At 68.6% G+C, this 54,583-nt stretch carries 52 protein-coding genes and 1 tRNA gene (1 of these 53 cut by a window edge); 29 read left to right on the forward strand and 24 right to left on the reverse strand.

Annotation, left to right across the window (positions count from 1 at the left end):
* Nucleotides 1-216 precede the first annotated feature (216 nt).
* Nucleotides 217-2,352, forward strand: a complete 2,136-nt coding sequence (locus WFH44_RS18900; RefSeq protein ID WP_336715855.1) for a S9 family peptidase — start codon at nucleotides 217-219, stop codon at nucleotides 2,350-2,352.
* A 10-nt stretch (nucleotides 2,353-2,362) separates the two neighbouring features.
* Nucleotides 2,363-2,875, forward strand: a complete 513-nt coding sequence (locus WFH44_RS18905) for an amino-acid N-acetyltransferase (RefSeq protein ID WP_336715857.1) — start codon at nucleotides 2,363-2,365, stop codon at nucleotides 2,873-2,875.
* A gap of 107 nt (nucleotides 2,876-2,982) precedes the next feature.
* On the opposite strand, the gene WFH44_RS18910 is transcribed toward WFH44_RS18905, so the two are convergent.
* On the reverse strand, nucleotides 2,983-3,504 hold the full coding sequence (locus WFH44_RS18910; RefSeq protein ID WP_336715858.1) for a hypothetical protein: 522 nt from the start codon (nucleotides 3,502-3,504) through the stop codon (nucleotides 2,983-2,985).
* A 37-nt stretch (nucleotides 3,505-3,541) separates the two neighbouring features.
* Nucleotides 3,542-4,510, reverse strand: coding sequence for an A/G-specific adenine glycosylase (locus WFH44_RS18915; RefSeq protein WP_336715859.1), 969 nt, complete (start codon nucleotides 4,508-4,510; stop codon nucleotides 3,542-3,544).
* An 89-nt stretch (nucleotides 4,511-4,599) separates the two neighbouring features.
* On the opposite strand from WFH44_RS18915, the gene WFH44_RS18920 reads away from it, so the two are divergent.
* Nucleotides 4,600-5,256, forward strand: coding sequence for a hypothetical protein (locus tag WFH44_RS18920; RefSeq protein ID WP_336715860.1), 657 nt, complete (start codon nucleotides 4,600-4,602; stop codon nucleotides 5,254-5,256).
* Nucleotides 5,257-5,260: 4 nt separating this feature from the next.
* Here WFH44_RS18920 and disA read toward each other — a convergent pair whose 3' ends face one another.
* From disA to WFH44_RS18935, 3 genes are all read right to left on the reverse strand, one after another.
* Entirely contained in the window at nucleotides 5,261-6,334 is a 1,074-nt protein-coding gene (gene disA, locus WFH44_RS18925) for a DNA integrity scanning diadenylate cyclase DisA (RefSeq protein ID WP_336715862.1), read from the reverse strand.
* 173 nt (nucleotides 6,335-6,507) lie between these two features.
* A complete protein-coding gene (gene radA, locus WFH44_RS18930) occupies nucleotides 6,508-7,935 on the reverse strand; it encodes a DNA repair protein RadA (protein WP_336715864.1) in 1,428 nt (475 codons plus the stop codon).
* A 31-nt stretch (nucleotides 7,936-7,966) separates the two neighbouring features.
* A complete protein-coding gene (locus tag WFH44_RS18935; RefSeq protein WP_336715866.1) occupies nucleotides 7,967-9,094 on the reverse strand; it encodes an FUSC family protein in 1,128 nt (375 codons plus the stop codon).
* Nucleotides 9,095-9,344: 250 nt separating this feature from the next.
* On the opposite strand from WFH44_RS18935, the gene pstS reads away from it, so the two are divergent.
* The 4 genes from pstS (at nucleotide 9,345) to pstB (ending at nucleotide 13,465) form a co-directional block, all read left to right on the forward strand.
* Nucleotides 9,345-10,460, forward strand: coding sequence for a phosphate ABC transporter substrate-binding protein PstS (gene pstS / locus WFH44_RS18940; RefSeq protein WP_336715867.1), 1,116 nt, complete (start codon nucleotides 9,345-9,347; stop codon nucleotides 10,458-10,460).
* Between the two features lie 154 nt (nucleotides 10,461-10,614).
* The gene (gene pstC, locus WFH44_RS18945; RefSeq protein ID WP_336715869.1) at nucleotides 10,615-11,544 is read left to right on the forward strand and encodes a phosphate ABC transporter permease subunit PstC; all 930 of its coding nucleotides are present in this window, start codon (nucleotides 10,615-10,617) and stop codon (nucleotides 11,542-11,544) included.
* Nucleotides 11,544-12,656 (forward strand): phosphate ABC transporter permease PstA, encoded by a 1,113-nt coding sequence (gene pstA, locus WFH44_RS18950; RefSeq protein ID WP_336715871.1) that lies wholly within the window; start codon nucleotides 11,544-11,546, stop codon nucleotides 12,654-12,656. Before pstC ends, pstA begins: the two co-directional genes overlap by 1 nt.
* A gap of 29 nt (nucleotides 12,657-12,685) precedes the next feature.
* On the forward strand, nucleotides 12,686-13,465 hold the full coding sequence (gene pstB, locus WFH44_RS18955; RefSeq protein ID WP_336715872.1) for a phosphate ABC transporter ATP-binding protein PstB: 780 nt from the start codon (nucleotides 12,686-12,688) through the stop codon (nucleotides 13,463-13,465).
* A 178-nt stretch (nucleotides 13,466-13,643) separates the two neighbouring features.
* Here pstB and WFH44_RS18960 read toward each other — a convergent pair whose 3' ends face one another.
* The 3 genes from WFH44_RS18960 to WFH44_RS18970 form a co-directional block, all read right to left on the reverse strand.
* Complete coding sequence (locus WFH44_RS18960) at nucleotides 13,644-14,657, reverse strand: inorganic phosphate transporter (RefSeq protein WP_336715874.1); 1,014 nt, start codon at nucleotides 14,655-14,657, stop codon at nucleotides 13,644-13,646.
* Nucleotides 14,658-15,221: a DUF47 domain-containing protein gene (locus tag WFH44_RS18965; protein WP_336715876.1), complete on the reverse strand. Its 564-nt coding sequence runs from the start codon at nucleotides 15,219-15,221 to the stop codon at nucleotides 14,658-14,660.
* 374 nt (nucleotides 15,222-15,595) lie between these two features.
* Complete coding sequence (locus WFH44_RS18970; protein WP_336715878.1) at nucleotides 15,596-16,243, reverse strand: hypothetical protein; 648 nt, start codon at nucleotides 16,241-16,243, stop codon at nucleotides 15,596-15,598.
* Between the two features lie 132 nt (nucleotides 16,244-16,375).
* On the opposite strand from WFH44_RS18970, the gene WFH44_RS18975 reads away from it, so the two are divergent.
* The 5 genes from WFH44_RS18975 (at nucleotide 16,376) to thpD (ending at nucleotide 20,052) form a co-directional block, all read left to right on the forward strand.
* A tRNA-Lys gene (locus WFH44_RS18975) sits at nucleotides 16,376-16,448 on the forward strand.
* Nucleotides 16,449-16,811: 363 nt separating this feature from the next.
* Nucleotides 16,812-17,228, forward strand: coding sequence for a diaminobutyrate acetyltransferase (gene ectA / locus WFH44_RS18980; RefSeq protein ID WP_336715880.1), 417 nt, complete (start codon nucleotides 16,812-16,814; stop codon nucleotides 17,226-17,228).
* 101 nt (nucleotides 17,229-17,329) lie between these two features.
* Nucleotides 17,330-18,598 (forward strand): diaminobutyrate--2-oxoglutarate transaminase, encoded by a 1,269-nt coding sequence (gene ectB, locus WFH44_RS18985; RefSeq protein WP_336716048.1) that lies wholly within the window; start codon nucleotides 17,330-17,332, stop codon nucleotides 18,596-18,598.
* Nucleotides 18,599-18,666: 68 nt separating this feature from the next.
* Nucleotides 18,667-19,062: an ectoine synthase gene (locus WFH44_RS18990; RefSeq protein WP_262107747.1), complete on the forward strand. Its 396-nt coding sequence runs from the start codon at nucleotides 18,667-18,669 to the stop codon at nucleotides 19,060-19,062.
* 90 nt (nucleotides 19,063-19,152) lie between these two features.
* Nucleotides 19,153-20,052 (forward strand): ectoine hydroxylase, encoded by a 900-nt coding sequence (gene thpD / locus WFH44_RS18995; protein WP_336715882.1) that lies wholly within the window; start codon nucleotides 19,153-19,155, stop codon nucleotides 20,050-20,052.
* A gap of 103 nt (nucleotides 20,053-20,155) precedes the next feature.
* Here thpD and WFH44_RS19000 read toward each other — a convergent pair whose 3' ends face one another.
* The 3 genes from WFH44_RS19000 to WFH44_RS19010 all read right to left on the reverse strand — a co-directional run bounded on the left by WFH44_RS19000 (nucleotide 20,156) and on the right by WFH44_RS19010 (nucleotide 23,332).
* Complete coding sequence (locus WFH44_RS19000; RefSeq protein ID WP_336715884.1) at nucleotides 20,156-21,496, reverse strand: FtsX-like permease family protein; 1,341 nt, start codon at nucleotides 21,494-21,496, stop codon at nucleotides 20,156-20,158.
* Complete coding sequence (locus WFH44_RS19005) at nucleotides 21,493-22,329, reverse strand: ABC transporter ATP-binding protein (RefSeq protein ID WP_336715886.1); 837 nt, start codon at nucleotides 22,327-22,329, stop codon at nucleotides 21,493-21,495. The genes WFH44_RS19000 and WFH44_RS19005 overlap by 4 nt, the downstream gene beginning before the upstream one ends.
* A 106-nt stretch (nucleotides 22,330-22,435) precedes the next feature.
* Nucleotides 22,436-23,332 carry a LysR substrate-binding domain-containing protein gene (locus tag WFH44_RS19010; protein ID WP_336715888.1) on the reverse strand — a complete coding sequence of 299 codons (897 nt, stop codon included), beginning with the start codon at nucleotides 23,330-23,332 and terminating at the stop codon, nucleotides 22,436-22,438.
* Nucleotides 23,333-23,457: 125 nt separating this feature from the next.
* Between WFH44_RS19010 and WFH44_RS19015 the strand changes: the two genes are divergently transcribed.
* The 4 genes from WFH44_RS19015 to WFH44_RS19030 all read left to right on the forward strand — a co-directional run bounded on the left by WFH44_RS19015 (nucleotide 23,458) and on the right by WFH44_RS19030 (nucleotide 30,147).
* Complete coding sequence (locus WFH44_RS19015) at nucleotides 23,458-26,925, forward strand: bifunctional proline dehydrogenase/L-glutamate gamma-semialdehyde dehydrogenase (RefSeq protein ID WP_336715890.1); 3,468 nt, start codon at nucleotides 23,458-23,460, stop codon at nucleotides 26,923-26,925.
* A gap of 108 nt (nucleotides 26,926-27,033) precedes the next feature.
* Nucleotides 27,034-28,491: an amino acid permease gene (locus tag WFH44_RS19020; RefSeq protein ID WP_336715892.1), complete on the forward strand. Its 1,458-nt coding sequence runs from the start codon at nucleotides 27,034-27,036 to the stop codon at nucleotides 28,489-28,491.
* Between the two features lie 82 nt (nucleotides 28,492-28,573).
* The gene (locus WFH44_RS19025) at nucleotides 28,574-29,809 is read left to right on the forward strand and encodes an endonuclease/exonuclease/phosphatase family protein (RefSeq protein WP_336715893.1); all 1,236 of its coding nucleotides are present in this window, start codon (nucleotides 28,574-28,576) and stop codon (nucleotides 29,807-29,809) included.
* A gap of 47 nt (nucleotides 29,810-29,856) precedes the next feature.
* A complete protein-coding gene (locus WFH44_RS19030; protein ID WP_336715894.1) occupies nucleotides 29,857-30,147 on the forward strand; it encodes a GNAT family N-acetyltransferase in 291 nt (96 codons plus the stop codon).
* Between the two features lie 34 nt (nucleotides 30,148-30,181).
* On the opposite strand, the gene WFH44_RS19035 is transcribed toward WFH44_RS19030, so the two are convergent.
* On the reverse strand, nucleotides 30,182-30,751 hold the full coding sequence (locus WFH44_RS19035; protein WP_336715896.1) for a hypothetical protein: 570 nt from the start codon (nucleotides 30,749-30,751) through the stop codon (nucleotides 30,182-30,184).
* A 268-nt stretch (nucleotides 30,752-31,019) separates the two neighbouring features.
* On the opposite strand from WFH44_RS19035, the gene WFH44_RS19040 reads away from it, so the two are divergent.
* Complete coding sequence (locus WFH44_RS19040; RefSeq protein WP_262107737.1) at nucleotides 31,020-31,232, forward strand: hypothetical protein; 213 nt, start codon at nucleotides 31,020-31,022, stop codon at nucleotides 31,230-31,232.
* Nucleotides 31,233-31,409: 177 nt separating this feature from the next.
* Here WFH44_RS19040 and WFH44_RS19045 read toward each other — a convergent pair whose 3' ends face one another.
* From WFH44_RS19045 to WFH44_RS19065, 5 genes are read right to left on the reverse strand one after another with little or no spacing between them, the layout of a single operon-like run.
* Complete coding sequence (locus tag WFH44_RS19045) at nucleotides 31,410-31,688, reverse strand: HPr family phosphocarrier protein (protein WP_264796210.1); 279 nt, start codon at nucleotides 31,686-31,688, stop codon at nucleotides 31,410-31,412.
* A gap of 15 nt (nucleotides 31,689-31,703) precedes the next feature.
* A complete protein-coding gene (locus tag WFH44_RS19050) occupies nucleotides 31,704-33,389 on the reverse strand; it encodes a phosphoenolpyruvate--protein phosphotransferase (protein ID WP_336715898.1) in 1,686 nt (561 codons plus the stop codon).
* A gap of 48 nt (nucleotides 33,390-33,437) precedes the next feature.
* On the reverse strand, nucleotides 33,438-35,513 hold the full coding sequence (locus WFH44_RS19055) for a PTS fructose transporter subunit IIABC (protein WP_336715899.1): 2,076 nt from the start codon (nucleotides 35,511-35,513) through the stop codon (nucleotides 33,438-33,440).
* Between the two features lie 12 nt (nucleotides 35,514-35,525).
* Nucleotides 35,526-36,512, reverse strand: coding sequence for a 1-phosphofructokinase family hexose kinase (locus WFH44_RS19060; protein WP_336715900.1), 987 nt, complete (start codon nucleotides 36,510-36,512; stop codon nucleotides 35,526-35,528).
* Nucleotides 36,509-37,291 carry a DeoR/GlpR family DNA-binding transcription regulator gene (locus WFH44_RS19065; protein WP_336715901.1) on the reverse strand — a complete coding sequence of 261 codons (783 nt, stop codon included), beginning with the start codon at nucleotides 37,289-37,291 and terminating at the stop codon, nucleotides 36,509-36,511. The genes WFH44_RS19060 and WFH44_RS19065 overlap by 4 nt, the downstream gene beginning before the upstream one ends.
* 156 nt (nucleotides 37,292-37,447) lie before the next feature.
* On the opposite strand from WFH44_RS19065, the gene WFH44_RS19070 reads away from it, so the two are divergent.
* Both WFH44_RS19070 and WFH44_RS19075 read left to right on the forward strand, forming a co-directional pair.
* Nucleotides 37,448-37,849 (forward strand): hypothetical protein, encoded by a 402-nt coding sequence (locus tag WFH44_RS19070; RefSeq protein WP_336715903.1) that lies wholly within the window; start codon nucleotides 37,448-37,450, stop codon nucleotides 37,847-37,849.
* Nucleotides 37,850-37,897: 48 nt separating this feature from the next.
* Nucleotides 37,898-38,521 (forward strand): alpha/beta hydrolase, encoded by a 624-nt coding sequence (locus WFH44_RS19075; RefSeq protein ID WP_336715905.1) that lies wholly within the window; start codon nucleotides 37,898-37,900, stop codon nucleotides 38,519-38,521.
* Nucleotides 38,522-38,582: 61 nt separating this feature from the next.
* On the opposite strand, the gene WFH44_RS19080 is transcribed toward WFH44_RS19075, so the two are convergent.
* Nucleotides 38,583-38,834: a DUF6458 family protein gene (locus WFH44_RS19080; protein WP_336715907.1), complete on the reverse strand. Its 252-nt coding sequence runs from the start codon at nucleotides 38,832-38,834 to the stop codon at nucleotides 38,583-38,585.
* Between the two features lie 184 nt (nucleotides 38,835-39,018).
* Here WFH44_RS19080 and WFH44_RS19085 point away from each other — a divergent pair, with 184 nt between their 5' ends.
* Nucleotides 39,019-39,930: a hypothetical protein gene (locus WFH44_RS19085; protein WP_336715909.1), complete on the forward strand. Its 912-nt coding sequence runs from the start codon at nucleotides 39,019-39,021 to the stop codon at nucleotides 39,928-39,930.
* Between the two features lie 336 nt (nucleotides 39,931-40,266).
* On the opposite strand, the gene WFH44_RS19090 is transcribed toward WFH44_RS19085, so the two are convergent.
* Nucleotides 40,267-41,547, reverse strand: a complete 1,281-nt coding sequence (locus tag WFH44_RS19090) for a DUF445 domain-containing protein (RefSeq protein ID WP_336715911.1) — start codon at nucleotides 41,545-41,547, stop codon at nucleotides 40,267-40,269.
* A 101-nt stretch (nucleotides 41,548-41,648) separates the two neighbouring features.
* Between WFH44_RS19090 and WFH44_RS19095 the strand changes: the two genes are divergently transcribed.
* The 6 genes from WFH44_RS19095 to WFH44_RS19120 all read left to right on the forward strand — a co-directional run bounded on the left by WFH44_RS19095 (nucleotide 41,649) and on the right by WFH44_RS19120 (nucleotide 47,305).
* On the forward strand, nucleotides 41,649-42,521 hold the full coding sequence (locus WFH44_RS19095) for a glycerophosphodiester phosphodiesterase family protein (protein ID WP_336715913.1): 873 nt from the start codon (nucleotides 41,649-41,651) through the stop codon (nucleotides 42,519-42,521).
* 122 nt (nucleotides 42,522-42,643) lie between these two features.
* The gene (locus WFH44_RS19100; protein ID WP_336715915.1) at nucleotides 42,644-44,848 is read left to right on the forward strand and encodes a glycoside hydrolase family 15 protein; all 2,205 of its coding nucleotides are present in this window, start codon (nucleotides 42,644-42,646) and stop codon (nucleotides 44,846-44,848) included.
* Nucleotides 44,849-44,866: 18 nt separating this feature from the next.
* A complete protein-coding gene (locus WFH44_RS19105; protein WP_336715917.1) occupies nucleotides 44,867-45,664 on the forward strand; it encodes an AzlC family ABC transporter permease in 798 nt (265 codons plus the stop codon).
* A complete protein-coding gene (locus tag WFH44_RS19110; protein ID WP_336715919.1) occupies nucleotides 45,661-45,972 on the forward strand; it encodes an AzlD domain-containing protein in 312 nt (103 codons plus the stop codon). Before WFH44_RS19105 ends, WFH44_RS19110 begins: the two co-directional genes overlap by 4 nt.
* Before the next feature lie 27 nt (nucleotides 45,973-45,999).
* Nucleotides 46,000-46,911 carry an NUDIX hydrolase gene (locus WFH44_RS19115; protein WP_336715920.1) on the forward strand — a complete coding sequence of 304 codons (912 nt, stop codon included), beginning with the start codon at nucleotides 46,000-46,002 and terminating at the stop codon, nucleotides 46,909-46,911.
* A 130-nt stretch (nucleotides 46,912-47,041) separates the two neighbouring features.
* Complete coding sequence (locus WFH44_RS19120) at nucleotides 47,042-47,305, forward strand: DUF1876 domain-containing protein (protein ID WP_336715922.1); 264 nt, start codon at nucleotides 47,042-47,044, stop codon at nucleotides 47,303-47,305.
* Between the two features lie 49 nt (nucleotides 47,306-47,354).
* Here WFH44_RS19120 and WFH44_RS19125 read toward each other — a convergent pair whose 3' ends face one another.
* The 4 genes from WFH44_RS19125 to WFH44_RS19140 all read right to left on the reverse strand — a co-directional run bounded on the left by WFH44_RS19125 (nucleotide 47,355) and on the right by WFH44_RS19140 (nucleotide 51,153).
* Nucleotides 47,355-48,008: a hypothetical protein gene (locus WFH44_RS19125; RefSeq protein WP_336715924.1), complete on the reverse strand. Its 654-nt coding sequence runs from the start codon at nucleotides 48,006-48,008 to the stop codon at nucleotides 47,355-47,357.
* Nucleotides 48,009-48,158: 150 nt separating this feature from the next.
* The gene (locus WFH44_RS19130) at nucleotides 48,159-48,686 is read right to left on the reverse strand and encodes an HtaA domain-containing protein (RefSeq protein WP_336715925.1); all 528 of its coding nucleotides are present in this window, start codon (nucleotides 48,684-48,686) and stop codon (nucleotides 48,159-48,161) included.
* 179 nt (nucleotides 48,687-48,865) lie between these two features.
* Nucleotides 48,866-49,816 carry a zinc-binding dehydrogenase gene (locus tag WFH44_RS19135; RefSeq protein WP_336715927.1) on the reverse strand — a complete coding sequence of 317 codons (951 nt, stop codon included), beginning with the start codon at nucleotides 49,814-49,816 and terminating at the stop codon, nucleotides 48,866-48,868.
* A gap of 182 nt (nucleotides 49,817-49,998) precedes the next feature.
* A complete protein-coding gene (locus tag WFH44_RS19140) occupies nucleotides 49,999-51,153 on the reverse strand; it encodes an acetate kinase (protein WP_336715929.1) in 1,155 nt (384 codons plus the stop codon).
* A 124-nt stretch (nucleotides 51,154-51,277) separates the two neighbouring features.
* On the opposite strand from WFH44_RS19140, the gene WFH44_RS19145 reads away from it, so the two are divergent.
* The 3 genes from WFH44_RS19145 to WFH44_RS19155 are packed head-to-tail and all read left to right on the forward strand — an operon-like array spanning nucleotide 51,278 to nucleotide 53,156.
* A complete protein-coding gene (locus WFH44_RS19145; protein ID WP_336715931.1) occupies nucleotides 51,278-51,607 on the forward strand; it encodes a thiamine-binding protein in 330 nt (109 codons plus the stop codon).
* Nucleotides 51,604-52,287, forward strand: a complete 684-nt coding sequence (locus WFH44_RS19150) for an O-methyltransferase (protein ID WP_336715932.1) — start codon at nucleotides 51,604-51,606, stop codon at nucleotides 52,285-52,287. The genes WFH44_RS19145 and WFH44_RS19150 overlap by 4 nt, the downstream gene beginning before the upstream one ends.
* The gene (locus tag WFH44_RS19155; RefSeq protein WP_336716049.1) at nucleotides 52,284-53,156 is read left to right on the forward strand and encodes a spermidine synthase; all 873 of its coding nucleotides are present in this window, start codon (nucleotides 52,284-52,286) and stop codon (nucleotides 53,154-53,156) included. The genes WFH44_RS19150 and WFH44_RS19155 overlap by 4 nt, the downstream gene beginning before the upstream one ends.
* A 288-nt stretch (nucleotides 53,157-53,444) precedes the next feature.
* On the opposite strand, the gene WFH44_RS19160 is transcribed toward WFH44_RS19155, so the two are convergent.
* A protein-coding gene (locus tag WFH44_RS19160; RefSeq protein ID WP_336715934.1) for an NCS2 family permease crosses the window boundary here: on the reverse strand, nucleotides 53,445-54,583 show its 3' portion. It continues 322 nt past the right edge of the window; the window shows 1,139 of its 1,461 coding nt (coding positions 323-1,461); its start codon lies beyond the right edge, outside the window; its stop codon occupies nucleotides 53,445-53,447.

The following is a 54,583-nucleotide window of genomic DNA, read 5'->3' on the forward strand; positions in this document are numbered from 1 at the left end:
CCGATGGTACTGCACCCGGGAGGGTGTGGGAGAGTAGGTCACCGCCGGACACAACCACCACGATGAGGGGCACCGCCAACGACGGCGGCGCCCCTCACCGCATTTAACCACATTGAACCGGTCCCGAGGCCTAGGTCGGGGCCGGTTCAATGTCTGTCCAGGGTCTACCGTCATGGGGTCTACCGCCTTGGCGGATCCTGCGCAATACTGTCCTCCATGACTTCTGAAACAACTCTTTCTGATCAGGGCGGGGAAGCCGGCGCTCCGGCCGCATCGGCGTCGACGCGGCCCCGGTCCTCGTTCCACGACCTGGACCACTACATCGCGCTGCCTCGGTTGAGCTCCTTGGCCCTGAGCCCGGATGGCAGCCGCCTCATCACGGCCGTCAGCGTGCTCAATGGCAAGTCGACCGAATACAGCACTGCGCTATGGGAGGTTGACCCCGCCGGAAGCAGGCCGGCCCGCCGAGTCACCCGCAGCGCGAAGGGGGAAGCCAGCCCTGCCTTCCTGCCCAGCGGGGACTTGCTCTTCACCTCTGCGCGTCCCGCTCCTGAATCCGAGGGCGACGAACCCGTCGCCGCGCTCTGGAAGCTTCCGGCTGGAGGGGGCGAGGCGCGGCAACTCGTGTCCCGCCCGGGTGGAATCAACTCGGTCCTGACGGCCCGTTCGGCGGAGGTCGCCGTGGTCAATGCCGATGTGCTGCCCGGCGCGGCAGACGAAGAGGACGAGGCGCGGCTCCGCAAGCTGCGCAAAGACAAGCAGATTTCTGCCATTCTGCACAGCGGCTACCCGGTGCGGTTCTGGGACCACGACCTAGGCCCGGGCAGTCCGAGCCAGTTCGTGCTGGAGCAGCGGGAGATGGAGCCGGTCCTGCCAACCACAGTAGAGGCCGAGGGCGAATATTCTCTGCGCGGCATCACACCGGGGGCGGGGGCACAGCTTGTCGAGTCCACCGCCGCGCTCAGTCCCGACGGGCGTACGCTGCTCACCAGCTGGCGCGAGCCGCTCGCCAAGGGCGACATGCGGGAGGCCCTCGCCGCGGTCGACACCGCCGGCGGCGGAGTCCGTGTGCTGCTGTCCTCGGAGGACGTTGACTACCGCCCCGGACCGGTCAGCCCGGACGGGCGCACCGTCGTCGTTGCTTGCGAGAAGGTCTCCGGCCCGCAGGCGATCCCGGACACCACGCTTGGCCTGCTGCCGCTCGGGGGCGGCGACCTGCTTCCCCTGGCGGCTGGCTGGGACCGCTGGCCCGAGCCCGCTCAGTGGCTGCCGGACGCCTCGGCCCTGCTGGTGACCGCGGACGAGGACGGCGCCCGGCCGCTGTTCCTGATCGACGCGGGAACCGGTAGCGTACGCCGGGTGACTGCGGATGCCGCCGCCTACACGGACGTCGTCGTCAGCCCCGACGGCCTGTACGCGTATGCCCTGCGCAGCAGCTACCTTTTCCCGCCGGAACCGGTGCGGATCGAGCTGGCGACCGGCGTCACCACGGTGCTCCCCGGTCCTGCGCTGCGACCGCAGCTGCCCGGCCGGCTCGAGGAGATCGAAACAACGACGGCGGAGGGCGGCCTGTCCGTGCGGGTCCGGGGCTGGCTGGTACTGCCGGAGGGGGCGTCGGAAGAGAATCCGGCCCCGCTGCTGCTGTGGATCCACGGCGGCCCATTGCACTCGTGGAACGCGTGGTCGTGGCGGTGGTGTCCCTGGCTGCTGGCGGCCCAGGGCTATGCGGTGCTGCTTCCGGACCCGGCGCTTTCCACCGGTTACGGAAAGGACTTTATCCGCCGCGGCTGGGGCCAGTGGGGCCAGGCGCCCTTCACGGACCTCATGTCGCTGACCGACGAGGCCGTGGGCCGCCCGGACATCGACCAGGACCGAACGGCGGCTCTGGGCGGATCCTTCGGCGGGTACATGGCGAACTGGGTTGCCGGGCACACCGACCGGTTCCGGGCGATCGTCACGCACGCTAGCCTCTGGGCGCTGGACCAGTTCGGCCCCACGACCGACGCCTCGTTCTACTGGGAGAAGGAGATGACGCCGGAGATGGCGTTGGAGAATTCTCCGCACTTGCACGTGGGGAAGATCTCCACGCCGATGCTGGTGGTCCACGGGGACAAGGATTACCGGGTGCCGATCGGGGAGGGGCTGCGCCTTTGGTACGAGCTGCTCTCGAAGTCGGCGCTGCCGCAGCGCGAGGACGGCACGACGGACCACCGGTTCCTGTATTTCCCGGACGAGAACCACTGGGTGCTCAAGCCGCAGCACGTGAAGGTCTGGTACCAGGTAGTGCAGGAATTCCTGGCCCGCCATGTCCTTGAGGGCGAGGCCGAACTGCCGGCAGAGTTGGGCCTCTAGACTGGAACCCATGACTGCAGCCTTTACGATCCGCCCGGCACGTACCATCGACGTCGCTCCCATCCGGCGTCTGGTCAAGCCGCTGGCGGATCAAAGGGTGCTGGTGGAAAAGGAGGCCGTCGCCTACTTCGAAAGCATCCAGGAGTTCAAGGTCGCCGAGGACCCGGACGGCACCCTGATCGGCTGCGGCGCGCTGCATGTCATGTGGGAGGACATCGCCGAGGTGCGCACGCTGGCGTCTTCGCCGGACTGGCGCGGCCAGGGTGTCGGCGGGGCGCTGCTGAATGTGCTGCTGGCGCAGGCCGAGGAGCTGGGTGTGAGCCGGGTTTTCTGCCTGACGTTCGAGGTGGACTTCTTCAAGCGGCACGGGTTCGAGGTGATGGCAGACCAGTCCGCGGTGGATCCGGAGGTCTACGCGGAGCTGCTGCGGTCGCCTGACGAGGGTGTGGCCGAGTTCCTGGACCTGGCACGGGTCAAGCCGAACACCTTGGGCAACACCCGGATGATCCGCAGCCTGAGGTAGGCGGCGGTGCGTCCGGCGGGAGAGCCGGATCGCGGCGGGACCGGCCAAGGTCACTAGGGGGCGGGCGGCCGTGGTCCGAAGCCGGGTTGGGTGCTGACGGCCGTGGTCTAGAGTCGGGACGGGTGCAGGCCGGCGCGGTCCAGCGTCAGGCCGAGCTGAGGCGCGGCGCCGGGGCACCGCTCGCCGTTGGGATAAACCGTTCGGGTTACCGTCTCCAGCGGTCGGGTTTCGGTTTGGGTGCCGTCCTGGTGGGTGATCGTGGCGGTGGCTTGGACCGGGCCCTCGGGCAACAGCGGGACCGGTGCAAATCCCGTGAGCGTTCCGTTCGGTGTCGAGGTTGCCGAGCAGCTGCCTTCCGGGGCCGCGGCATCGCAGCCCAAGTCCACGGTGTCATGGCCGGGGGAAAGGTCGACGGCGGACCGCCGGCAGGCGTCTTCCCAGCAGATTTCGACTGTTGCCGCCTTGACCTCCGGGGCAAAATCCCGGGCGACGGTGAGCGAAACGCCGGGAGCGGCGCCGATCTCGGTGCAGGCGCGGCCGCCGGATCCCAGTGAAGCACCGCAGGCGGTGACGGCCACCAGCAAGGCGGGCGCCGCCGTCGTTAGTATGGCCGGATATTTCAGCCCCATACGTGCAGCGTAGGGGCCGCCTGCGTCGAAGCCAAGGTTACGCCGGCAGGCGGACACCGGCCGGTACGGCTTCGGCCAGTCCATCCGCCAGGAGGCCGTCGAGGGAGCGCACCAGCTGCTCGTCGCTGGCACCAAGGGCCTGCAGTTTGCCGAGTTCGACGGCGTAATCCGTCCCGTTGTGCACCAGGTCCACGGTGCCCAGCAGCAGGTGGCGGGGCACGGGGCCGTCGGCCCGGCGGAGCACGGCCATCATCGCGCCGCGGACCTGGCGGTCGGTGCCGGCCCAGGCCTGGCCTTTCGGCACGTAGTGCGGTTCCGGCCTGCCGGCCGCGATCCAGGCGCACCGGTCAAGCAGCGGGCATTCGCTGCAGCGGGGCGAGCGCGCGGTGCAGACCAGGGCGCCCAGCTCCATCACGCCGGCATTCCAGCGTTTCGTGTCCTCGGCGGGCATCAGGGCCTCTGCCAGCTTGTACTCCGCGGCGGTCAGGGCGGGCGAGGGCAGGGCGTTGCCTGTGACCGCCCGCGCATGGACGCGCCGGATGTTGGTGTCGACCACGGTCTCCGGCAGTTCGAAAGCGAACGAGGCGATCGCCGCCGCCGTGTAGGTGCCGACGCCGGGCAGGGCCAGCAGTTCCTCCCTGCCGGCAGGCACTGCGCCCCCGTGCCGCTCGACGATGGCCGTCGCCGCCGCGTGCAGCCGCAGCGCCCGCCGCGGGTAGCCGAGGCGGCCCCACGCGCGCAGGGCCTCGCCGCTTGGCTCCGCGGCCAGCGCGGCAGGTTCCGGCCAGCGCCGCAGCCACTCTTCCCAGACCGGCAGCACGCGCACGACGGGCGTCTGCTGGAGCATGAACTCGCTGACCATGATGCCCCAGGCGCTGCAGCCCGGGTCGCGCCACGGCAGGGTGCGCGCGTTCTCGTCGAACCAGCGCCCGATAAGTCCATGCAGCGGCGCGGCGTCGGCGTTGGACGCATCGGCAGCGGCTCGGGCGGCGGTTGGGGTAGGCATCGAAGCTCCTTGTCTATGAACACAAATACTGTACTGTTCCCGGCGTGGTGCTGCCGCGCCTCGAGGCCAACTGTCTCTAGCCTTAAAGCATGGCGGCGAATGGTACCGGAGCAGCGCGGGGCGGGGCTTCCAGCGCCGTACCGCCGAACCGGCGCAGGCCCAGTCCGGCCGTCTACCGGCGGCGCCGTCTGGCTGTCCTGACGCTGGCACTTGTGCTCGTGGCAATGCTGGTGCTGGCCGGCTGGTGGATTGCCGGGCTCTTCGGCCAGGACAAGCCGAAGGCGGAGGGCTCGGCGCCGCTGCCCGTGGCGCCAGCCGCGTCCCCGTCCGGATCGCCGTCCGCGGAGCCGGCTGCGGCCGGGACCTGCGGCGAATCCGATATTTCCGTTTCCGCCGCCACGGACGCACCTTCATATGCGGCAGGCGAGGATCCGATGCTGATCCTGGAAGTGGAGAACAGCGGGAAATCTGACTGCGAGGTCGACGTCGGTACGGAAGCCATGGAGTTCGTCGTCACCAGTGGCGAGGACCGCATATTTTCTTCGAAGGACTGCGCGGTGGAGACCGGGGAGCTGATGCGGACCATTGCGCCGGGGGAAAGCGAGCGGGCGCAGTTCACCTGGGAGCGGCAGCGCAGCGCTCCGGGATGTACCGCGGTGAACGCCAATCCGCAGCCGGGCACCTACGTGCTGACGACCAGGCTGGGCTCGCACAAGAGCGAAAAGGTCATCTTCGACCTGCAGTAGCCGGCTACATAAAGCGGTCGAGCAGGCTGGTTTCGGCGATCCGGGAGAGGCCCTCGCGGATCAGCCGGGCACGCTGTTCGCCGATGCCGTCCACGGCCATCAGATCATCGATGTTGGCTGCCATCAGGTTCTGCAGGCCGCCGAAGTGGTCCACGAGCCGGTCTGCGACAGCGCGCGGAACGGACTTTACTGCCGAGAGCAGCCGGTAGCCCCGCGGCTGCACGACGGCTTCGAGAGAGTCGGTGCCGGGCTGGATGCCGAGCACGCTGGCAATCCGCCCGAGGTCGATCAAGTCCGTGGAGCTGAAGTTCTGCAGCCTTTCCAATGCTGCCTCGACATCGATACCGCCCTTGACGCCCGAGTAGTCGCGCAAAATCATTCCGCTGTCCGGGCCGAGCCCCGATGTCAGCTCGTCCAGCTGCAGCGAGAGGAGCCGCCCGTCGACTCCGAGTTCCAGCACGTACTGTGAGATCTCTTCGGAGATACGGCGGACCATTTCCTGGCGCTGGAGCGTCACCGCGACGTCGCGCAGGGTGACCATCGCCTCGATTTCCAGGGCGGAGAGGGAGTTCGTGACTTGGTCCAGCCGGGCCCGATACCGTTCCAGCGTGGCGAGGGCCTGGTTGGCCCGGGCCAGCACCGGCTCGGAACCTTCGAGCACGTGGCGGATGCCGTCCACGTAGAGCGCGATGATCTGCATGGACTGGCTGACGGAAATCACCGGAAGGCCGGTCTGGATGGCGACACGTTCGGCGGTGCGGTGGCGTGTGCCCGACTCCTGGGTGGGGATCGAGGGATCAGGCACGAGCTGGACGGCCGCCGTGTAGATTGTGGCCGCGTCTTTGTCGCAGACAATCGCCCCGTCCATCTTGGCCAGCTCGCGAAGCCGGGTCGGAGAGAACTCGATGCCGATATCGAAGCCGCCGCTGCTGATGGCCTCGACCTGCTTGTCGTTGCCGAGCACAATCAGGGCGCCGGTTCGCCCGCGCAGAATCCGTTCCAGGCCGTCCCGCAGCGCGGTTCCCGGGGCAACCCGGGCCAAGGTCGCCTTGAGGGCATCCTCGGAACTCTTAACCATCGAGCATTCCTTCGGTCAGTCGTACACAGTGCAGTCGGGTGGAACGGTTGGGTAGGAGACTGCCTGTGGGGTGAACAGCCGCTAGGCACCATAATAGGGCGCACAACGGTGGCGCGCTGTTTCGGCCCTGTCTTCAACCCGCGCAATGGCAGGCTGAGGCCCTGGCCGGACGGCTACTCGGCCGCGCGGCTGGCAGTCGGCAGGCGCGTGATGTTGGACGCCGCGGCGCCGTTGCCGAAGAGCAGATCCAGGGCTTCGGCGACCGTCTGTACCTCCTTGATCCTGAAACCGTCCGGCAGCTTGCCCGCTCCGCCATGGGAGGCCGGCACCACGGCGTGGGTAAACCCGAGCCTGCCCGCTTCCTGGATCCGGCGGCCAATACCGGGCACCGGACGGACTTCCCCGGCAAGGCCGATCTCGCCGAAGGCGATCAGGCCCTTGGGCAGCGGCTTGTTGCTCTTGGCCGAGGCGATGGCCAGTGCCGTGGCCAGGTCCGTGGCCGGCTCGGTCAGCTTGACACCGCCCACCGTTGCCACGTAGCTGTCATCCCGGTGCAGCGACATTGCCGCGCGCCGCTGCAGCACGGCCATCATCATGGCCACCCGCGACGAGTCCAGCCCGCTGGTTGTGCGGCGCGGCTGGGAGTTGGCCGTCTCCGCCAGCAGTGCCTGGACCTCGGCGACCAGCGGGCGCCGGCCCTCCAAGGCGACCGTGATGCAGGTGCCGGAGACCGGCTCGGAGACCATCGAGAGGAAGAGCCCGCTGGGATCCGCCAGGCTCTCGATGCCTTCCTCGGTCAGGTCGAAGCAACCCACCTCATCCGTGGGCCCGTACCGGTTCTTCACCGCGCGCAGCAGGCGGAGCCGCGAATGCCGGTCCCCCTCGAACTGGCACACGACGTCCACCAGGTGTTCAAGCAGGCGGGGTCCGGCGATCGAGCCATCCTTGGTGACGTGGCCGACCAGGATCGTGGTCATCCCGCGGCTCTTCGCGGCGTTAATCAGCGACGCCGCCACCTCGCGGACCTGAGTGACGCCTCCGGCCGCACCTTCCACCTCGGAACTGGCCAGCGTCTGGACGGAGTCCACGATGAGCAGCGAGGGCTCCACCCGCTCGATCTGGCCGAGGGCAATACCGAGGTCCGTCTCGGCGGTCAGGTACAGCCCGTCCGCAACGGCACCGATCCGTTCGGCCCGCAGTTTCACCTGGGCGGCGGATTCCTCACCGGTCACGTAGAGGACGTCCCGGGCGGATCCGGCAACGCGCGCGGCCACGTCCAGCAGCAGCGTGGACTTGCCCACGCCCGGCTCCCCGGCCAGCAGGATGACGGCGCCCGGAACCAGCCCGCCGCCCAGCACCCGGTCCAGTTCGCCCACGCCGGTGGCCCTGAAGGCTGCCGCCGAGGCGTCCACATCGCTGATCTGCTGGGCCGGCTTGGCCACCGTCGCCGCTGCCGTAGTGCGGGCCGTGACCTGGCCCGCTTCTTCGACCGTCCCCCAGGACTGGCATTCGCCGCAGCGTCCCACCCACTTCGCGGTGGTCCAGCCGCATTCGGCGCAGCGGTAGCCGGGGGCCTTGGTGCGGCCGGTCTTCGAACTCATGGGATTCAGGCTAACGGAGCCCTCTGACAATTCAGAGCCGGGGCAGGGCGGCGGCGGCGTCATCGTGGGACAGCCCGGCCGCTTCGAGCAGGTCCACCATCAGCGGCCGGAACACCACGACCAGCGCCTCGCCCTCCATCGTCTTTACGCCCAGGTCCTTGGGGTGCAGCCGGCTCGCGATCGACGCCAATTCGTCCCGCGCGTTCTCCAGCCGCCGTTCGCGGGCACGGCTGTCCGTATCCGAGAGCCCCGTAGCGAGGATCTCCACCGCCTCCGCCGCATCCTGCAGCACCTCGGACAGGTTGGCGATCGCCTCGTCGCTCATGGCCGCGTGGTTGATCGCCGAGGTGAGCCGGCGGGAGAACACCCGGCTGTTCCGCATGGCGAGGTCGGTCATCTCGGCTGCATGCTGCAGGTCCACGACCTCGGCGCGATGGCGCCGGTAGGCAGGGGAGATCCGTGCCACTTCATGGGCGCCGCCAAAAGTGGAACGCACTTCGTCGACAAGCTTCTGGGTGCCGCGGGCGCGGACCAGCGCGTGCCAGGCGACGGTCGAATCGCTCTTGCCCAGCGCGTCCGAGCACTCGCGCAGGACGGCTGCCAGCTCGCCCAGCAGCCGCTGCAGCTTGGTGCGCGGTTCGGAGCGCGGATCCCCGGGAATGAGCATGGTGGCGATCAGCGCCATCGACCCGCCGACGATCGCATCGAGGCTGCGCGTGAACGGCCCGCCCGCCGGCGCAGGCAGCAGCACCACCAGCACCGACTGCAGCGCCAGCTGGGTGGAGAAAATGGTTCCGCTGTCCAGGAAGCGGGCCAGCAGGACGGAGATCAGGAGTACGACGGCGGCCTGCCAGATTCCTGCCCCGACGAAATGCAGGAGCAAATCGCCTACCGCAATTCCGAGCGTGCAGCCGATCGCTACTTCCATCACCTTGCGGAATCGGGGACCGGCAGAGAATCCGAGGGCGACCACGGCCGAGGTGGCGGCAAACAGCGGACCCTGGTGGCCTAGAACCCGCTCGGCGATCACATATGCTGTGACGGCGCAGACGGTAATCCGCACGGCGGGGAGGAAAGAGGCCCGGCTGCGCCGGAAGCCCGTCCGGGCCCGGTTGCGGATAAAAGTACTGGCTTTCGTGACAGGGGTGCCGGTACTCATGGGACAAGTCTAGGTTGTCGACATTCCGCCCTTGGCCACGGTGCGCGGCGGGCCTTTAGTATGAGTCGCTTCACAAAACAACTCCTCTTGGGGACTTGTTGCCAGAAGGCCTCCCGTTGTTCACCTTCCGTTCATTTTCGACCGTCAATCTCTTTACCTGTGGCGCATAGCGTCGAGGGGAACGAAACGGCACGGCTCCAGCCGCGCCCTCGTCCAATCTCGTTTGCCAACCTGAAAAGGACACAAGATAGTGAAGGCTTTCCGTGTCGGCCGTGCGGCCGCCGTTCTTTCCGTAGCAGCCCTTGCCCTGACTGCCTGCGGTTCCGACAACGCCACTGGCGGAGCCGAGCAGCCGGCCGGCAGCGCTTCCGCAGGTGCAGGCGTTTCCGGCACCCTCTCGGGCGTTGGCGCTTCCTCCCAGGATGCTGCGATGCAGGCCTGGATCGCCGGCTTCGCTGAGCAGAACTCCGGCGCCAACGTGCAGTACTCCCCGGACGGCTCCGGCGCCGGCCGCAAGGCCCTGCTGGGCGGCGGCGCTCAGTTCGCCGGCTCCGATGCCCACCTCGATGACGAAGAGTTCGAGCAGGCAAAGGAGGTCTGCGGCCCCGAGGGTGCCATCGACATCCCGGTCTACGTGTCCCCGATTGCCATCGCCTTCAACCTCGAGGGCGTGAAGGAAATCAACATGGACGCGGACACCATCGCCAAGGTCTTCCGCGGCGAGATCAGCAAGTGGAACGACGAGGCGATTGCCAAGCAGAACGAGGGCGTCACCCTGCCGGACACCGCGATCACCGTGGTCAACCGTTCGGACGAGTCCGGCACCACCGAGAACTTCACCGAGTACCTGAGCGCGGTGGCTCCGAAGGTCTGGACCGACGAGCCCGACCAGGCATGGCCTTCTTCGCTCTCCGGCGAGAACGCCCAGGGCACCTCAGGCGTCGTCTCCCAGGCCAGCAAGACCGACGGCGCGATCACCTACGCGGACGCGTCCGCCGTAGGTGAGCTCGGCACCGTCAAGGTCAAGGTCGGCGACGAGTACGTAGCGCACAGCCCCGAGGCCGCCGCGAAGGCTGTCGACCAGGCCACCCCGGTCGAGGGCCGCGACAACGGGGACGTGTCCCTGGACCTCAAGCGCGATACCCAGGAAGCCGGGGCCTACCCGGTAGTGCTGGTTTCGTACCACATCTACTGCACCAGCTACAAGGACCAGTCCACCGCGGACCTGGTCAAGGCGTTCGGTAGCTACGTGATCAGCGAGGACGGCCAGAAGGCCGGCCAGGAGGCCGCAGGCAACGCCCCGATCTCCGACTCGCTGCGCGAGAAGGCGCAGCAGGCCATCGACACCATCAAGGTGGCCTCGTAGTATTCGCACCACAGGGGAGCCCCGCCGTCGGAATTATTGACGTGCGGGGCCTCCTCGTGTCAGGGAGATGGCGTTGCCCCGGCATCCAAAACAGTGAAGACTGGCAGAGCGATTTTGGCCAGAAGCAAGAACAAGGAGTCCGAAGGGTTTTGAAGTGTCCAACACGTTGACCGCGAGCGGCAGCAGAGGCCGAACGGGAGACCGCGTTTTCTCCGGCGTGGCCCTATTCGCCGGCTGCCTCATCCTCTTTGTCCTGTTCTGCGTCGCACTGTTCCTGGTGTGGCAGGCGCTGCCCACGTTCTCGGCCGACCCGGCCGATATCACGGGCGGCGAAGGGTTCTGGCAGTACATCTGGCCCATTGTCATCGGCACGCTGATCGCGGCCGCGATCGCGCTGGTGATCGCCACCCCCATCGGCGTCGCCGTCGCCTTGTTCATCTCGCACTATGCGCCGCGCAGGCTCTCCCAGGGCCTCGGCTACGTCATCGACCTGCTGGCCGCGATTCCCTCCGTGGTCTACGGCGCGTGGGGCATGACCGTGCTGGCGCCGGCGCTGGTTCCCACGTACGACTGGCTTGCCGAGAACGCAGGCTGGATTCCGATCTTCGCAGGTCCGGCCAGCCAGACCGGCAAGACCATGCTGACCGCCGGCATCGTGCTTTCCGTGATGATCCTGCCGATCATCACCTCGCTCAGCCGCGAGATCTTCCTGCAGACTCCCAAGCTGCATGAAGAGGCCGCGCTGGCCATGGGCGCCACGCGCTGGGAAATGATCCGGATGGCGGTCTTCCCGTTCGCCCGGGCAGGCGTCATCAGCGCCGTCATGCTCGGCCTCGGCCGCGCCCTTGGCGAGACGATGGCCGTGGCCATGGTGCTCTCGGGCGGCGCGCTGATGGCCAGCCTGATCAAGAGCGGCAACCAGACCATCGCCGCTGAAATCGCGCTGAACTTTCCGGAGGCCTTCGGCCTTCGCCTCGCGGAACTCATCGCCGCCGGCCTGGTGCTGTTCGTCATCACCCTGGCCGTGAACATGATCGCCCGCTGGATCGTCAGCCGCCACAAAGAATTCTCGGGGGCAAACTAATGTCGCAGACCACTTCCACCAAGCCGCCGGTGCGCAAGAGGACCCTGACCAAGAACCGGCTGCCGGCATGGACCCCCTGGGCCGTGCTGGTCGGATCCCTCGTCGTTGGTGCCGCGCTGTCCTCCCTCGTCGGCTTCCACGTCGCCACCTGGGCGCTGTTCTCTGCAGCCACCTTCGTGATCGGCCTGTACATCGTGACGCTGTCCGTCGAAGGCGGCCGCAGGGCGTCGGACCGCCTCGCCACGAGCCTCATTGCCGGCGCCTTCATCATTGCCGTGCTGCCGCTGATCTCGGTCATCTGGACCGTCCTCGAGAAGGGCCTCCCGGGCCTCACCTACAACTTCCTGTTCACCTCCATGAACGGCATGTCCGGCGTAGTGGACAATGAGACCGTCGCCAACGGGACCAGCGTCCTCGGCGGCGCCTACCACGCCATCGTCGGCACCCTCCTGATTACCTTCTGGGCGACCCTGATTTCGGTTCCCGTGGGCCTGCTGACCGCCGTGTACCTGGTCGAATACAGCAAGGGCGGCTCGTTGTCCCGGGGCATCACGTTCTTCGTGGACGTCATGACCGGCATCCCCTCCATCGTGGCCGGCCTGTTCGCCGCGGCCTTCTTCGGCCTGATCTTCGGGCCGTCCACCAGGACGGGCTTCGTTGCCGCGGTGGCGCTGTCCGTGCTGATGATTCCCGTGGTCGTCCGTTCAACGGAGGAAATGCTCAAGATCGTCCCCAACGAGCTGCGCGAGGCGTCCTATGCCCTCGGCGTGCGTAAGTGGCGGACCATCCTGAAAGTTGTCGTTCCGACGGCGATCTCCGGTATCGCCTCGGGTGTCACCCTGGCCATCGCCCGTGTCATCGGCGAAACCGCCCCGCTGCTGGTGACCGCCGGTTACGTCAACAGCATCAACTGGAACGTTTTCGGTGGCTGGATGACGACGCTGCCGACCTTCATCTACCGCCAGTTGATGAACCCGACCTCGCCCACGAACGTGGAACCCAGCCTGCAGCGTGCCTGGGCGGCCGCCTTGCTGCTGATCATCATCGTGATGCTGCTGAACCTGGCGGCACGGCTGATCGCCCGCATCTTCGCCCCCAAAACCGGCCGCTAAGCCGTCGAAGAACTTAGAGAAGGAATTTCATGTCCAAGCGCATCGACGTCAATGATCTGAACGTCTATTACGGAAACTTCCTGGCCGTGGAAGGCGTCAACATCAACATTGACGCCAAGTCTGTCACGGCCTTCATCGGCCCGTCGGGCTGCGGCAAGTCCACCTTCCTGCGCACCCTGAACCGTATGCACGAAGTCCTGCCCGGCGCCCGCGTCGAGGGCGAGGTCCTGCTGGACGGCGAAGACCTGTACGGGTCCGGCGTCGATCCGGTTACGGTCCGCAGCCAGATCGGCATGGTCTTCCAGCGGCCGAACCCGTTCCCCACCATGTCCATCCGCGACAACGTGCTCGCCGGCGTCAAGCTGAACAACAAGCGGATCAGCAAGTCGGACGCCGACGCCCTGGTCGAGAAGTCGCTCTCCGGCGCCAACCTGTGGAACGAGGTCAAGGACCGCCTGGACAAGCCGGGCTCGGGCCTCTCCGGCGGCCAGCAGCAGCGCCTCTGCATTGCCCGGGCGATTGCAGTCGCGCCCCAGGTGATCCTCATGGACGAGCCCTGCTCCGCGCTGGACCCGATCTCCACCCTGGCCATCGAGGACCTCATCGAGGAGCTCAAGACGGAGTACACCGTGGTGATCGTGACCCACAACATGCAGCAGGCCGCGCGCGTGTCGGACAGGACGGCGTTCTTCAACATCGCCGGCACCGGCAAGCCCGGGAAGCTGATCGAGTACAACGACACGACCGCGATCTTCAACAACCCGGCCGAGAAGGCCACCGAAGACTACGTCTCCGGCCGCTTCGGATAACGTGCAGGACGGGCCCTTTCGTGTCGGCTGCGCCGCCACGTAGGGACCCGGCCGTCCTGCACTTACTGACCAGGGCGGGCCCTTTCGTGTCGGCTGCGCCGCCACGTTGGGACCCGGCTGTCCTGCACTTACCAGCCTGTAACGGGCCCGGTGGCACCGCCGCCGGGCCCGTTGCCGGTTACAGGACCGGATCGATGGCCAGGTAAAAGACGGCGCCGAGCAGGGCGCTGGCAAAGGCCGTGAGCGCCCAGACCAGCAGTACCCGCAGTGCAACCCGCCAGCGCACCGCCGCGAACCGCTGGTTCGATCCAGCGCCGACGATTGCCGAGGCCATCGTGTGCGTGCTGGAAAGCGGCATGTGCAGCCCAAGGGCACCGACGAAGAGCATCAGCGAACTGACGCCCTGGGCAATGGCGCCCCGCAGCGGATCGATCCGGACCAACCGGTAGCCCAAGGTGTGGGTAATCCGCCAGCCGCCGAACAATGTACCCACCGCCAGGAGCGTTGCTACGAACAGGTGCGCCGCCACGGGAAGGTATGCGCTGCCGCCAGCGAGGCCGACGGCGCCGAAGGCCAGCAACACTACGACAATGGCGCGCTGGCCGTTCTGGAGCCCGTGCCCCAAGGAGAACACGCCGGCCAGGACGGCCTGGGTGATGCGGTTGCTTCGGTTCGCCTCGCTTGGGGTGGTGTAGCGCGAGATCCACGTAGCCGGGTAGACCAGGACGTAAGCGGCAGCATAAGCGATCAGGGGAGACAGCAGGAGCGGAATGCCCAGCTGTCCCCAAAGGTATCCGTCCGGCGCGGTTACGTTGGGCCGGCTCAAGAGTGTTGCGGCAAGGTCCGCCCCAACGAGCCCCCCGAGGAGTGCGTGCGTCGACGACGACGGCATCCGCAGCCACCAGGTGTAGATGCCCCAGCCGCAGGCCGCCAGCAGGCCGCTCAGGAGGAGGCCCAGGCCAGCTGCCCCGGTGGGGACGTTGAAGGCTCTCTCTACGATGAGCAGGGCCAGCGCGCCCGAAATCAGGACGCCGACAAAGTTGAAGACGGCGGCAAGGACGACGGCGATATGGGGTAGGAGGGCACGGGTGCGGACCGCCGTGGCTACTGAATTCGAAACGTCGTGGAAGCCGTTGATGAAGGCGTAACAGCCGGAGACAGCAATGACCGCCCCGAAGAGCAGCAGCTCCACCTATGATTCCTTGACCAGGATCTGGCCCACTTGGTTCGAAGCGCGGCGCAGGTCCCGGGCAGCGGCGACGAGCTGCTCCGCGACGTCGCGGTGCATCGAATAGGTGGCCGGCTTGAGGCCCCTTATGTCCTCGGCAATCCAGGACCTGTGGGTCCGTTCGGCACGCTTGGCCGATTGCAGAATCTCCATGCAGTATTCATCCAGGTCCTCCAGCGACCCCAGACGGCGCATCGCGCCTACCGTGAGGTCCGACATCTGTCCGATGATCTCGAGCTGCTCGGAGGCCCGGGCGGAAAGCCGCTTGACCTCATTGAGGGCCATAAACTCGGCGGCACCATCGAGGTGTCCGAACGCGTCGACGAGGGCGCGGGAGATCTGGTAGAGGTCCTCGCGGGGCAGCGGCGTGATGAAGCTCGTGCGCACATGGGTGAGCAGCGCGAAATGCAGTTCGAAAATGCGCGCATCCTTACGGTGCAGGTCCTCTGCCAACTGCTCGTACTGGCCCGCAGGTGCTCCCAGGCATTCGGAAAGTGTAGTGACGCCGTCGCGGAACAGGGCCGCCATGTCGGCCAGCATTTCAAGGCTTTTGTTCTCTTTCGGGAAGAGACTGAGCTTCACTGTTTCACCGGGGTCTCAAGCTGGAGGGGACGATGCAGCGGACAGGGGAAAGTCCGCACAGCTAAGCCTAGCGTCTGCAGGAGAACAAGAATAATGGTGCCGAACTGGGAGCGCCTCTCGGCGGATGGCCGCTCGAAGCGGCTAAAAGTTGGAGCCCGGGGCTGCCACAGTTCGACACCACCTTCAGTTTTCTACGCCCGGACAGTGATGTCAACCGCGGTTGAATGTCTGGAAAAAGTTCGCCGAACCGGGTAGAAAACGTTCCATCGCAGGGCTAACATGCCCCGCGCCGCGGGGCATGTTCCGGCTCCCGGAGCCGTTCAGTCCAGCTCTCCGCGGCGCCATGCGGCGGCCGCGGCCTCCAGGTCCTCGGCGGTTTTGACCAGCCGGTGGGAGCTTTGGGTCAGTTTGCTGGCGTGGTGCTCGTTCGACGCGTCTGCGGCGTCCGCGTGATGAGTCTGGCCGAGGGCCACGACACGGCAGAAGGCCGCGGAGCGGTCGAGTGCGACGTCGAAATCGCCATCGAATGCGCCGGAGAGGATGGTGTCAGCCATCTTGGTCACTTCGTCTGCTCCAGGGGGCTCGGCAACTCCGGCCACTGCCTTGGAGACTTCGGCGACGTCCTTGCCGGCTTTGAAAAAGGCCGCCATCCGTTCAGGGTTCTGCCGGGTGGCGGTACGCAGGGCGTAGAGCCGCCAGAGGGCTCCCGGCAACGACCGGGCCGGGCTCTCCGCCCACATCTCGGCGATCGCGTCCAGGCCCTGCCGGTCCGCGAGCTTGACCAGACGCTCCGTCACCTCGGGATCGGTCGACTGGCGCCCGTGGCGAACCAGCGCCTGAGCCGCGAGATGGGCCGCTTCCGAAACGCGGGCGGGGTCTGCGCCGCCGGTGAATCCTTCGAAGTCCAGCGGGGCAAACGGCTTAGGCTTGTGCGGCCTCGGGGCTTCATTTCCGCTGTTGGGGCTCATGCCTTGACCATACTCCTGCCCTCTGGTGCGGTCGAGGGGATTGGGGCGGTTCAGGATCGGCGCGGGCTTACGATAAACTGGTGCACGGCCGTAAGCGGGTGCGCTTTCCAGCGCGCTTTTTTGCCGGCCGGCGGGCCTTTAGCTCAGTTGGTAGAGCATCGGACTTTTAATCCGCGGGTCGCGGGTTCGATCCCCGCAGGGCCCACCTCGAGCGCCATCACCGGACACCGTCCCGGTGGTGGCGCTTTCGCGTGTCCGGGGCCGCAGGCGGGGGCCGTCACACGGCAAATGTAACGAAACGGTAACGATGGTTTCGCCGACGATTTCCGGCGTCGTCATTTCCCCGATGGCCAGACAGGCCAAGGGTAAAACCGGAATGGGCCGATCCCGCATAAGCCGCCCGGGCGGCCTCGAAAGCTGTCAAATCCGGGGTTCTCAGCTTGATTACGATTCGATTCCCGATACGGTCGAATAGATGGTTCACGAACTCGCAGAAAACCTGACCGATACGAGTGTAGAAGCAAGATTCCGCAAACCAACCCTGCACGATGGAAAGCATCTTTGGCGCATGGCCAGGGATTCCCAGGTGCTCGATCTCAATTCCTCCTACTCCTACCTGCTGTGGTGCCGCGACTTCGCCGACACCTCGATTCTGGCGACGGTGGACGACCAGCCGGCAGGCTTCATCAGCGGCTACCTGCGGCCGGACGAACCCGGCACGCTGATGGTGTGGCAGGTCGCCGTCGATGAGTCCTTCCGCGGCAGGCGGCTGGCCGGCTCGATGCTGGACCGGCTTGCCCGGCAAACGGACGCGCGCCGGGTCGAGACCACGATTACCGATGACAACCAGGCGTCGATCAGGCTCTTCACGGGCTTCGCTGCGCGCCGGAGTGCGGACCTGGAGCGGGAGCCCTTGTTCACGCGGGACCAGTATCCGGATAACCACGACACCGAATTCCTGTTCCGGATCGGCCCGCTCAATTAATCACTATTCCCACTAGCACGCTCGATTAAACAATCCGCGGCGGCGATTCTCCGCGCCCAATTCCGGAAATGCCGCGGCGGGCCGAAAGGAAGCGTTTGATGATGGATATTTTTGAAACCCGTGAATCAGAGGTTCGCAGCTATTGCCGCAGCTGGCCGGCCGTTTTCGAACGGGCCCAGGGCAGCACGGTTTACACCGAGGACGGCGCCGAGTACCTGGACTTCTTCGCCGGCGCCGGCGCGCTGAACTATGGCCACAACAACCCCGCGCTGCTGGAACCGCTGCTCGAGTACCTCCGCAGCGGGGCGATCGTCCACTCCCTGGACATGAAGACGCCGGCCAAGCGGAAGTTCCTGCAGACCTTCGAGGACGTAATCCTCAAGCCGCGGGACCTGGACTACAAGGTCATGTTCCCCGGCCCCACGGGCACCAACACCGTGGAGGCGGCGCTGAAGCTGGCCCGCAAGATCACCGGCCGCCAGCACATCCTGAGCTTCACCAATGCCTTCCACGGCATGACGCTCGGCTCGTTGTCCGTCACGGGCAACTCCATGAAGCGCAGGGGCGCCGGCATTCCGCTGACCAACAGCTCGAAGATCCCCTACGACGACTACTTCGACGGCGAAACCGCGGACTTCCTGTGGCTTGAGCGTGTCCTCGAGGACAGCGGTTCCGGCGTGGACAAGCCGGCCGGCATCATCGTGGAGACCGTGCAGGGCGAGGGCGGCCTCAACGCGGCCCGGGCGGCCTGGCTGCGCGGGTTGTCCGAGCTCTGCAAGAAGCACGACATCCTGCTGATCGTCGATGACGTACAGGCCGGCTGCGGCCGTACCGGCACGTTCTTCAGCTTCGAGGGCGCCGGCATCACGCCGGATATCGTCTGCCTGTCCAAGTCGATCTCCGGCTTCGGCCTGCCGATGGCGCTGACGCTATTCCGCCCCGAGCTGGACGCCTGGACGCCGGGCGAACACAACGGCACCTTCCGCGGCCACAACCCCGCCTTCGTCACGGCCGCGGCCGCGCTCGAAACCTATTGGGCCGACGGCAAGTTCCAGCAGCAGGTGGGCGCCCGCATCGTGCAGCTGCATGAGGGCCTGGAGCGCATCGCCGCCTCGGTGGAAGGTGCCGCGGTGCGTGGCCGCGGGATGCTGGCCGGCGTCGTCTTCCCCGACCCGGACACCGCTGGCAAGATCGCCGCGGCCGCCTTCGACCGCGGGCTGCTTGTCGAGACCTCGGGCCCGGAAAGCGAAGTGGTCAAGCTGATGCCCGCGCTGACCATCAGTGCGGATGAGCTGGACCGCGGACTGGACATCCTGATCGAGGCGACCAACGCCGTCGCCGGTACCCGTGAACTTGCGGGAGCCCTTTAAGGGACCTTCCGCCGGGCCCGCCGCGGCCCGACACCGAACCGACCGCATCGAGGAACAAGGAGTTATGCATGCTGGTAACCAACCTGAATGACCTGAACGATACCGACCGGGATATCAAGTCCGAGACCTGGCGCAGCCGCCGCATGGTCCTGGCGCGCGAGGGAGTGGGCTTCTCCTTCCACGACACCGTGATCTACGCGGGCACCACGTCGACCTTCCACTATGCCAACCACATCGAGGCCGTGTACTGCGTCCAGGGTGAGGGCACACTGACCAACGAGGTCACCGGTGAAGTCCACGAGATCAAGGACGGCACCATGTACCTGCTGGACGGCAACGAGAAGCACACCGTGCGCGCCACCACCGAACTGCGCATGGCCTGCGTCTTCAACCCGCCGGTCACCGGCCGGGAGGTACACGATGAGAACGGCGTGTACCCGCTGGTGGTTGAAGAACCGGCCTAAGGGCCACTAGCCAGGAAGAGTCCGGACGGCGCAAGCCGCCCGGGCTTTTTCCTTACGGGAAATAAACCGACAACACCCGAGGAGGGACGCATGACTGCAATCGCAGAACAGAACCGAATCGACACCTACCCCACCCGCGGCGGCGAAGCCCGGGTGCTTCCGCGCGAGGACAAGGTCGTCTGGGGCGGCGAAGCGGACGGACCGCTGGACCAGGCCACCCTGGACCACTACGAGGCGACGGGCTACCTGGCCATCGACGAGCTGGTCACGCCGGACGAGCTGGAAGAGCTGCGGGCGGAGCTTGAGCGGCTCTCCGCCGATCCCGCCGTGCGCGCGGACGAACGCTGCATCGTGGAGGCCAAGAGCCAGGAAGTGCGCTCGGTCTTCGAGGTGCACAAGATCAGCGAGGTCTTCAAGCGCATCGCCAACGATCCCCGCGTGGTGGGCAGGGCGAGGCAGTTGCTCGGCTCCGACGTGTACATCCACCAGTCCCGCGTGAACTTCAAGCCCGGCTTCGAGGGCAAGGAATTCATGTGGCACTCGGACTTCGAGACCTGGCATGCCGAGGACGGCATGCCAGGGATGCGCGCCGTCAGCATCTCGATCTCGCTGACGGACAACTATTCCTTCAACGGGCCGCTGATGATCATGCCCGGCTCGCACAAGGAGTACGTCTCCTGCGACGGCGCCACCCCGGAGGACAACTACAAAAAGTCCCTGGTCATGCAGGGCGCCGGGACCCCGGACAAGGCCACGCTCACGGAGTTCGCCAACCGCTTCGGCATCGACGTGCTCGAGGGCAAGGCCGGCGGCGCCATCATGTTCGACTCGAACTGCATGCACGCCTCGAACGGCAACGTCACGCCCTTCCCCCGCTCGAACGTGTTCATCGTGTTCAACTCGGTGGAGAACGCGGCGCAGGAGCCCTACGCCGCGGCCGCACCCCGGCCGGAGTTCATCGGGTCCACGGACTTCACGCCGGCGGGATAGTCCGGGGGCCCCGGCCGGCGGTGTGAAGCAAGCCGTGCCCGGACCGGCAGGACCATAACGACGGCGGCGCCCCGCCTTGAGCGGTGGGGCGCCGCCTGCGGCGTCAGCGGGCGGGTTCGAGGACCTTGGCCATGACGGGTCCCGTGGCCCAGAGGCCGCCGCGGACTACGCCGATCCCCGCCGCCAGGCAGGCCGCGATGGTCAGCACGGACAGCGGCGCCATGACCAGGGCCAGGCCGGCCAGCGGCAGCACCAGCAGTGCCGCGATCGCCGCGGAACCCAGGCTCACCAGCAGTAGCGGGAGCATCACGGCGCGGATGCGTGCCCGGTCCATGACGCGCCGCGGCATGCCCAGCTTGTCCAGGCTGCTGTACAGGTCTGCCCGGTCCAGCACCGCCGAGGCCTGGTTGACGCCGGCCGAGCACGCCACCATGAGGAAGGAAACGCCGATCGTGATGAGGATTCCCGTGCGGATATCGCCGGCGATGAACTGCTCCGGGCCCATGGTCTCCTGCGGGCTCGAGCCGGCCAGCGCGGCGCCGGTGCCGCCGAAGACAGCCACGAAGCTGGTCATCGCAACGCCGCTGACCTGGCGCCACGCGGCCTTCGGCGATTCCAGGATCGCCCGTGCCGCCAGGAGCTTCCCTGCCGTCGACGCCTTGCGGAGCTGCCGGCGGCCGAGCACGGCGACCACCCACGGGCCGAGCAGGTTCAGCACGGCCAGCCCGGCGGCGAACGTGCCCAGGACCACGGCGATGGCGATGGCAGCCGAAGCATAGCCCGTGCTGACGGCGGCGTAACCGGCGACGATGACCAGCGCCCCGCGGACGCCGCGGAGCCAGTGCACCTTGGCCGGTGCCTGCCGGGTGCGCACGCCGAGCGGCGAGATGGCCACCTTCCGGAGGCCTGCGGCAGCGCTCACGGCGGCCAGCAGCACCACCGCTGCGGCAACCGCGGCAACCGCCAGCGGGTTCAGCCAGAAGGCCGGGCCAATCGGCGCTCCGCGGAACTCGATCAGCTGGACCAGCGGCGCCAGCAGCAGGTAGCCAGCCACGCCGGCCCCCGCACCGGCCGCCGCAAGGGTGGTGGATTCGAGCACGGTGATGATGCCGACGGTCGACGGCGTGGCCCCGAGCAGGCGCAGGGTGGACAGCCGGTCATCGCGCCGCCGCGCGGACAGCCGGGCCGCGGCGCCGCCGAGCGTGAGCAGCGGCAGCACCAGCAGCACCAGCGCCAGCACCGCCAGCAGCTGGTAGAGCCCGGCGGACGGGTCCTGCCAGCGGAAGAAGGACAGGGCTCCGGCGAGCACGATCAGCAGCAGCGCGGTGACCAGCCCGAAGGCCACCACCGGCAGACCGGCGGCGGATCCTCCCGCGGCGCCCGGGCGGGACAGCAGCCAGGCCAGCCGTACGGCGGAGCGGAAATTTGCGACGACGGTGCTCATCGGGCGCCTCCGGCGCTGTCGCCGACCAGGCGGCCGTCCTGCAGGCTGACGACGCGTGCGCAACGGGACGCCACGGCGTCGTCATGGGTCACGACGACGAGGGTCTTGCCGGCGCCCGTGGTGGAATCCAGCAGGACCTGCATGACCTCGGCAGAGGTCGCCGAATCCAGCGCGCCCGTGGGCTCGTCGGCGAAGACCACGCCCGCCCCCGTGACCTGGGCCCGGGCGATCGCGACGCGCTGGACCTGGCCGCCGGACAGTTCGCCGATCCGGCGCTGCTCCATGCCGGCGAGGCCCAGGGACTGAAGCCAGCCCGCGGCGGCTTGTTCCGCCGTCGTCCGGTCCAGGCCGTTGAGCATGAGCGCGATGGCCACATTCTCCAGCGCGGTCAGCTCCGGGATCAGCAGGCCCTGCTGGAAGACGAACCCGAAGGACTCCCGGCGGAGGCTGGAGCGCCCCGACTCGTTCAGGCCGTTGATCCGGGTGCTGCCTGCAGCGGTGTTGAGCGTGACCTCGCCGCTGTCCGGCAGGACGATGCCGGCCAGGCAGTGCAGCAACGTGGTCTTACCCGAGCCGGAGGTGCCCATGATCGCCACGGATTCGCTGGCGCGGATGTCGAGCGTCAGGCCGGACAGGGCGGTCGTGCTGCCGTATGTTTTGGTCAGCGTGCGGGCGCTCAGGATGGCCGGGACTGGCCGGCTGGACGGGTGCTGCGCCCGGGCGGCGGCGGCCTGATCCGTAGGTGCCGGGATGGGCATGCGGCTGGCCGATGGGCCGGGGGCCTGGACGGCGTCGGGCGTGTAGCGGGTGCTGCCGGTGCGGGTGGAGTTCATGCTTCAATCCTGTCCGGGGCGGCGGCGCGGCGCGTCGGGCCCCGGGATGAAACCTCGGTCCGCGGGGCTCATACCCCGGGTGGAGCCGGCGGAGTCCGCTGGGCGGTCAGATCCTGGCGGCGGCGCCCTCCAGGATCTCCCGGAAGGCGCTGATCGCGGGGTGGTGCGCGCTGGCGCGGCGGACCGAGGTGAAGATGGTGCGCCGCGGCTGGGTCGGCAGTTCGAGCAGGCGGCAGCTGTGCGGCCGCCCCGTCCAGAGCAGGTCTGGCATGAAGGCGACCGCGTTGCCGGACTCGACCAGCCGGATCTGCGCCTGGAGGTCCGCGGTCTCGTACCGGACATCGGGTTCGAAGCCGGCGGAGCGGCACGCCTGCTCGGCCCAGTGCCGGGAGGCTGCCCCGTGCGGTTCCATCACCCAGGGCCGCTGTGCAGCGTCGTCGACCGACCCGATGGCGCCCAGGCCTGCGTCCTCCGCCGGGACGGCGAGGCGGATGGCGTCGGTGGTCAGCTGCTGCCGGTCCAGCTCGGGGTAGTGGGGCGCGGCGTGGCCCGGATACTGCTCGGCGACGACGACGTCGAAGTCCCGCGCCCACGTCTCGTACAGCGCCGTTTCGGGTTCGCGCTGGACCATCTCGATCCGCACATCGGGGTGGCGTTCCCGCATCTCGCTGAGCGACTGGGGCATCAGGGCCAGTGCCGCCGACTGGAAGACGGCCACGCGCACGGTGCCGGTGACGGTGGTCAGCGACGCGGCCAGGTCGGTCTCCGCGCGTTCCAGCCGCTGCAGCAGCTGCTCGGTGTGGGCGACCAGGATTTCGGCCTGCGGGGTCAGCTGCACGCGCCGTCCCGTCTTGCGCAGCAGCTCGACGCCGGCTTCCTTCTCCAGCAGGGACAGCTGCTGCGACACCGACGACGGACTGAAGTTGAGTGCGGCGGCCACCTCTGCGAGGGTGCCGCGGATTTTGAGCTCGCGCAGGAGCCGTAGCCTGCGGACGTCCAGCATGCTGCCTCGATTCCTCGGTAAATCCGACCCATATCAATCGGAAAAGATCACTTTATCTAATTGAAAGCCGCTTCCATACTGGAGGGAATACCTACCCAAATCGACTGCAAAGGGTTCATGCTGGCATGAAAGAGCTTGTGAAGGAGGCCTCCGTGGAGACGGATGCGCTGGCTGGAGAGATTTCGGGCGAACTCGCCGAGGAAGCCATCGCGCTGGTCCGCCGGTGGCTGACCGAGGCGGCCAAGGTGCCGGTAGACCCGGCGGCCAAGCAGCTGGCCGGGGTGCTGAAGGACCCCAACGGGCTGGCATTCACCGTGGGCTTCGTCGACGGCGTTATCCGGCCGGAGGACCTCAACGTGGCCGCCCGCAACCTCGCCGCCCTGGCTCCCAAGGCCCCGGCCTTCCTCCCGTGGTACATGCGCGGCGCCGTGCGGCTCGGCGGGGCGATGGCTCCGGTGCTGCCGCAGCTCGTGATTCCGGCGGCGCGGAGGGTGCTGCGTGAAATGGTCGGCCACCTGATCGTCGACGCCACGGACGCCCGGCTCGGCCCGGCCATTGCCAAGATCCGCAAGGACGACGTGCGGCTGAACATCAACCTGCTGGGCGAGGCCGTGCTGGGCCGCCGCGAGGCCGCCCGCCGCCTCGAGGGCACCCACAAGCTGCTGGCCCGCGATGATGTGGACTACGTCTCGATCAAGGTCTCCTCCACCGTGGCCCCGCACTCCCCGTGGGCCTTCGACGAGGCCGTGGAGGACGTCGTCGAAAGCCTGACCCCGCTGTACCGGCAGGCCGCGGAGTCGCCGCAGCCGAAGTTCATCAACCTCGACATGGAGGAATACAAGGACCTGGGGATGACCATGGCGGTCTTCACCCGGATGCTGGACCGGCCCGAGTTCCACAAGCTGGAAGCCGGCATCGTGCTGCAGGCCTACCTGCCGGACGCGCTGGCCGCGATGATGGAGCTGACCCAATGGGCGCGCGCCCGGCGGGCGGCCGGCGGCGCGCCGATCAAGGTCCGCGTGGTCAAGGGCGCGAACCTGCCGATGGAACAGGTCGAGGCCTCCCTGCATGACTGGCCGCTGGCCACCTGGGGCACCAAGCAGGACTCGGACACCAACTACAAGCGGGTGCTCAACTTCTCCCTCCGCCCGGAGCACGTCGATGCCGTACGGATCGGCGTCGCCGGGCACAACCTGTTCGACGTGGCGTTCGCCTGGCTGCTCGCCAAGCGCCGCGGCGTGGCGGACCGGATCGACTTCGAGATGCTGCTGGGGATGGCCCAGGGCCAGGCCGAGGCCGTGAAGAAGGACGTCGGTTCGCTGCTCCTGTACACCCCGGTAGTGCAGCCGCAGGAGTTCGACGTGGCGATCGCCTACCTCATCCGCCGGCTGGAAGAGGGTGCCAGCCAGGAGAACTTCATGTCCGCGGTCTTCGAGCTGAGCGCGAACGAGCAGCTGTTCGAGCGGGAGAAGCAGCGGTTCCTGGCCTCGCTGGAGAACCTCGACGACTCCGTGCCGCCGCCCAACCGTAGGCAGGACCGGCACGAACCGGTTGAGCCGGCGCTCCGCGAAGGGTTCCGCAACACCCCGGACACTGATCCGTCCCTGCCGGCCAACCGGGCGTGGGGCCGCGGCATCCTCGAGCGGGTCCCGGATTCCACCCTGGGCCTCGAGGCCATCGAGGCTGCCGCCGTCCGGGACGGGAGCGGGCTGGAGCGGGTCCTCGCCACCGCCGCGGAGCACGGCAAGGCCTGGGGCGCGCTGTCCGGCGCAGAACGTGCCGGGATCCTGCACCGCGCCGGTGACGCGCTCGCCGCCAACCGCTCGCGCCTGATGGAGGTCGCGGCGGCCGAGGCGGGCAAGACCCTCGACCAGTCGGACCCCGAGGTCTCCGAGGCGATCGACTTCGCGCACTACTACGCCGAGCTGGCCCGCAGGCTCGACACGGTGGACGGGGCCACGTACGTGCCGTCGCGGGTCACCGTGGTCACGCCGCCCTGGAACTTCCCCATCGCCATTCCTGCCGGATCCACGCTGGCCGCGCTCGCGGCGGGCTCCGCCGTCGTCATTAAACCGGCGAAGCCGGCGCAGCGGACCGGCGCGGTCATGGTGGAGGCGCTGTGGGAGGCCGGCGTCCCGCGCGAGGTGCTGCAGCTGGTGCAGCTGGGCGAGCGGGAACTGGGCCGGCAGCTGATCTCCGATCCGCGCGTGGACCGCGTGGTGCTGACCGGAGGCTACGAGACCGCCGAACTCTTCCGGTCCTTCCGCCCGGACCTGCCGCTGCTGGCCGAGACGTCCGGCAAGAACGCCATCATCGTCACGCCGAGCGCGGACTTCGACCTCGCCGCGAAGGACGTGGCCTACTCCGCCTTCGGGCACGCCGGCCAGAAGTGCTCGGCCGCCTCGCTGGTCATCCTGGTCGGCTCCGTCGCGCAGTCCCGCCGCTTCCGCAACCAGCTGGTGGACGCCGTCACCTCGCTGACCGTCGGCTACCCGCAGGATGCCGCCACGCAGATGGGGCCGGTCATCGAGCCGGCCAGCGGCAAGCTGCTGGACGGGCTCACCAACCTCGGCGAGGGGGAGGCCTGGCTGCTGAAGCCGGAGCGGCTGGATGACTCCGGCAAGCTCTGGAGCCCCGGAGTCCGCACAGGCGTGCGCCGCGGCTCGCATTACCATCTGACGGAATTCTTCGGCCCGATCCTGGGCGTGATGACCGCGGACACCCTCGAGGAGGCCGTGGCCCTGCAGAACGAGATCGACTACGGCCTGACGTCCGGCCTGCACTCGCTGGACCGCGGCGAGCTGGATTACTGGCTGGACAATGTCCAGGCCGGCAACCTGTACGTGAACCGGCACATCACGGGCGCGATCGTGCAGCGCCAGCCCTTCGGCGGCTGGAAGAAGTCGTCCGTGGGCGCGGGCAGCAAGGCCGGCGGCCCGAACTACCTCGCCGGCCTGGGAGAGTGGGAACCCGCGCCCAGCCGGGCCACGGCAGAGATCAAGGACGACGGCGTGCGCCACCTTCTCGCCGCGGCTACCGGGGCGCAGGGGTTCCTGAACGAGGACGAGGCCGCCTTCCTGGAGCGCGCGCTGTCCTCGGACGCCCAGGCCTGGACCGAGGAATTCGGGGTGGCTAAGGACGTCTCGGACCTGGCCGCCGAGCGCAACGTCTTCCGCTACCTGCCGCTGCCCGCCACCGTCCGCCTGTCCGAGTCCGAGCGGCCCGCCAATCTGGTCCGCGTGCTCGCCGCCGGGCTGCTGGCCGGCTCGGACGTGAAGGTGTCCACCGCCGTCGACCTTCCCGCCGCGGTACGCGCGGTGCTGATCGACCGCGGCATCGAGGTGGTGCTCGAGGACGACGCCGCGTGGCTGGCTCGGGTGCCGCGCCTGGGCGCGGGTCGGATCCGGCTTATCGGCGGGAACCCGACCGCGCTCGCCGAAGCAGCCGGCGGCTCGCCGGACGTGGCGGTGTACCCCCACCCGGTCACGGAGGCCGGACGAGTGGAACTGCTGCCGTTCCTGCACGAGCAGGCGGTCAGCATCACGGCGCACCGGTTCGGCACGCCGAATGACCTTTCCGCCGGTCTGATTTAAGGCTCCAGCCCTAGTCCGCCGGTTTCGACGGGACTAGGATCAATCCCAGCCAACAGCCGCCGGCCCGCCAGGGGGAGCGGGCCGGCGGCCAGGACAAAAGGATCCGCTATGAGCACTCGAGATCTGAGCCAGTCCATTATGCGGCGCAAGCCGCTGAACGAAGTCGACGATGAGAGCGTCAAAACCGGGCTGTTCCGGACGCTCGGCCTGTGGCAGCTGACGGCCATCGGCGTCGGCGGCATCATCGGCATCGGCATCTTCACGCTTGCCGGCCTGGTGGCCAACGGCGGCGGTGAGGCACCGCCGGTGGGGCCGGCCGTGCTGATCTCCTTCCTCATCGCCGGCCTCGCCAGTGCCGCCGCAGCGCTGTCCTACGCCGAATTCGCCGGCATGATCCCGCGCGCCGGCTCCGCCTATACCTACGGTTACGTTGCCCTGGGCGAGATCATCGGCTGGTTCATCGGCTGGGACCTGCTGCTCGAATACATCGCGATCGTAGCGGTGGTGGCCATCGGCATCTCCGGATACTTCACCGAGTTCATGGCCGGGATCGGCCTCGATGTGCCGGTCTGGATGCAGGGCACCGGCGACACGGTCGAGGGCGGCGTCATCAACCTCCCGGCCATCGTGGTCTGCCTGTTCATCGCCTGGATCCTCAGCCGCGGGACCAAGACCTTCGGCCGGTTCGAACTCATCGCGGTGGGCCTCAAGGTGCTGCTGATCCTCTTCATCATCGGGCTCGGGTTCTTCTTCATCAACCCGGACAACTACACGCCGTTCATGCCCTCGGGCTTCGGGCCGGTCCTCGCCGGCGCCGCCACCGTCTTCTTCGCCGTGTTCGGCTACGACGCGATGAGCACCGCGGCGGAGGAGGCTGTGGACGGCAAGAAGCACATGCCCAAGGCCATCCTCCTCTCGCTGCTGATCGCCATGACACTGTATGTGCTGGCAACGCTAGTGCTGACCGGCATGCAGAACTACACCGAGATCAGTCCCACGGCCGGTTTCGCCTCGGCCTTCCAGAACGTCGGCCTGCCGGCGGTCGCCACCATCATTTCGGCATTCGCCGTGGTCTCCATCCTGACCGTGATGCTGACCTTCCTGCTCGGCGTCACTCGTGTCTGGTTCTCGATGAGCCGGGACGGGCTGCTGCCGCGCTGGTTCTCCGCGACCGACAGGCACGGCACCCCGCAGCGGGTGACCTGGATCGCCGGGATCGCTGCGGCCGTGCTGGCCGGGGTCTTCCCGATCCGGGCGGTGGCGGACCTCACCAACATCGGCATCCTCGCAGCCTTCGTCGTGACCTGCATTGCCGTGATCGTGCTCCGCTACACCCGGCCGGACGAGCCGCGGGAATTCAGGCTGCCGCTGATGCCGGTGGTGCCGGCGTTCGGCGTCCTCGCCTCGCTGTTCCTGATGCTGCAGTTGCACTGGGAAACCTGGCTCCGGTTTGTCGTGTGGCTGCTCATCGGCCTGATCATCTACTTCTTCTACGGCCGCAAGCATTCGCTGATGAACCCGAACAGTCCCCGCCGCCAGCAGCTCAAGCCCGGCCAAGCTGGCTGATCCACCCCGCGGATCCGGGAGGGGAGCGGGCCCGCCAGTCCGCGTTTACCGGGCGTTTGCCGCGGCTGCGTACGCTGCGGCCATGACCCGCCTGCTTAAGCCCCTCGTGGCCGCGCTCGCCGCCGCAGCCCTGTCCGCCGTCGTTGTTCCTCCCGCCCAGGCCGCCCCGCAGGCGGCCCCGCCCGCGGGGCATACTGGGAACGTGCAGCAGGAAACGATCCGGATGGCCACCTACAATGCCAGCCTCAACCGCGGTGCGGAGGGTGAGCTGCTCGCCGACCTGGCCACGCCGGACAACCAGCAGGCCCGGAACATCGCCGAGGTCATCCAGCGGAACAACCCGGACATCCTGCTGCTGAACGAGTTCGACTACGCCGAAAACAATGCAGCGGTCGACCTGTTCCGGCAGAACTACCTGCAGGTCAGCCAGAACGGGCAGCCGCCGGTCGAGTATCCGTACGCCTACACCGCCCCCTCCAACACCGGAGTCGACACGGGCGTGGACCTGAACAACGACGGCGTGCTCGGCACCGGGGACGACGCGTTCGGCTTCGGCCTGTTCCCGGGGCAGTACGGCATGGTCGTGCTTTCGAAGTATCCGATCGACACGGCCAACGTGCGCACCTTCCGGAACTTCCTCTGGAAGGACATGCCGGGCAACCTGATGCCCGCGGACTACTACTCCGCGGAGGCGCAGGCTGTGCTGCGGCTATCCAGCAAGTCGCATTGGGACGTGCCGGTGCAGGTCGGCAGCAGGACCGTCCACGTGCTGGCCAGCCATCCCACCCCGCCCTCCTTCGACGGGCCGGAGGACAGGAACGGGAAGCGCAACTATGACGAGATCCGTTTCTGGGCGGATTATGTGGCGGGCGCGCCGCGGGCATCGTACATTTACGACGACGGCGGGGCGCCGGGCGGTTTGAAGCCGGGGTCGCGCTTCGTGGTCATGGGCGACCAGAACTCCGACCCCCGGGACGGCGACTCCTACCCGGGCGCAATTAACCAACTGCTCGACCACCCGCGCATCCAGGATCCGCGCCCCGCCTCGCAAGGGGCTGTGGAAGCGGCGGCGCTGCAGGGCGGCGCCAACATCAACCACCTGGGCGACCCGCGCTTCGACACCGCCGACTTCAACGACAACCCGGCGCCGGGAAACCTGCGCGCCGACTACGTGCTGCCGTCGAAGAACCTGCTGGTCCGCGGCGCCGGCGTCTTTTGGCCCAAGCGGGGCGAGGCCGGCTCGGAGCTGACCGGCGAGTTCCCGTTCCCCACCAGCGACCACAGGCTGGTCTGGGCCGATGTGCAGCTGCGCGGCTAGCGCTGCGGCCCATTGCGCCGCCTCCCCGGCGCTGGGAAGCTCGAAGCATGGTTGAGAGCTTCTCCCTGACACGCAATGACGCCCAGAGCCGCTACGAGATCCACGTGGACGGCAGGCTGGCGGGCGCCTCGGTCTACCACGCGAGCGGGCGCGAGGTCGCCTTCCAGCACACGGACATCCGGGCCGAGTTCGAGGGCGAAGGCCTGGCGGCCAAGCTCGCCGAGTATGCCCTGAGCGACGTGGCGGGGCAGGACAAGACCGCCGTGCCGCATTGCCCGTACATCGCGGGGTACCTGCGCCTGCATCCCGAGATGGCCACGCGCGTCCGCTGGCCCTGAGCCTGCGGGCGGGAGAACGGGGGAGTGCGCCGGATCAGCGGCGCCGCTGCCAGCCCAGCGCGTGCAGCCCCAAGGCCAGGCCGATGCAGGCGAAGCCGCCGCCGAGGAAGCCGGGGGAGAGCGTGGGCAGGATGAACAGCCACACGCTCGGATCGGGGCCGGGATCGAACTGGTCCGTATTGATCAGGCCCAGCGGGACCAGCGCCGAGAAGATGCCCAGGCCGAGGGTGACGAGGCCGACGAGCCAGAGGGCCAGCAGGAAGGGGTTGATCTTCTGCGCCGCGGATTCGGCAGGTTCCGCAGACCCGGCCGGGTCGCCGGCCGGCGCGACCTCGGAAATTCCCGGGCCGTCCGGGGTCCCCTCGCGGCCGGGACCCGACGGCCGGAGGGAGTGGTCCGGCCGGCTGAACGGGGTGTGGTCCGGCGGGCGCGGAACGGGTTGGGCAATCTGGCCGGAGCCGGCCGCCTGCTCGGATGGGCTGTTGCCGGATGACTGCCGGATCTGGCCGTTGCCGGCAGCGCGTGCGGACTGCCCGGTCCCGGAGGCCTGCCCCTGGTGCCCGCGCTGGTAGATCGGGTCGTAACGCTCGTCGAATCCAGGCATCCGCCGCCCCTCTCGGTTTGTTCCCACAACCTATCCGAATCCGTCCGCGCTTGTTAGGCTTGCCCGCATGGGAACACTGATTTTCGAGTAATCCGCGCGTCGCCCTGCCGCGACGCCCGTCAGATGCCAGCTCAAAATCCCGCCTGCCGAGGCTGTGCCTTGCGAGTCGTTCCCGCGCCTTCCGTGCTTGGACGGACCCGCCTTCCGCCGTCACTGGCGCCGGCACCAGGCACCTTCTCCGCAGAGCATTAAGGATCCGGAGGAAACCATGACCACCGCTGATAAGAACAAGGACCTGCACGTCCATCTGGCCCCGTCGGCGGCCGCCAAGCTGAGCAGTGAACAGCAGAAGCGGCTCGACGAGGCCCGCGCCGCCAAGAATCCGGGCGACCTGCCCGGCTGGCACAGCATCGGCAACGGCCACAAGCCGACCCATGCGAGCAGCCGCCAAGGCCGCGGCGAGAAGCAGGTCCGCTGGTAGCGCACCTGCGCAACGATGTCCGTCGGCGCCGGGCCGGCCCCGTCGGGTGCGCCCGATCCCCGGACTCTTCCATTAACCAAGGACTCCCCTGGACCGGCAGGTCCAGGGGAGTCCTTGTCTGTGCTGCGGCGGCTAGCCTGCACGCACTGCGCGTCCGGCCGCTGACTGCGTCGGCCGCTACTCGGCGTCGTGGTCCGTCTCGAGGACCTGCGCGAGGGATTCGAGGGCCGCGTCCGCGCCCTCGCCCTCGGCGCGCAGGACCACCTTGGCGCCGTACTCGGCGCCCAGGCCCATCAGCGACAGGATGCTCGAGGCATCCAGGGCCTCGTCCGCCGGCGTGCCTTCGAGGCCGATGGTGACCTCGACGGGCTGTTCGGCGGCGGCTTCGGCGAAGATCGCGGCGGGGCGGGCGTGCAGGCCGACGCGGCTGGCGACGGTGGCGATACGTTCGGGCATGATTGTCTCCTTTGGTTAGAGTCCGAGGGTTTCGAGCATTGGCAGGTTGGCGCGGACCTTGGCCTTGGCGGTTTCGGGCGAGTCCGCGGTGACGGCCAGCCGGGCCGCTTCCTTGGCCTGCTCCAACGTGACCGTCTTGAGCAGGGCGGCCACGCCGGATAGCGCCCGGGCATTCATCGAGAGCGAGTTCACGCCCAGTCCCACCAGTACGACGGCGAGGGCCGGGTCCGCGGCCGCCTCACCGCAGACACCGACCGGCTTGGGCGGCTGGTGGGTCGCGCCGGCTCCGTCCACGGTGGCCTTGATCAGCTGGAGCACGGCCGGCTGCCAGGGATCCGTCAGATCGGCCAGCGGCCCCAGCTGGCGGTCCGCTGCCATCGTGTACTGGGTCAGGTCGTTCGTACCGATCGAGGCGAAGTCCACGGCCTCGAGGATGGTGCCGGCGGTCAGGGCGGCGGACGGCACCTCCACCATGACGCCGGGGGTCTTCAGCCCGGCAGCCTCGCACAGCCCGGCGAAGTGCGCCGCCTCGGAGGCGGCCGAGATCATCGGGGCCATGACCCAGACTTCGGCCTCGCTCTGGCCCGCGGCCGCGGCGATGGCCTGCAGCTGGCGCTCCAGCACGCCCGGGTGCGCCTTGTCCGTGCGGTACCCGCGCACTCCCAGCGCCGGGTTCGGTTCCGTGGCGTCGGTCAGGAACGGCAGCGGCTTGTCGGCGCCGGCATCCAGCGTGCGCACCACGACCTTCTTGCCCGGGAAGGCATCGAAGACGGCCTTGTACGCGGCGGACTGTTCCTCGAAAGTCGGTTCCTCGTCGCGGTTCAGGAAGCAGAACTCCGTGCGCAGCAGCCCCACGCCTTCGGCCCCGGCGGCGGCCGCGGCCAGCGCGCCCTCCCCGTCCCCCACGTTGGAGAGCAGCGGCACCAACTGGCCGTCCGCCGTCGTACCCGTGCCGTCAAAGGCGGGCAGCGCCCCGCGGGCCGCATACGCCGCGGCCGCGCTGCGCTCCGTTTCCCCGGGTTCGGGCACCACGAGGCCGGCCGAACCGTCCACGAACACTTCGGTGCCGGAGGGGATGGACGTGACGCCTTCGGCGGCGACCACGGCGGGCAGGCCGAGCGCGCGGGCGAGGATGGCCGTGTGCGACTGCGGCCCGCCGCCGGCGGTGACCAGCGCGATGACCTTGGCCGGGTCCAGCGTGGCCGTGTCGGCCGGGGCCAGATCGTCGGCCGCCAGGACGAACGGGACATCCGAATCGGGGATGCCCGGCGCCGGGACGCCGCGCAGTTCCGCCACGATCCGGGCCCGCACATCCAGCACGTCCGCCGCGCGTTCGGCCATGTAGCCGCCGAGCGCCTTCAGCTGCGCCGCGACTTGCTCGGCCGCTTCCCAGACGGCCCGCTCGGTGCTGCGGCCGGCCGCCAGAAGCTTGCCGGCGGACTTCAGCAGCATCGGATCGGCGGCCATCAGCGCGGTGGCCTTGAGGACCTCCGCGGCGTCGCCGCTGGCATTGGCGGCGCGGGCCTTCAGCCCGGCCTGGACGGCCTTGGCCGCGGTCTTCAGCCGTTCGGTCTCGGCTTCGATGCTCGCTTCCGCCGGCAGGCCGATGCCGGCATCGGGCTCGGGGACTGCGGGCGGCATCTGCAGCACGGGGCCGATGACGCGGCCGGCGCTGACGCCTGCTCCGGTGATGCTGCTCATTGGGTACCTCACTGTCGAATTCCTGCTCTTCTTCGAAAACGCTGCGGGTCAGGCGGGCACGGCGGCCGGCTCGGCGGCGGCCTGCTTGCGGACGGCGTAGCGCTTCAGTGCGACGACGGCCAGGGCGGAGATGATCGTTCCCACCACGATAGCCAGGAGGAACATCGGCAGGTTGCCGATGGCGAAGAAAACGAACAACCCGCCGTGGGGCGCCTGCGAGGTGACGCCGGCCGCCATGCAGATGGCACCGGTGACGGCACCGCCGACCATGCTGGCCGGGATCACGCGGAACGGGTCAGCCGCGGCGAACGGGATCGCGCCTTCGGAGATGAAGGAGGCACCCAGCAGCCAGGCCGCTTTGCCGTTCTCGCGCTCGGCGAGGGAGAAGCGCCTGCGGTCGAGCACGGTGGCCAGGGCCATCGCGAGCGGCGGGACCATGCCGGCCGCCATGACGGCGGCCATGATCATCCAGGGCGCCTGGTTGGTGGCGGAACCGGCGCCCAGGCCGGCGACGGCGAAGGAGTACGCCACCTTGTTCACCGGGCCGCCGAGGTCGAAGCACATCATCAGGCCGAGGATGACGCCCAGGACCGCCGCGGAGGTGCCGGTCAGGCCGGACAGCCAGGTGTTCAGCCCCGCGGTCAGTGCCGCGATGGGCCCGCCGATGAAGAGGAACATGGCGCCGGAGGCCACAATCGAGGCCAGCAGCGGGATGATGACCACGGGCATCAGGCCGCGCAGCCAGCGCGGTGCAGCCAGCGTGGTGAGCCAGTAGGCGAAGAAGCCGGCGATGAGGCCGCCGACCATGCCGCCGAGGAAGCCGCCGCCCATGAACAGCGCGACGGCGCCGGCAGTGAAGCCGGGGGCGATGCCCGGCCGGTCCGCCAGGGCAAAGGCGATGTAGCCGGCCAGGGCCGGGACCAGGAAGCCCATGGAGAGCTGGCCGATCTTGAACAGCACCGCGCCCAAGTAGGTCATCACGCCGCCCTCGGGCAGGTTGAACAGGCTGTTCTCCAGCACCACCTTGTCCGCCACGTTGGTGATGTCGTACCCGCCGAGCAGGAAGCCCAGCGCGATCAGCAGGCCGCCGCCGGCAACGAACGGAATCATGTAGCTGACGCCGGTCAGCAGCGCACGCTTGAGCTTGCCGCCGAAGCTTTCGCCGCCGCCTGCGCCTGCATGCTCGGAGATGTCGGCGGTGGCGCTGACGCGGCGGGCATTGGGATTGTCCGCCGCCGCCAGGGCTTCGCGGATCATCACGTCCGGCTCATCGATGGCGCGCTTGACCGGAGACTGGATCACCGGCTTGCCGGCAAAGCGCTCCTTCTCGCGTACGTCGACGTCCACGGCGAAGATGACGGCATCCGCGGCGTCGATGACCGCGGGATCCAGCGGGGTGGCGCCGGCCGAGCCCTGAGTCTCGACCTGCAGGTCGATGCCGGCCTCCTTGGCCGAGGCCACCAGCGAATCCGCGGCCATGTAGGTATGGGCGATGCCGGTCGGGCAGGCGGTCACGGCGACCAGGGTCTTCTGCGCCGGCGAAGCGGTCCGGGCAGGTGCCGGCTCAGCCGCGGCTGCGGGGGCGGCAGCTGCTGCGGGAGCGGCTGCAGTGGTGGATCCGGAGCCGGCGGCCGTGCTGCCGGTTCCCGCGGCGGCGGTGGCCGGGGCCTTCTCCGGGTAGACGGCGCCCTCGACCAGGGCCACGATCTCGGCCGGCGAGGCCGCCGAACGCAGCGCGGCGGTGAAGTCCTTCTTGACCAGCGAGCGGGCCAGCTTGGACAGCAGCTGCAGGTGCTCCTTGTCCGCCCCTTCCGGTGCGGCGATGAAGAAGACCAGGTCGGCGGGGCCGTCCTTGGCGCCGAAGTCGGCGCGCGGTTCGAGCCGTGCCATGGCGAGCGTCGGTTCCAGCACGGCCGTGGAGCGGCAGTGCGGAATGGCGATGCCGCCGGGCACGCCCGTGGCGGTCTTCTGCTCGCGGGCTACAGCGTCGGCGTAGAGCCCCTCGAAAGCAGCGGCGCGGCCCGTGTCGACCACGCGCTGGGCCAGGTGCCGGATGACTTCCTCGCTGGTGGTGCCGAGGTTCTCGTCAAGGGTGACGAGCTGTTCGGTGATGAGCTGGGACATGTGTCTTCCTTATTAGCGTGAAGCTGCCGGCGGGAGCTGGACAGCCAGTGCGGTGACGACGACGGAGCCGGGCTTCGTCTGTTCAAGTGAGGGCAGGGTGGTTCCGGGCAGGGAAGCGGCGGCGGCGCCGTGCGCGACGGCCTGCCGGAGGCAGTCGGCGGGGGCATCCCCCCGCGTGGCCGCCAGGAGGTAGCCGGCCAGGGAGGAATCCCCGGCCCCGACAGTGCTGCGGGCGGCCACCGGCGGATGGACCGCGGACCAGGCGCCGTCCCGGGTCACCAGCACGGCGCCTTTCGCGCCGAGGGTTGCCAGGACGGCCTCGGTTCCCCGGTCGAGCAGGACCTCCGCGGTGGCGGCGGCCAGTTCCGGCGACGCTTCCAGTTCGGCCTCGCTGTGCAGGCCGGCCAGCTCGGCCAGCTCCTCGGCGTTGGGCTTCACCAGGTCCGGGGCGGATTCGAAGCTGGCCGCGTAGACCTGGCGCAGCGGTTCCCCCGAGGTGTCGACGGCGATGCGCGGGGCGGCCACACCGAGCTCGGTGCGGACCTTGGCGGTGAGGGTCGCGTAGAAGTCGCCGGGGACTCCGGGCGGCAGGGAACCGGCCAGGACCAGCCAGGCCGCACCCGAGCACTGGGCCACCACGGCGTCGGCCAGCCGGTCCTGCTGCTGCCGGTTGAGGAGCGGGCCGGGCTCGTTGACCTTGGTGGTGGTCCCGTCCGGCTCCGTCAGGGTGATGTTGCTGCGCAGGGGCTGGCCGATGGGCAGGGCCATGTGGGCCAGGCCGGCCTGCCGGAGGCCGGCGACCACCGGATCTTCCGGATCGCCGGGGAGGACGGCGAGGCTCTCCGCGCCCGAGGCTGCCAGGGCCCGGGACACGTTGACGCCCTTGCCCGCCGCCTGCTGGGAGGCCGAGGCCGCGCGCTGGACGCTGCCGCGGGAGAGCGGGCCGGTCAGTTCGACCGTCCTGTCCAGGCTCGGGTTGGCTGTCAGTGTGATGATCATGCGACCACGACCTCTACGTCGGCTTGTTCAAGCGCGCCGGCGAGGGGGCCGGCAGGTTCTTTGTCTGTGATCAAGGTGTCGATTTCCTCCAGCCCGGCAAAACGCACCAGGGTTTCCTCGTCCAGCTTGCTGGAATCGATAAGCGCTACGACCCGGCGGGCCGAGCGGACGATGGCGGTCTTGACCGCCGCTTCGAGCGGATCCGGTGTGCTCAGCCCGAAGCTGGCATGGATCCCGTTGGCGCCGATGAAGGCGATGTCCGGGCGAAGGGCCGCGAACCGTTCGAGGGTGGCGGCGCCGATGCCCGCGCTGGTGAGGCCGCGAACGCGCCCGCCGACCATCTCGAGTTGGAGCTGCGAGCCGGTGGAGATCCGGTAGGCGATGGGCACTGCATGGGTGATCACCAGCAGGTCGTCGTGGCGGCCGTTCGGCTCCGAGGTCAGCAGTTCGGCGAGCAGTTCCGTGGTGGTGCCGGCATCGATCACGGCCGAGGCGGCGCCGGCGGGCACCAGTGCCAGCGCCTGGCGGGCGATGCGCAGCTTTTCGTCGTGCCGCTGCAGCTGGCGCGTGTCCAGGCTCTGCTCGCTCGTGCTGGCCTTGTGTACGGCCACGGCGCCGCCGTGCACCCGGCGCAGCTGGCTCAGTTCCTCCAGCATCGCGAGGTCCCGGCGGACGGTCTCCTTGGTGATGTCGAACTTGTCCGCCAGCTCGCCCACTGTCACGCGCCCCTGGGTGTCGACCAGGGCTCCGATCAGGCGGTGGCGTTCAGCGGCGAACATGTCTCTCCAAGTGCTGCGTGGGGCTTCTGCGATGCTGTGACCGGAGTCACTCGCGTCTTTGTTTTGATGACTTTATCTGCGTTTCCCTCCCCAAGTCAACACAAAAAAAGATAAAACAAGAAAATCGGGGGTCGGCTGGCGGGCTACGGTAGCTGTATGAGGCCCGACGTGCGCAGACTGCTGTGGCTGCAGGCGGTAAACATCCTGCTCGCGGCGATTGCCGGCGTCGTTCTGGTTATTGGGATTGACCAAGGGGCGGCGGCGCTGATGGGCGTGCCGTCGGACTTCATCCTGGGCGGGTTTGGCGCCGCGCTGATGATCGGCGTGGCTGTGGTGGTGCTGGTGTTCGCGGCCTTGGCTTTCCGCGGGATGGCGCGCGGGGCGCGGTATGCCCCGCTGTTCGCCATGCTCGGCTGGGCGCTGCTGTGGTTTCCGCTCGAGCTGGCGCTGTCGGTCCTGATGCCGGGCAGCCCCGCGGCACAGTTCGCGGCGACCGCCGTCAGCGGGCTTGGGGTGGCGCTCTCGCTCGCGGTCCTGGGCAGTACCAAGCCGCGCTGAGTGTCCGGTGGGCGGCGGAGGATGGAAGGCGGATGGTAGAAGTGGTGCATGGAAACCGCCGCCTGGTCCCGCCCCGCCGAAGAGCGTGCCGGCACCGACTTGCTGGTCATGATCCACGGCTACGGTTCTTCCGAAGAGCGGCTGTTGCCGCTGTTCGAGGTGCTGCCGCCCAATGTCACGGGCGTGGCGCCGCGGGGCCATTTCGACGTCGGCGGCAAGCACGGGTGGTTCCTGCTGGATCCGTTCCTGACCTCGGACTTCGCCGAGGTGGTCGGCTCGGCGAACCGGGTGTTCGAATGGCTGGATCCGATTCTCGAGGCCGGCAGTTTCCGCAGCGTGAGCCTGCTCGGCTTCTCGCAGGGGATGGCGATGGCGACCACGCTCCTGCGGCTGCGCCCCGCGGCCTTTCGCGCCGCCGTCGGGCTTTCCGGCTTTGTGCTGGACCACGACCTGCTGGCCCTGACCGATGAGCTGGACGGCAGCCTGCCGTTCTTCTGGGGCCGCGATGCCGACGATGTGGTCATCCATGGGGACGCGATCCAGTATTCGGCCGATTGGCTGGAGGCGCACACGCGGGTCACGGCGAGAACCTATCCGGGCATGGGGCACAACATCGGCGCGGAGGAAATGCGCGACGTCGGCATATTCCTTCGCGTCTATTTGGGGCAGTGATTCCGGTGCTGTCCGCCGGGGCCCCGTGCTGCCACCCGCCCGTGCCGTTGGAGGCCCGCCTCTAGAGGCCGGTGTCGCGGACGTCGTCGCGGCGGACGGTTTCGCCGGTTCTCGGATCGCTAAGCTGGCGGCTCTCGGTCACGCGGCGGCGGCTGGTGCCCGCCATCACGACGGAGATGATCAGGCCGAGGGCGCCGACTCCCATCAGGATCCAGCCGACCAATGTCAGGTCGACGAAGTCAACGACGTCGGCGACGGCGAACGCCAGAATTGCGCCGATGGCGATCAGGGCTATCGATGATCCGATCCTCATAGCAACTGCTCCTTCTCCGGGCCGGCCGGGCACAATCAGTGCCCGACCTGCTGTAATGTCGGCGGTTCTCGTACGTGCTCAGCATACTTACCTTGGTCCCGCGTGGGGATGATTGGCGGTTTTCGGCTCTGCCGGGGGCCCGTGTTCTAGGGTTGATCTCGTCAGGCACGAACGAAGGAGACGCATGGCCAGGAAATACAATCCGGCAGTAAGGATGGCGGCGGGCACGGCGTTCGATGCGAAGGGAAACCCGAAGCCGCACGTGACCAACGCGATCATGAAGGCCCTGGATGTCCAGCGGCCCTTGGTGCTGGCCAACCTGAACCGGATGCGGCGAAAGTACCCGGAGGCGTCGCCCGCGGAACTGTCCGCCATGCTTGAGAAGCATTATCTGAGGACCGTGACCGGCGGCGGCGCGGCCGTGGGTGGTTCTGCGCTAGTGCCCGGGGTCAGCACCGTCGCGGCACTCGGCCTGTCGGCGGTCGCGACCATGGGCTTCCTCGAGGCTACGGCGCTCTATGCGCAGTCGATCGCCGAACTGCACGGTGTCCACCTCGACGACCCGGACCGTGCACGCACCATGGTCATGGCCATTCTCATGGGCGAAGAGGGCCTCGCGCTGCTCCGGGACCTGGTGGGCCAGGCCGGAGGCAAGAAGCAGAGCCAGCCCTGGGGCAACCTCGTCGGCACGAGCATGCCGTCCGGAATGGTTGGAACCGTGCTGGACAGCATGCGCCGGCGGTTCCTGAAGAAGATCCTTGCCAAACAGGGCACCGCCATGCTGGGCCGCGCCGTGCCCTTCGGCATTGGAGCCGTGGTGGGCGGGGTCGGCAACCACTTCATGGCCCGGAAAGTCATCTCCGCGACGCAGGAGGCCTTTGGCGAGCCGCCTCTGGCGCTGCCGATGGGGCTGGTTGAGGAGCTGGCGCAGAAGCGGCACTACATTCCGCGCCGACATCAGGAGCTCGCCGCGGGTGCCGGCGGGGCCGGGACTGGCGCGGCCGCGACTCGGGGCTTCGTGGGCGCCAAGGATGCCGACGGCGGCGGGGATTCCCCGGCCTCCGGGGCTGAGAATCGGGAAGTGCCCGGCGACTGACCGTCACGCGGCGGTAGGTCTTCGCTACCGGGGCCGGGGGTCGGGAAGTGCCCGGCGACTGACCCTCGTGCGGCGGTTGGTCTTCGCCGTCGGCGCCGAGCCCTCTCGTTGCGACGGAAACGGTGCATCTTTGGCGGAGAATTGCAGGCTTTTGCGGGAACTGTGAGGCTCTGACCTGCGGCTTTACTGCGGACCGTTCCAAGAAACTGCGCCGTTTCCGTCGCAGAGCCGGGACAGGCGGCCTGACTGACCAGCGCCAGCGGGCCGCCGGTGCCGGTTCGAGGCGGAGCCTGATGGCCCAAGTGGAGCGGCGTGCACCTATCCGGCCACTGGTGGCTAGCCGAAGATGGCGTGGGCGATGGTGAAGATGAGCAGGCCGGCGAGGGAGCCGACGACGGTGCCGTTGATGCGGATGAACTGCAGGTCGCGGCCCACTTGGAGCTCGATTTTCCGGGAGGTTTCCTCGGCGTCCCAGCGCTCCACGGTTTCGGTGATCACACCGGCGATCTGCGAGCGGTAGGTGCGCACGAGGTAGCCGGCGGCTTCCTCGATCCAGCCGTCCACCTTGGCGGCGAGGTCGGCGTCGTTGGCCAGGCGGTGGCCGAAGTCGCGGACGGCGGCGGTGAATTTCAGGCTGAGTTCGCTCTGCGGGTCATCGACCGCCTGCAGCATGGCCCGCTTGATGGTTTCCCAGGTCCGGGCGGCGAGCTGGCGGACTTCCGGATCGCCGAGGGCATTGTTCTTCAGGTGCTCGACGCGGGCGATCATGTCCGGATCGTGCTGCAGGTCCTGCGCGAGGGACTGGAGGTAGACGTCCAGCTGGCGGCGGACCTGATGGTCGGGGTCGTCCTGGATGGAGACGATGAAGCGGTACAGCTCCATGTGGACCTTGTCGCCCATGAGCGAGTCCACGAAGGACGGCACCCAGGTGGGGGAGCGGTCCGCAACCAGGCGGGATACAGTTTCCTGGTTGTCCAGCACCCAATCGGCGGCACGGTCCAGCAGCAGATCCACGAGCTTCAGGTGGTGGCCGTCGTCGAGCACGCGCTTGGCGAGTTTACCCAGGGGCGGCCCCCATTCCGGGGCGAGCAGGTGCCGGCGGGCCATGGACTCGATGACGTCCTGGACGTCTTCGTCGTTGAGCACCAGCATGGCGGCGCGGATGGCGGCTGCGCCCTCGCGTGCCACCCGGTCGGCGTTCTGCGGCTGTTCCAGCCAGGCACCGGTGCGCGCCGAGACGCCCAGCGAGGCAATCTTGGCCTTGACCACTTCTTCGGAGAGGAAGTTGTCCTCGACGAAGCCGCCGAGGCTTGCGCCGATCTGGTCCTTCTTGCGGGGGATGATCGCGGTGTGCGGGATCTTCATGCCCAGGGGATGCCGGAACAGGGCGGTGACGGCGAACCAGTCGGCGAGGGCGCCGACCATGCCGCCCTCGGCGGCGGCGCGCACGTACTCCAGCCACGGGTAGCGGTCCTGGAGGGCGAAGGCGACGAGGAAGATCACCGCCATGGCCAGGAGCAGGCCGCCGGCAATGCGCTTCATCTGCCGCAGTCCGGCGGCACGATCGGCATCGGTCAAAGCCCGCGCACCGCCGTCGTACGTCACCTCAGTGGCCATCCGTCCTCCGTCTGGAAATTCGAGTCTTCGTCACAGTAAGTTAACCAGTCCGTCAGCGTACGCAGGGTCCGCGCCCCCATTTGCCGGGTAGCGTGAAATCCATGAAGCACAAGATCTTCGCCCACCGCGGTTCGAGCGCCCGGTTCGCCGAAAACACGCGGGCGGCCTACCTTCAGGCTATTGCGGACGGCGCCGACGGTATCGAGTGCGACATCCATTTGACGGCCGACCTGAAGCTGGTCTGCTTCCACGATTTCGACTTGGACCGCACCTCGAGCGGCACCGGCCATGTTGCCGACCATACCCTCGATGAGCTGCTGCGGCTCGATGTTTCGTCCTGGCGCGGAGCGTCGATACCGCCCGAGTACGGCGGGATCGCTGACCAGCTGATGACGCTGGACGCCTTGGTCGACCTGATGCGGGCCGCTGGCCGTCCGCTGGAGCTGGCAGTGGAACTCAAACACCCCAGCCCCTTTGGCCAGACCCTTGAAGACGAGCTGCTGAAGTACCTCATGGCCCAGGGCTGGGAACCCGAGTCATCCCGGCTGGACAACATCACCATTTCCTTCATGAGCTTCCATCCCGACGCCATCAAGCATCTGGGCGACCACGTGCCAATGGAGCATTTGTGCCAGCTGGTCGACGACATTGAAGCCGACGAGATCCGCGGCAGCCTGTTCATGGGCAAGCTCACGGCGGGAGCCGTGGTGGCGCTCCTGCGCCGGGCCCTGTCCGAAGGCGAGCAGCTGATCGATGCCGGCAGTGTGGGACTGGCCGGCCCGGGTATCGACTACGTGCGCGCGCACCGCCCGGTGATCGAGCGCTGGCTGGCGGCCGGCCGCCGCTTCCGGGTCTGGACCGTCGACGATCCCAAGGACGTACAGCTCTGCCGTGACCTGGGCATCCAGGAGATCACGACCAACCGGCCGGCGCAGGTCCGGGGGCTGCTGGAGGCCGCGAAGCTGAGCGCCTGATCAGCACCGGGGCGTCGCCGGACCGGGCTTCCGGACCGGCCGCAGACCTCCTGCATCACTAGGCACATCACAGTTCGGCGGCCCGCATAGCGGAGAGGGTCCAGCTGTGATTGAGTTGGTAAATGGCCTCTCCGATCGAGGATTATGCGCTGCTGTCGGACCTGCATACCGCGGCGCTTGTGTCCCGGAACGGGAGCATGGACTGGCTGTGCTTCCCGCGGTTCGATTCCGACTCGACCTTCGGCGCCCTGCTCGGCACGCCGGAGCATGGCCGCTGGCTGCTGGCCCCGGACGGCGCGCACGAAGGGGCCACCGAACCGCTGGGCACGGGGCCGGCCGGCGGCGCGACCGGCGGACCGCCTCAAGCCCAGGCGGAGAACGGGCACCAGCTGCCTGCGGATACGGCCGCCAGCGGCGCCGACACACCGGATAGGGATACGGCCTCCAGCGGCACCGAAACGCCGTCCCGCGATGCGGTCTCGGATGCCAAGGCCAGCGAAGGGGGATCCGCCACCGAGCAGGTCTCGCACGACGAAGCCCGAGGAGGGTCCGCCGTCGTCAATCCCGCCGGCACGCCAAGCCGGCAGGGCAGCACAAGGGACCCGCGCGAAGGCCACGGCCGCTCGGCACGCTCGGAGCAGAGCAGTGGGCGTGCCACCGGTGCGGATGACGCCGCCGAGGCCGAGCGGAAGCGCAGCCGCGGAGCCCCCGTCGTCGTCGAACGCAGCTACCTGCAGTCCACCTTCGTACTGCGCACCTGCTGGCAGACCTCCACCGGAGAGGTCACGATCACGGAGTTCATGCCCGTGGGGGACCGCCGCGCGTCAGTGGTGCGCCGGGTGGAATGCACCTCCGGCTACGTGACCGTCCACCAGGAAATCGTGATCCGGTTCGGCTACGGCGAGGCCGTGCCGTGGGTCTACCGCGTCAATGACGAGGACACCGGCGCCGAGTCCATTGTCGCCATGGCGGGACCGGACGCCGTCGTGATGCACGGTTCCAAGCTGCCGATGGCCGAGGACCGCCGGCACCGCGGCGACTTTACCCTCCGTGCGGGCGAGGTCGCGGACTTCGAGCTGTGCTGGTTCCCGTCGCACCGCAAGGTCCCGCCGATGTGCAACGTGGACCAGCAGCTCAAGGACAGCGTGGCCTACTGGCGCGACTGGTGCTCGCGCTTCCCGCCGCAGGGCGAGTACCACGAGATGGTCAAGCGCTCGCTGCTGGTCCTGCGCGCGATGACGCATGAGAGCACCGGCGGAATCGTTGCCGCGCCCACCACCTCGCTCCCGGAACGGTTCGGCGGCGAGCGGAACTGGGACTACCGCTTCGTCTGGCTGCGCGACGCCGCGCTGACGCTGGAATCGATGATGACGCACGGCTACGAGCGGGAGGCGCTGGAATGGCGCAACTGGCTGCTGCGGGCCGTCGCGGGGGATCCGGAGGACCTGCAGATCATGTACGGGCTGGCGGGCGAGCGGCTGCTGATCGAGCGCGAGCTCGGCCAGTTCCCCGGCTACCTGGATTCCGCGCCGGTGCGGATCGGCAACGGCGCTATGTGCCAGTACCAGGGGGACGTGATCGGCGAGGTCATGGTGGTCCTGGAGAAGCTGCGCAACCTCGGCCAGAAGGAGGACCACTTCTCCTGGCCGCTGCAGAAATCGCTGCTGCACTACACGGAGCGGCACTTCTTCGACCGGGACCACGGCATCTGGGAGATGCGCGGGGAAAAGAAGTACTTCACGCACTCCCGGGCGATGATGTGGGCGGCCTTCGACCGCGGCGTCCGCGCCGTGCAGGACCACGGGCTGGAGGGCGAGGACGAGCACTGGGCGCGGCTGCGCGACGAGCTGCGCGAGGAGATCATGGAGCACGGCTTCAACAAGGAGGTCAACTCGTTCACCCAGTCCTACGGATCCAGCGAGGTGGACGCGTCCCTCCTGGTGTTGGCGCAGGTGGGTTTCGTGAAGTACGACGACGACCTCATGCTGGGCACCGTGGCGCGCCTTGAGCAGGATCTAATGGATGATTCGGGGCTGCTGAGGCGCTACCGCACGGAGACCGGCATGGACGGCCTGTCGCCGGGCGAGTACCCCTTCCTCGCGTGCTCCTTCTGGCTGGTGGAGCAGTATGCGCAGACGGGGCGCATCGAGGATGCCCGCCAGCTGATGGACCAGCTGGTGGGATACGCCAACGAACTGGGGCTGCTCTCGGAGGAGTACGACACGGCCAACGAGCGGATGGCCGGCAACTACCCGCAGGCGTTCTCGCACCTGGCCCTGATCCGGGCGGCTGACGCGATCAACGGGCACGCGCAGCAGGCCTTGTAGCGCGACTAGGCTGGAGGGGTGAAAATCCTGCAGTCTCCGGCGGTCAAGGTGGGCCTGTCCATCTCCATAGCTACCGGCCTCTACGGGATCTCCTTCGGCGCCCTCTCGGTGGCCTCCGGCCTGGACCTCTGGCAGACCATGGCGCTGAGCCTGCTGCTGTTCAGCGGCGGTTCCCAGTTCGCTTTCATCGGGGTAGTCAGCGGCGGGGGTACGGGCCTCGCCGCGATGAGCGCCTCCGCCTTGCTGGGCATCCGCAACGGGATCTACGGCATGCAGATGAACGCACTGGTCGGCCCGCGCGGCTGGCGCAAGCTGCCGGCAGCCCACGTCACCATCGACGAATCCACCGCCACCGCGTCCGGCCAGACCGACCCGGTCGAACAGCGGCGCGGCTTCTGGACCGCAGGCGTGGGCATCTTCCTGCTCTGGAACGTCTTCACCGCGGTCGGCGCGCTCGCCGGCAACGCGCTGGGCGATCCGAAGGCGTGGGGCCTGGACGGGGCCGCCGTCGCCGCGTTCCTGGCCCTGCTCTGGCCCCGGCTCAAGGGCAAGGAGCCGGTGGCCATCGCCGTCGTCTGCGCCCTGGCCACCCTGCTGGCCGTGCCGTTCGTGCCCAGCGGCGTTCCCATCCTGGTGGCCGCCGCCGTGGCCGCGGCGATCGGCTGGTTCACCCACAAGCCCGTCCCCGAAGGGCTGGCGCCGGACATCGAGCCATACCCGGAGCCGTACTCCGAGCACGACTGTGCCCACATGCAGCTGCCGGACGCGGACGTCCGCCGCGGACCGGACCACCCGACCGGGAGGGGAGAAGCATGAGCCTCTGGTTCTGGATCCTCGCGGCCTGCGTGATCTCCTACGCCACCAAGTTCGCCGGCTACCTGGTGCCGGCCAGGTGGATGAAGAACGAGCGGATGTCCCGCATCGCCGCCACGCTGACCATCGGCCTGCTCGCCTCGCTCACCGTGGTCAACGCGTTTTCCAGCGGGCAGCAGCTCACCCTCGACGCGCGGGTCGGGGCGCTGCTCGCCGCCGCCGCCGCGCTCCTGCTGCGCGCCCCGTTCCTCGTCGTCGTTATTGCCGGCGCCGCGGCGGCAGCCCTGCTCCGGCTCGCCGGGTGGGGCTAGCCTTGACAGCTGTGAAAAGCTAGGGGCATGACCGCCGGAGACACCCGACCGCCGACCTTCAAAGGCCCGAGGGACCCCGGAGACGCGTGGGCGGTCGGCCCGGACGGGACGCGGATGTGGGGCCTGTTCGGCTCCGCCGGCCTGCTCGCGGTGGACCGGGCCCGCGGCGTGCTGCTCCAGCACCGCGCCGTGTGGAGCCACTACGGCGGAACCTGGGGCATCCCCGGCGGTGCGCGGCACGAAGGCGAGTCCGCCGTGGCCGCGGCCCTGCGCGAGTCGCACGAGGAAGCGGGCGTCCCCGCCAACGCCCTCGAACCGCTCTTCACCCGGGTCCTGGACCTGGGATTCTGGACGTACACGACGGCGGTGGCCTGGACCACGCACGGATTCGAACCTGAGGTGCGGGACGCCGAAAGCCTCGACCTGGCCTGGGTGCCCGTCGACGAGGTGGACCGGCTGCCGCTCCATCCGCACTTCGGCGAGGCCTGGCCGCTGCTCCGGTCCATGATCCAGCACCGCCCCGCGCTCGTCGTGGACGCCGCCAACGTCGTCGGCTCCCGGCCGGACGGCTGGTGGAAGGACCGCGCCGGTGCCGCCGCCCGGCTGCTCGACGCCCTCGCCCCGGCGGTCGCCGACGGCCTGCCCGCCGGGCTGTTCGGGATGGACGCGCACACCGCCTGGCCGCACACCGTCGTCGTCCTCGAAGGCGCCGCGAAGGCAGCGGCGGGAGCGACGGCGCCCCGCCTGGAAGTCGCCCGCGCCGGCGGGGCGGGGGATGACGAGATCGTGGCCCGCGTGGAATCGCTTTTGCAGAACGACGGCGGCGCTCCCGTCACGGTGGCAACGTCCGACCGCGGGCTGCGGCAGCGGGTGGAGGAACTGGGCGCACGCAGCATCGGCGCCGGCGCCCTGCGGGATGCGCTCGACTCCCGTGGCTAAACACCGCCCGGCCCCCGTCCCGGCGCGGCCGGCGCCCTACTAAACAGCGGGGCAAACTCCGGGCTGAACGGCTCTTGACGTCCCCGTCGGGCCGGCGGGATCGTGGGGTGGTCAAGAGGAGGAGATTGCCATGAAAGAGAAGCGCTGGTCGGTGGACATCGTCATCGACGAACATGAAGGCCGCACCCGTGCCGAGGCGCGGCTGAAGGCCGAGGCCGCGACGCTCAAGGGCACCGGCCTGGCCCGGCTCAATCCCAGTGACCCCGACGTTCCCGAGATCGGCGACGAGCTGGCCACCGCGCGGGCGCTGGCGGACCTGGCGCACCAGCTGATCGAGGCCACGGCCGCCGACATCGAGAAGGTGACCAAGTCGCCGTCGGACATTAAAGCCTGACGCCCGCCCGGCGTCGGCCGACCCCGCCGCGGCAACCGCGCCGCGGCGGCTAGAGTTCTACGCCCTCCGGCAGCTCGGCCTCGTCGAACTTCTGCCGTTCGCACTCCTCGGCCAGCGCGGGGTAGGTCTCGGCGATCAGGTCGAGGATCCGCCGCCGGACCACCAGGTACGCCTCGCCCACCCCGACGACTCCCTTGAATGCCCGCAGCTCGGTCTCGTAGGACGTCTGCTGGTGCCGCAGGTAGTTCACGGTGAGCCGGTCCAGCCGGTGCTTCACGGTCTTCATGCTGGCGGGGGACTGGCTGCGCTTCAGCCGGCCGTTGAAATGCTCGATCGCCTTCTGCTGCACCACCGTCCACGGCTCCGGATCGATCCGCAGCGGCAGCGCCTCCGCGACGGCCACGGCCTCCTTCTTCTTGGCCAGGGCCCGTTCGCGTGCGGCGATCTGCCGGGTCCGCGAGGCCTCCTTGGCCTTCTGGAACTCTGGCGTCGACTCGATGCGCAGCACACGGTCCAGCGCGTACAGCTTCATCGGCGCCGCCTTGCGGGAGAACGGGTTGCGCGCGAGTTTGTCCGGCTCGGGGAGGAACGTCCTGATGTGCGTCTCCGTCCACCCCCGGTCCTTCTTCAGGTCGCCGGCGATGAGCATGCCCTCGCTGCCGGCCGGTTTCGGACGTGGCGGATGGTGCTTGCCTCGGGCCAAGGGGTGTTCCTCCGGTGCTGGTGCGCGGTGCTGGTATGACGCGTCGGTGTGAAAGGGCCGGACAAGTCTACCGGGGAACACGTCGTGCCGGGCTGCGGCGCCGGGCGGCGACGGCTGGAGCTTGCCGCGCCGGCCCGCGGAACCGATTGGCTAGGCGGGGGCCGGGATCCGGATGAACAGCGGGTCCATCGGCTGGCCGGCCGGGTACTGGTCGTTGAAGGTCTCGGATCCCTCGGCGGACAGCGCGGTCTGCACGCCTTCCCAGAGCTGGCCGCCCTCGGCGGCGACGGGGGAGTCCGGCGCGGCCTGCAGGGTGGCCAGCGGATACCGGGTGTCGACGCCGGGTTCGCCGATGGTCAGGACGGCGCCGTCCGCGGTGAACTCCACCCACGGGTCCAGCAACTGGACGAACATCATGCCGTAGTGCCCGCTGAGCCGGACGTCGCCGCGGAAGCGCAGCACGCCGGTACGGGTGGCGGCGTCGAAGCTGCCGCCGGCGGGCTGGAAGTTGAAGAGGCTGCCTTCGACGATCTCGGCACCGTCGGTCGCGGACACCTGGGCGTCGGGCAGGCCGGAGAGGTAGCGGACGAAGCTGCGCTTGATGCCCCAGGTGAGGCCCAGCGGCGGCAGCGCGGGATGGTCTGCATCGGCGTGAAGGTTCACGGCTGGCTCATTCATGGTCGGGCTCCGGTGGGTCGAATTCTCTTGCAGACGAGCCTATCGGCACACACCGGCGCCCGCGCACGCAACCCGGCCGCCGGCGTCGCACTCCTTAACCTGCCGGACGGGAGCGGGTACGTGTCGCCGGGCCGGACGTCCGGGCGCGGGCCGGGAGGCCCGCACCCGGGCTCCGAGGATCAGTCGGCGATCTTGGCGACCAGCCGGCCGACGACCTCGCCGCGCTTGAGCTTCTCGATGCCCTCCGGGATGCCGTCGAAGTCGATTTCGGTGATGGTCGGATTCAGCTGGCCGGTGGCAAAAAAGCCGTACACGCCCTGCACGTCCTCCTTGGTGCCGCCCTGCGAGCCAACCAGCGTGACCTCGGAGAGGATGAGCGCCTTGGTGCTGATAGTGGCTTCGAGGCGGCCCATGCCGACCTGGACCACGCGGCCGCCGCGCCGGACCGTCTCGATGGCCTCGCCGGTGGTGGTGCCGAAACCAGCGAAGTCCACGATGACGTCCAGACCGATCTCCTTGAACTCGGCGATGGACTTGGCGACGGCGGCCGCGCCGATTTCCTTCGCCTGGTCCCAGACCTTCTCGTTGACCTCGGCTACGTAGACCTCGGCGCCGGCCAGTACGGCCACGCGGGCGCCGATGGAGCCAAGCCCGCCGAAGCCGATGATGCCGACTTTGTCGCCGGCCTTGACCTGGCCGTTGGCGATCACGGCGTGGTGGCTGGTCATGCCGGCGTCGGTGCCGGCGGCGCCCTGCGCGAAGCTGACGTTTTCGGGGATGCGAACCAGGGCTTCCTGGTCGATCGCGGCCTTGAAGCTGAAGCCGCCGTCAAACCCATAGCCCGGGGCGCCCACCGACGTGGTCGGGCAGAAGCCGACGCGGTCGCCGACCTTCCAGTCCCGGACGCCCTCGCCGACTTCGGTGATGACGCCGGCTACTTCGTGGCCCAAGGTGATCGGCCGCTTGGCCAGGGTGGAGAGCCAGCCTTCGTCCTCCAGCATGCCCACATCCGAGTGGCACAGGCCAGCGGCCTTGATGTCGATCACGACGCCACCGGGGGAGGCCGCGGGCTCATCGACTTCGTTGAGTACCAGCGGTTCGTGGGTGTTGGTGAACTGCCATGCCTTCATTGTTGGTCCTCCTTGACCGCGTTACTGCGATGTGCGCCGCCTTGGATCTAGGCGCTGTTGGACGGCCGGGGATTTCGGCCTTCCTCATCCAATCTAGTTCCCGGGCCGACCGATTTCCATACTTATGCATGTATGTTCCGTCACCCTGCAGGCGCTTCCCTGCGCTGAAAACCTGCTGCGCTTCAGTGCAGGGAGCTAACGACGGCGGCGGTCGCCTCCGCGATCACCTGTTCTTCGTCCGTGGGCACCACGAGCACGGGGATGGCGGAATCCGCCGCGCTGATGGTGCAGGCCTCCTGCGGATCGTCCGCGGCGGTGTTGGCGGCGGCATCCAGGCGGATGCCGAGCATGCCGAGCCGGTCCACGGTCAGGGCGCGGAATTCCGCCGAATGTTCGCCGACTCCGGCGGTGAAAACCAGCGCGCCGGCGCCGCCGCAGGCCACATGGTAGGCGCCGATGTACTTGGCCAGCCGGTAACTGGCCACCGCCAGCGCCATCCGGGCGCGGCCGCTGCCTTCCCCGGCGGCCTTCACGATCCCGCGCATGTCGTTGCTGCCCGCCAGCGCCTTCAGGCCGCTCTCCCGGTTGAGCAGCTCCTGCAGCCGTTCGGCGCCGTAGCCCTCGCGCTGCAGGAAGAGCAGCAGCCCGGGGTCCAAGTCGCCGGGCCGGGTGCCCATGACCAGCCCCTCGAGCGGGGTGAATCCCATGGAAGTGTCCACGCTGCGGCCGCCGCTGATGGCCGTGGCGGAGGCGCCGTTGCCCACGTGCGCGACCACGGCGTCGAACTCCTCCAGCGGCGTGCCGAGCATGCGCGCCGCCTCGCGGGTGACGTATTCGAAGCTGCTGCCGTGGAAGCCGTAGCGGCGCAGCCCGTACTGCTCCTGCAGCTCGTCGGGCACCGCGTAGCGCCAGGCATGCTCCGGCAGCGTGCCGTGGAAGACCGTGTCGAACACCGCCACCTGGGGCAGGCCGGGCCACTTCCTGGCGGCGGCGCGGATGCCCTCGGCGTTGGGCGGATTGTGCAGGGGCGCCAGCGGGGCGAGGTCTTCGATGGCGCCCAGCACGTCTTCGTCGATCAGCTGGTGCGTCCCGAAGCGGCCGCCGCCATGGACCACGCGGTGCCCGACAGCGTCGAACTCCACCCCGCCGAGGCCGGCTTCCAGCTTTTCCGCCATGGCGTCCAGCGCCTGGCCGTGGTCGCGGACGTCGCCCTCGCCGATCTGTTCGATAGTGCCTTCGGCCAGGACGCCGCCGCGCGGATCGCCGGAGCCGGCCGGAATCCGGCGCACCTGGTATTTCAGCGACGAGGACCCGGAGTTGATGATGAGGATGAGCATTGAAGCGGCCTCCTACTAGGGGACGGTGCCGGTGCGCGGCAGGTGCCAAGACCATCCTGCACGATGTGACGGACCGAGTAGGCAAACCTGTTGCCCCGCGCGGGCCCTATGCCAGACTGGGCACATGCTTGTAGCCTTTTCAGTCGCCCCGTCCGGCCCGCCCGCCACCGGCCCCGTGCCGGCCAATGCTTCGGTGCATGACGCCGTGGCTGCTGCCGTGAAGGTGGTCCGCGAATCCGGCCTGCCCAATCAGACGGATTCCATGTTCACCACGATCGAGGGCGAGTGGGACGAGGTGATGGACGTGGTGCGGCGCGCCACGGAAGCCGTGGGCCACTACGGGGAACGGGTCTCTCTGGTGCTGAAGGCGGACATCCGGCCCGGCTACTATGGCGAGCTCACCGGCAAGGTGGAACGCCTGGAAGCGGCCCTCGAAAGGCGGGAGGGCAAGTGAGCCTGACGGAGGACAACTGGCTGGCGGTGGACCGCTTCCTGACGGACACGCTGGTGGGCGAGGATGCCGTCCTGGCCGCGGCCAAGGAGGCCAGCGCAGAGGGCGGCCTGCCGCAGATCGAGGTCTCCGCCCCGCAGGGCAAGCTGCTAATGCTGCTGGCCAAGCTGACCGGGGCGCGCAAGGTGCTGGAGATCGGCACGCTCGGCGCGTACAGCACCACCTGGCTGGCCCGCGGCCTGCCGGAGGACGGCGAGATCATCACCTGCGAGTTCGAGCCGAAGCACGCGGAGGTGGCGCAGGCGAACCTGGAGCGCGCCGGGCTGGCCGGCAAGGTCAGCATCCAGGTGGGTGCGGCGCTGGACACGCTGCCCCGGCTCGCCGCGGACGGGGCCGGCCCCTTCGACCTGGTCTTCATCGACGCGGACAAGGTGAATAACGCCAACTACGTCGAGTGGGCACTCAAGCTCACCCGGCCGGGCAGCCTGATCGTGCTGGACAACGTGGTCCGCGGCGGCGGCGTGCTGGATAGCGGCGAGGGGAATGACGACGACGCGGCTGCCGTGCGCGGGACCAGGGCCGCGCTGGAGCTGCTCGGCTCGGACGAGCGGCTGGAGGCCACGGCGGTGCAGACCCTCGGGTCCAAGGGGTGGGACGGCTTCGCTCTCGCCCGGGTGAAATAGCACCTGCACGGCCGGCCCCTCGGCGCCGGCAGCGCGAGGCCCCCGGCGCCGACGGGCCGGTGGAGGGCCGCTATGAAGTCTCCTCCGGCACGGCCGAGCTGGTCCGGGACTTCGACGGGGGCGACGCCTGGCTGCTGAAAATCAACGGCGTCCAGTCCTCGCACATTGTTATTGGCGAGCCCGAGCGGCTCGATTTCGAGTACATGCGGTGGATCGCCGCGCTGGTCGAGTCCACGTGGGGCCGGGAGGCGCCGCTGCGCGCGCTGCACCTCGGCGGCGGCGCCTGCTCGATGGCCCGCTACCTCGCCGCGCGCTACCCGCAGGCCCGGCAGGTCGTCGTCGAAATCGATGCGAAGCTCGCGGAGCTGGTGCGCCGCTGGTTCGACATCCCGAAGGCCCCGCTGGTGCGCATCCGCGTGGGCGAAGCCCGCGAGGTCACAGAGAGTTTGAGCCCAGGAAGCCGCGACCTGATCATCCGGGACGTGTTCGCCGGCAGCCGCACGCCGGAACCGCTGACCACGCTGCAGTTCACCGAGGCGGCCCGGCGGGTCCTGGCCCCGGGCGGGATCTACCTGGTCAACTGCGGGGACGCTCCCGCACTGCAGCTGGCCCGCGCCGAGGCGGCTACGATCGGCCGCGTTTTCCCGCACAGGGTCATCATCGCGGACCCGCCGATGCTCAAGGGCCGGCGGTACGGGAACGTGATCATCGCCGGCAGCGACGTCCCGCTGGGACAGGATCCCCAGCTGGTCCGCCGGCTGCTGGGCGGGGCCGTCCCGGCGACCCTGTGGCAGGAAGATGACGTGGCCGGTTTTGCTCAGGGGTCAATAGTGCTCGAAGACTGGACCCCGCCGTCGGCCACGACTTAGAATCGTTTCACCGGGGTAGATAGCAGCACGTGGGAAGTGTGGCTATGATTTAGAACAAACGGTCGGAAAATGGCCGTCATTAGGCCCGAACGCGTTCCCTACCGGGGGCGCTCTTCGGAGGCAGCACAGGACAAAATCGGCTTCGACACTATGGATGGTGGCTGGAGCAACTGTGCATGCTAACCGGACCTGGTCCGGTGCCGGAGGCCGGGAGCTATCAGCCTAATCCCCCCAAGTTAGGCTCAGCTCCCGGCTCCGGTCTTTAATGCCGACAGTACTGGACCGGTACTAGATCATCCCCAGCGCCTGCTCGATCGGCCCGATCGCGAAGTACAGGACAAACGCTGCGGCGACGCCCCACATCAGCGGGTGGACCTGCTTGGCGCGTCCCTGGACCGCCCGGATCAGCACATAGGCGATGAATCCGGCGCCGAGCCCGTTCGCGATCGAGTAGGTGAACGGCATGAGCGTGAAGGTCAGGAAGGACGGGATCGCCACGCCGAGGTCCGTCCAGTCGATCTTGCCGACCTGGCTCACCATCATGAAACCGACGACGACGAGGGCCGGCGCCACGGCCTCGAACGGCACCAAGTAGATCAGCGGGGTGAAGAACATCGCGATGACGAAGAGCAGCCCGGTCACGACGCTGGCCAGCCCCGTGCGCGCGCCCTCGCCGATGCCCGCGCCGGATTCGACGTAGATCTGGTTGGAGGAGACGGACGCCCCGCCGCCGGCAATCGCGCCCGCGGCGTCCACCAGCAGCACCCGGTCCACGCGCGGAAGATTGCCGTCCTTGTCGGTCAACCCGGCCTCGTTGGCCAGGCCGACCATGGTGCCCATGGCGTCGAAGAAGATGCTGAGCAGGATCGCGAAGGCCAGCAGGCTGGCGGCGGTGACGCCCAGGTTTCCGAAGGCGCCAAAGAGGTTCACCTGCCCGATGAGGGTCAGGTCCGGTGCGGTCCATTCCGGCAGGCTCGGCGTGACCAGGGACCAGCCGGTCGGCACGCCCGCGCCCTGCGAGCCAGGATGCGCCACGGCCTCAACGATCAGCGCGAAGACGGTGGCGGCCACGATTCCGATCAGGATGGCGCCCTTGACCTTGCGCACCACGAGCGCGATGGTCAGCACCAGGCCGAACACGAACACCAGCGTCGGCCAGCCCACCAGCTTGCCGTCGAACCCCAGTCCGACCGGGACGGTGGTGCCGGCGACGTCCGGGATGCGGCGCACGAAGCCGGCATTGACCAGCCCGATCAGTGCGATGAACATGCCGATGCCAACCACGATGGCCGTTTTCAGGCTAGCCGGGACGGCCTTGAACACCGCCGTCCGGAAGCCGGTGAGCACCAGGATGAACATCGTGATGCCGGAGAGCACGACGAGGCCCATCACGTCAGGCCATCCCAGTCCCGGGTTGCTAGCCACGG

The organism is Arthrobacter sp. USHLN218 (genome assembly GCF_037144715.1).
GTDB lineage: Bacteria > Actinomycetota > Actinomycetes > Actinomycetales > Micrococcaceae > Crystallibacter.

What these genes read in the sequence shown, in the direction of transcription:
- WFH44_RS18900 (WP_336715855.1), top strand. Translation starts at nt 217, where the DNA reads ATGACTTCTGAAACAACTCTTTCTGATCAGGGCGGGGAAGCCGGCGCT.
- WFH44_RS18905 (WP_336715857.1), top strand. Translation starts at nt 2,363, where the DNA reads ATGACTGCAGCCTTTACGATCCGCCCGGCACGTACCATCGACGTCGCT.
- WFH44_RS18910 (WP_336715858.1), bottom strand. Translation starts at nt 3,504, where the DNA reads ATGGGGCTGAAATATCCGGCCATACTAACGACGGCGGCGCCCGCCTTG.
- WFH44_RS18915 (WP_336715859.1), bottom strand. Translation starts at nt 4,510, where the DNA reads ATGCCTACCCCAACCGCCGCCCGAGCCGCTGCCGATGCGTCCAACGCC.
- WFH44_RS18920 (WP_336715860.1), top strand. Translation starts at nt 4,600, where the DNA reads ATGGCGGCGAATGGTACCGGAGCAGCGCGGGGCGGGGCTTCCAGCGCC.
- disA (WP_336715862.1), bottom strand. Translation starts at nt 6,334, where the DNA reads ATGGTTAAGAGTTCCGAGGATGCCCTCAAGGCGACCTTGGCCCGGGTT.
- radA (WP_336715864.1), bottom strand. Translation starts at nt 7,935, where the DNA reads ATGAGTTCGAAGACCGGCCGCACCAAGGCCCCCGGCTACCGCTGCGCC.
- WFH44_RS18935 (WP_336715866.1), bottom strand. Translation starts at nt 9,094, where the DNA reads ATGAGTACCGGCACCCCTGTCACGAAAGCCAGTACTTTTATCCGCAAC.
- pstA (WP_336715871.1), top strand. Translation starts at nt 11,544, where the DNA reads ATGTCGCAGACCACTTCCACCAAGCCGCCGGTGCGCAAGAGGACCCTG.
- pstB (WP_336715872.1), top strand. Translation starts at nt 12,686, where the DNA reads ATGTCCAAGCGCATCGACGTCAATGATCTGAACGTCTATTACGGAAAC.
- WFH44_RS18965 (WP_336715876.1), bottom strand. Translation starts at nt 15,221, where the DNA reads ATGGCGGCCCTGTTCCGCGACGGCGTCACTACACTTTCCGAATGCCTG.
- WFH44_RS18970 (WP_336715878.1), bottom strand. Translation starts at nt 16,243, where the DNA reads ATGAGCCCCAACAGCGGAAATGAAGCCCCGAGGCCGCACAAGCCTAAG.
- ectA (WP_336715880.1), top strand. Translation starts at nt 16,812, where the DNA reads ATGGCCAGGGATTCCCAGGTGCTCGATCTCAATTCCTCCTACTCCTAC.
- ectB (WP_336716048.1), top strand. Translation starts at nt 17,330, where the DNA reads ATGGATATTTTTGAAACCCGTGAATCAGAGGTTCGCAGCTATTGCCGC.
- WFH44_RS18990 (WP_262107747.1), top strand. Translation starts at nt 18,667, where the DNA reads ATGCTGGTAACCAACCTGAATGACCTGAACGATACCGACCGGGATATC.
- thpD (WP_336715882.1), top strand. Translation starts at nt 19,153, where the DNA reads ATGACTGCAATCGCAGAACAGAACCGAATCGACACCTACCCCACCCGC.
- WFH44_RS19000 (WP_336715884.1), bottom strand. Translation starts at nt 21,496, where the DNA reads ATGAGCACCGTCGTCGCAAATTTCCGCTCCGCCGTACGGCTGGCCTGG.
- WFH44_RS19005 (WP_336715886.1), bottom strand. Translation starts at nt 22,329, where the DNA reads ATGAACTCCACCCGCACCGGCAGCACCCGCTACACGCCCGACGCCGTC.
- WFH44_RS19010 (WP_336715888.1), bottom strand. Translation starts at nt 23,332, where the DNA reads ATGCTGGACGTCCGCAGGCTACGGCTCCTGCGCGAGCTCAAAATCCGC.
- WFH44_RS19015 (WP_336715890.1), top strand. Translation starts at nt 23,458, where the DNA reads ATGAAAGAGCTTGTGAAGGAGGCCTCCGTGGAGACGGATGCGCTGGCT.
- WFH44_RS19020 (WP_336715892.1), top strand. Translation starts at nt 27,034, where the DNA reads ATGAGCACTCGAGATCTGAGCCAGTCCATTATGCGGCGCAAGCCGCTG.
- WFH44_RS19025 (WP_336715893.1), top strand. Translation starts at nt 28,574, where the DNA reads ATGACCCGCCTGCTTAAGCCCCTCGTGGCCGCGCTCGCCGCCGCAGCC.
- WFH44_RS19030 (WP_336715894.1), top strand. Translation starts at nt 29,857, where the DNA reads ATGGTTGAGAGCTTCTCCCTGACACGCAATGACGCCCAGAGCCGCTAC.
- WFH44_RS19035 (WP_336715896.1), bottom strand. Translation starts at nt 30,751, where the DNA reads ATGCCTGGATTCGACGAGCGTTACGACCCGATCTACCAGCGCGGGCAC.
- WFH44_RS19040 (WP_262107737.1), top strand. Translation starts at nt 31,020, where the DNA reads ATGACCACCGCTGATAAGAACAAGGACCTGCACGTCCATCTGGCCCCG.
- WFH44_RS19045 (WP_264796210.1), bottom strand. Translation starts at nt 31,688, where the DNA reads ATGCCCGAACGTATCGCCACCGTCGCCAGCCGCGTCGGCCTGCACGCC.
- WFH44_RS19050 (WP_336715898.1), bottom strand. Translation starts at nt 33,389, where the DNA reads ATGAGCAGCATCACCGGAGCAGGCGTCAGCGCCGGCCGCGTCATCGGC.
- WFH44_RS19055 (WP_336715899.1), bottom strand. Translation starts at nt 35,513, where the DNA reads ATGTCCCAGCTCATCACCGAACAGCTCGTCACCCTTGACGAGAACCTC.
- WFH44_RS19060 (WP_336715900.1), bottom strand. Translation starts at nt 36,512, where the DNA reads ATGATCATCACACTGACAGCCAACCCGAGCCTGGACAGGACGGTCGAA.
- WFH44_RS19065 (WP_336715901.1), bottom strand. Translation starts at nt 37,291, where the DNA reads ATGTTCGCCGCTGAACGCCACCGCCTGATCGGAGCCCTGGTCGACACC.
- WFH44_RS19070 (WP_336715903.1), top strand. Translation starts at nt 37,448, where the DNA reads ATGAGGCCCGACGTGCGCAGACTGCTGTGGCTGCAGGCGGTAAACATC.
- WFH44_RS19075 (WP_336715905.1), top strand. Translation starts at nt 37,898, where the DNA reads ATGGAAACCGCCGCCTGGTCCCGCCCCGCCGAAGAGCGTGCCGGCACC.
- WFH44_RS19080 (WP_336715907.1), bottom strand. Translation starts at nt 38,834, where the DNA reads ATGAGGATCGGATCATCGATAGCCCTGATCGCCATCGGCGCAATTCTG.
- WFH44_RS19085 (WP_336715909.1), top strand. Translation starts at nt 39,019, where the DNA reads ATGGCCAGGAAATACAATCCGGCAGTAAGGATGGCGGCGGGCACGGCG.
- WFH44_RS19090 (WP_336715911.1), bottom strand. Translation starts at nt 41,547, where the DNA reads ATGGCCACTGAGGTGACGTACGACGGCGGTGCGCGGGCTTTGACCGAT.
- WFH44_RS19095 (WP_336715913.1), top strand. Translation starts at nt 41,649, where the DNA reads ATGAAGCACAAGATCTTCGCCCACCGCGGTTCGAGCGCCCGGTTCGCC.
- WFH44_RS19100 (WP_336715915.1), top strand. Translation starts at nt 42,644, where the DNA reads ATGGCCTCTCCGATCGAGGATTATGCGCTGCTGTCGGACCTGCATACC.
- WFH44_RS19110 (WP_336715919.1), top strand. Translation starts at nt 45,661, where the DNA reads ATGAGCCTCTGGTTCTGGATCCTCGCGGCCTGCGTGATCTCCTACGCC.
- WFH44_RS19115 (WP_336715920.1), top strand. Translation starts at nt 46,000, where the DNA reads ATGACCGCCGGAGACACCCGACCGCCGACCTTCAAAGGCCCGAGGGAC.
- WFH44_RS19120 (WP_336715922.1), top strand. Translation starts at nt 47,042, where the DNA reads ATGAAAGAGAAGCGCTGGTCGGTGGACATCGTCATCGACGAACATGAA.
- WFH44_RS19130 (WP_336715925.1), bottom strand. Translation starts at nt 48,686, where the DNA reads ATGAATGAGCCAGCCGTGAACCTTCACGCCGATGCAGACCATCCCGCG.
- WFH44_RS19135 (WP_336715927.1), bottom strand. Translation starts at nt 49,816, where the DNA reads ATGAAGGCATGGCAGTTCACCAACACCCACGAACCGCTGGTACTCAAC.
- WFH44_RS19140 (WP_336715929.1), bottom strand. Translation starts at nt 51,153, where the DNA reads ATGCTCATCCTCATCATCAACTCCGGGTCCTCGTCGCTGAAATACCAG.
- WFH44_RS19145 (WP_336715931.1), top strand. Translation starts at nt 51,278, where the DNA reads ATGCTTGTAGCCTTTTCAGTCGCCCCGTCCGGCCCGCCCGCCACCGGC.